The sequence below is a fragment of the Methylobacterium sp. J-067 genome, assembly GCF_022829465.1.
Taxonomy (GTDB): Bacteria; Pseudomonadota; Alphaproteobacteria; order Rhizobiales; family Beijerinckiaceae; genus Methylobacterium; species Methylobacterium litchii.
The window spans coordinates 1-55,751 of the sequence record NZ_JAKSXZ010000025.1 but is presented as its reverse complement, the minus strand read 5'-3'; the positions used below and the strand labels follow the sequence as shown (position 1 = coordinate 55,751).

General features: G+C 70.2%; 54 protein-coding genes and 1 tRNA gene (1 of these 55 running past the window's edge). 36 read left to right on the top strand and 19 right to left on the bottom strand.

Annotated features, from left to right (window positions below; genetic code table 11):
- From MKK52_RS01480 to MKK52_RS01460, 5 genes are all read left to right on the top strand, one after another.
- Positions 1-54, top strand: partial view of a DUF2126 domain-containing protein gene (locus MKK52_RS01480; RefSeq protein ID WP_243951972.1) — the final stretch only. The gene continues 3,213 nt to the left of window position 1, outside the view; 54 of the gene's 3,267 nt are visible here — the last part of the coding sequence; its start codon lies off the left edge, out of view; it ends in the stop codon at positions 52-54.
- The gene (locus MKK52_RS01475; RefSeq protein ID WP_243951971.1) at positions 51-2,579 is read left to right on the top strand and encodes a circularly permuted type 2 ATP-grasp protein; all 2,529 of its coding nucleotides are present in this window, start codon (positions 51-53) and stop codon (positions 2,577-2,579) included. The genes MKK52_RS01480 and MKK52_RS01475 overlap by 4 nt, the downstream gene beginning before the upstream one ends.
- Before the next feature lie 34 nt (positions 2,580-2,613).
- The gene (locus MKK52_RS01470; protein WP_243951970.1) at positions 2,614-3,513 is read left to right on the top strand and encodes a transglutaminase family protein; all 900 of its coding nucleotides are present in this window, start codon (positions 2,614-2,616) and stop codon (positions 3,511-3,513) included.
- Between the two features lie 69 nt (positions 3,514-3,582).
- Positions 3,583-3,807, top strand: a complete 225-nt coding sequence (locus tag MKK52_RS01465) for an antitoxin MazE family protein (RefSeq protein WP_243951969.1) — start codon at positions 3,583-3,585, stop codon at positions 3,805-3,807.
- Positions 3,804-4,127 (top strand): type II toxin-antitoxin system PemK/MazF family toxin, encoded by a 324-nt coding sequence (locus tag MKK52_RS01460; protein ID WP_243951968.1) that lies wholly within the window; start codon positions 3,804-3,806, stop codon positions 4,125-4,127. The genes MKK52_RS01465 and MKK52_RS01460 overlap by 4 nt, the downstream gene beginning before the upstream one ends.
- Before the next feature lie 3 nt (positions 4,128-4,130).
- Here the strand turns inward: MKK52_RS01460 and MKK52_RS01455 are convergent, their stop codons facing one another.
- Both MKK52_RS01455 and MKK52_RS01450 read right to left on the bottom strand, forming a co-directional pair.
- The gene (locus MKK52_RS01455) at positions 4,131-4,679 is read right to left on the bottom strand and encodes a c-type cytochrome, methanol metabolism-related (RefSeq protein ID WP_243951967.1); all 549 of its coding nucleotides are present in this window, start codon (positions 4,677-4,679) and stop codon (positions 4,131-4,133) included.
- 85 nt (positions 4,680-4,764) lie between these two features.
- Positions 4,765-6,468 carry a lysine--tRNA ligase gene (locus tag MKK52_RS01450; RefSeq protein ID WP_243951966.1) on the bottom strand — a complete coding sequence of 568 codons (1,704 nt, stop codon included), beginning with the start codon at positions 6,466-6,468 and terminating at the stop codon, positions 4,765-4,767.
- A gap of 188 nt (positions 6,469-6,656) precedes the next feature.
- Between MKK52_RS01450 and MKK52_RS01445 the strand changes: the two genes are divergently transcribed.
- On the top strand, positions 6,657-7,139 hold the full coding sequence (locus MKK52_RS01445; protein ID WP_243951965.1) for an SRPBCC family protein: 483 nt from the start codon (positions 6,657-6,659) through the stop codon (positions 7,137-7,139).
- A 112-nt stretch (positions 7,140-7,251) separates the two neighbouring features.
- Positions 7,252-7,578, top strand: coding sequence for a hypothetical protein (locus MKK52_RS27075; RefSeq protein WP_243951964.1), 327 nt, complete (start codon positions 7,252-7,254; stop codon positions 7,576-7,578).
- A 7-nt stretch (positions 7,579-7,585) separates the two neighbouring features.
- On the opposite strand, the gene fdhE is transcribed toward MKK52_RS27075, so the two are convergent.
- The 5 genes from fdhE to MKK52_RS01415 all read right to left on the bottom strand — a co-directional run bounded on the left by fdhE (position 7,586) and on the right by MKK52_RS01415 (position 14,081).
- Positions 7,586-8,572 (bottom strand): formate dehydrogenase accessory protein FdhE, encoded by a 987-nt coding sequence (fdhE, locus tag MKK52_RS01435; RefSeq protein ID WP_243951963.1) that lies wholly within the window; start codon positions 8,570-8,572, stop codon positions 7,586-7,588.
- Between the two features lie 142 nt (positions 8,573-8,714).
- Complete coding sequence (locus tag MKK52_RS01430; protein WP_243951962.1) at positions 8,715-9,437, bottom strand: formate dehydrogenase subunit gamma; 723 nt, start codon at positions 9,435-9,437, stop codon at positions 8,715-8,717.
- A 131-nt stretch (positions 9,438-9,568) separates the two neighbouring features.
- The gene (gene fdxH, locus MKK52_RS01425; protein WP_243951961.1) at positions 9,569-10,501 is read right to left on the bottom strand and encodes a formate dehydrogenase subunit beta; all 933 of its coding nucleotides are present in this window, start codon (positions 10,499-10,501) and stop codon (positions 9,569-9,571) included.
- Between the two features lie 15 nt (positions 10,502-10,516).
- Positions 10,517-13,597, bottom strand: coding sequence for a formate dehydrogenase-N subunit alpha (fdnG, locus tag MKK52_RS01420; protein WP_243951960.1), 3,081 nt, complete (start codon positions 13,595-13,597; stop codon positions 10,517-10,519).
- Between the two features lie 151 nt (positions 13,598-13,748).
- Entirely contained in the window at positions 13,749-14,081 is a 333-nt protein-coding gene (locus MKK52_RS01415; protein WP_243951959.1) for a hypothetical protein, read from the bottom strand.
- Positions 14,082-14,290: 209 nt separating this feature from the next.
- Between MKK52_RS01415 and MKK52_RS01410 the strand changes: the two genes are divergently transcribed.
- The 5 genes from MKK52_RS01410 (at position 14,291) to MKK52_RS01390 (ending at position 18,603) form a co-directional block, all read left to right on the top strand.
- Positions 14,291-14,494 carry a NepR family anti-sigma factor gene (locus MKK52_RS01410; protein ID WP_243951958.1) on the top strand — a complete coding sequence of 68 codons (204 nt, stop codon included), beginning with the start codon at positions 14,291-14,293 and terminating at the stop codon, positions 14,492-14,494.
- A gap of 284 nt (positions 14,495-14,778) precedes the next feature.
- Positions 14,779-15,792 carry a sulfate ABC transporter substrate-binding protein gene (locus MKK52_RS01405; RefSeq protein WP_243951988.1) on the top strand — a complete coding sequence of 338 codons (1,014 nt, stop codon included), beginning with the start codon at positions 14,779-14,781 and terminating at the stop codon, positions 15,790-15,792.
- Positions 15,793-15,805: 13 nt separating this feature from the next.
- Complete coding sequence (cysT, locus tag MKK52_RS01400; RefSeq protein ID WP_243951957.1) at positions 15,806-16,687, top strand: sulfate ABC transporter permease subunit CysT; 882 nt, start codon at positions 15,806-15,808, stop codon at positions 16,685-16,687.
- Positions 16,680-17,561, top strand: coding sequence for a sulfate ABC transporter permease subunit CysW (cysW, locus tag MKK52_RS01395; RefSeq protein ID WP_243951956.1), 882 nt, complete (start codon positions 16,680-16,682; stop codon positions 17,559-17,561). Before cysT ends, cysW begins: the two co-directional genes overlap by 8 nt.
- Before the next feature lie 16 nt (positions 17,562-17,577).
- Positions 17,578-18,603 (top strand): sulfate/molybdate ABC transporter ATP-binding protein, encoded by a 1,026-nt coding sequence (locus MKK52_RS01390; RefSeq protein WP_243951987.1) that lies wholly within the window; start codon positions 17,578-17,580, stop codon positions 18,601-18,603.
- On the opposite strand, the gene MKK52_RS01385 is transcribed toward MKK52_RS01390, so the two are convergent.
- Together MKK52_RS01385 and MKK52_RS01380 are read right to left on the bottom strand one after the other, a co-directional pair.
- Entirely contained in the window at positions 18,546-19,001 is a 456-nt protein-coding gene (locus MKK52_RS01385; protein WP_243951955.1) for a hypothetical protein, read from the bottom strand. The genes MKK52_RS01390 and MKK52_RS01385 overlap by 58 nt on opposite strands.
- Positions 18,998-19,342, bottom strand: coding sequence for a nucleotidyltransferase family protein (locus MKK52_RS01380; RefSeq protein WP_243951954.1), 345 nt, complete (start codon positions 19,340-19,342; stop codon positions 18,998-19,000). The genes MKK52_RS01385 and MKK52_RS01380 overlap by 4 nt, the downstream gene beginning before the upstream one ends.
- Before the next feature lie 233 nt (positions 19,343-19,575).
- Here MKK52_RS01380 and MKK52_RS01375 point away from each other — a divergent pair, with 233 nt between their 5' ends.
- The gene (locus tag MKK52_RS01375; RefSeq protein ID WP_007563230.1) at positions 19,576-19,731 is read left to right on the top strand and encodes a hypothetical protein; all 156 of its coding nucleotides are present in this window, start codon (positions 19,576-19,578) and stop codon (positions 19,729-19,731) included.
- A gap of 10 nt (positions 19,732-19,741) precedes the next feature.
- Here MKK52_RS01375 and MKK52_RS01370 read toward each other — a convergent pair whose 3' ends face one another.
- A complete protein-coding gene (locus MKK52_RS01370) occupies positions 19,742-21,019 on the bottom strand; it encodes a serine protease (RefSeq protein ID WP_243951953.1) in 1,278 nt (425 codons plus the stop codon).
- A gap of 237 nt (positions 21,020-21,256) precedes the next feature.
- Between MKK52_RS01370 and MKK52_RS01365 the strand changes: the two genes are divergently transcribed.
- Both MKK52_RS01365 and MKK52_RS01360 read left to right on the top strand, forming a co-directional pair.
- A complete protein-coding gene (locus MKK52_RS01365; protein WP_243951952.1) occupies positions 21,257-23,230 on the top strand; it encodes an aconitate hydratase in 1,974 nt (657 codons plus the stop codon).
- A gap of 21 nt (positions 23,231-23,251) precedes the next feature.
- Complete coding sequence (locus tag MKK52_RS01360; protein WP_243951951.1) at positions 23,252-24,601, top strand: MFS transporter; 1,350 nt, start codon at positions 23,252-23,254, stop codon at positions 24,599-24,601.
- A 44-nt stretch (positions 24,602-24,645) separates the two neighbouring features.
- On the opposite strand, the gene MKK52_RS01355 is transcribed toward MKK52_RS01360, so the two are convergent.
- On the bottom strand, positions 24,646-25,356 hold the full coding sequence (locus tag MKK52_RS01355; protein WP_243951950.1) for a DUF1013 domain-containing protein: 711 nt from the start codon (positions 25,354-25,356) through the stop codon (positions 24,646-24,648).
- Between the two features lie 606 nt (positions 25,357-25,962).
- On the opposite strand from MKK52_RS01355, the gene MKK52_RS01350 reads away from it, so the two are divergent.
- Positions 25,963-26,502, top strand: coding sequence for a hypothetical protein (locus MKK52_RS01350; protein WP_243951949.1), 540 nt, complete (start codon positions 25,963-25,965; stop codon positions 26,500-26,502).
- Positions 26,503-26,527: 25 nt separating this feature from the next.
- On the opposite strand, the gene MKK52_RS27185 is transcribed toward MKK52_RS01350, so the two are convergent.
- From MKK52_RS27185 to MKK52_RS01335, 3 genes are all read right to left on the bottom strand, one after another.
- On the bottom strand, positions 26,528-27,040 hold the full coding sequence (locus MKK52_RS27185; protein WP_409564598.1) for an esterase/lipase family protein: 513 nt from the start codon (positions 27,038-27,040) through the stop codon (positions 26,528-26,530).
- Between the two features lie 420 nt (positions 27,041-27,460).
- Entirely contained in the window at positions 27,461-28,405 is a 945-nt protein-coding gene (locus tag MKK52_RS01340; protein ID WP_243951948.1) for a ribose-phosphate pyrophosphokinase, read from the bottom strand.
- A 134-nt stretch (positions 28,406-28,539) separates the two neighbouring features.
- The gene (locus MKK52_RS01335; RefSeq protein ID WP_243951947.1) at positions 28,540-28,776 is read right to left on the bottom strand and encodes a DUF4170 domain-containing protein; all 237 of its coding nucleotides are present in this window, start codon (positions 28,774-28,776) and stop codon (positions 28,540-28,542) included.
- A gap of 133 nt (positions 28,777-28,909) precedes the next feature.
- Between MKK52_RS01335 and MKK52_RS01330 the strand changes: the two genes are divergently transcribed.
- Entirely contained in the window at positions 28,910-29,332 is a 423-nt protein-coding gene (locus tag MKK52_RS01330; protein WP_243951946.1) for a hypothetical protein, read from the top strand.
- 16 nt (positions 29,333-29,348) lie between these two features.
- Here MKK52_RS01330 and MKK52_RS01325 read toward each other — a convergent pair.
- Positions 29,349-29,441 (bottom strand) — tRNA-Sec (locus MKK52_RS01325).
- Between the two features lie 162 nt (positions 29,442-29,603).
- Here MKK52_RS01325 and MKK52_RS01320 point away from each other — a divergent pair.
- From MKK52_RS01320 to MKK52_RS01280, 9 genes are all read left to right on the top strand, one after another.
- On the top strand, positions 29,604-31,964 hold the full coding sequence (locus tag MKK52_RS01320; RefSeq protein ID WP_243951945.1) for a sensor histidine kinase NtrY-like: 2,361 nt from the start codon (positions 29,604-29,606) through the stop codon (positions 31,962-31,964).
- On the top strand, positions 31,961-33,325 hold the full coding sequence (locus MKK52_RS01315) for a sigma-54-dependent transcriptional regulator (RefSeq protein ID WP_243951944.1): 1,365 nt from the start codon (positions 31,961-31,963) through the stop codon (positions 33,323-33,325). The genes MKK52_RS01320 and MKK52_RS01315 overlap by 4 nt, the downstream gene beginning before the upstream one ends.
- 187 nt (positions 33,326-33,512) lie before the next feature.
- Complete coding sequence (gene hfq / locus MKK52_RS01310) at positions 33,513-33,764, top strand: RNA chaperone Hfq (protein WP_238249876.1); 252 nt, start codon at positions 33,513-33,515, stop codon at positions 33,762-33,764.
- A 114-nt stretch (positions 33,765-33,878) separates the two neighbouring features.
- Entirely contained in the window at positions 33,879-35,288 is a 1,410-nt protein-coding gene (gene hflX / locus MKK52_RS01305) for a GTPase HflX (RefSeq protein WP_243951943.1), read from the top strand.
- Entirely contained in the window at positions 35,285-36,535 is a 1,251-nt protein-coding gene (locus MKK52_RS01300; RefSeq protein WP_243951942.1) for an adenylate/guanylate cyclase domain-containing protein, read from the top strand. Before hflX ends, MKK52_RS01300 begins: the two co-directional genes overlap by 4 nt.
- 106 nt (positions 36,536-36,641) lie before the next feature.
- Complete coding sequence (locus tag MKK52_RS01295) at positions 36,642-36,869, top strand: hypothetical protein (protein WP_243951941.1); 228 nt, start codon at positions 36,642-36,644, stop codon at positions 36,867-36,869.
- 96 nt (positions 36,870-36,965) lie between these two features.
- Entirely contained in the window at positions 36,966-37,853 is an 888-nt protein-coding gene (locus MKK52_RS01290) for a putative selenate ABC transporter substrate-binding protein (RefSeq protein ID WP_243951940.1), read from the top strand.
- 14 nt (positions 37,854-37,867) lie between these two features.
- A complete protein-coding gene (locus MKK52_RS01285) occupies positions 37,868-38,533 on the top strand; it encodes an ATP-binding cassette domain-containing protein (RefSeq protein WP_243951939.1) in 666 nt (221 codons plus the stop codon).
- Positions 38,533-40,032: a PhnE/PtxC family ABC transporter permease gene (locus MKK52_RS01280; protein WP_243951938.1), complete on the top strand. Its 1,500-nt coding sequence runs from the start codon at positions 38,533-38,535 to the stop codon at positions 40,030-40,032. Before MKK52_RS01285 ends, MKK52_RS01280 begins: the two co-directional genes overlap by 1 nt.
- Here MKK52_RS01280 and MKK52_RS01275 read toward each other — a convergent pair whose 3' ends face one another.
- Both MKK52_RS01275 and MKK52_RS01270 read right to left on the bottom strand, forming a co-directional pair.
- Positions 40,033-42,273 carry a TonB-dependent siderophore receptor gene (locus MKK52_RS01275; protein ID WP_243951937.1) on the bottom strand — a complete coding sequence of 747 codons (2,241 nt, stop codon included), beginning with the start codon at positions 42,271-42,273 and terminating at the stop codon, positions 40,033-40,035.
- A 201-nt stretch (positions 42,274-42,474) separates the two neighbouring features.
- Positions 42,475-43,707, bottom strand: a complete 1,233-nt coding sequence (locus MKK52_RS01270; protein WP_243951936.1) for an alpha/beta hydrolase — start codon at positions 43,705-43,707, stop codon at positions 42,475-42,477.
- A gap of 238 nt (positions 43,708-43,945) precedes the next feature.
- Here MKK52_RS01270 and MKK52_RS01265 point away from each other — a divergent pair, with 238 nt between their 5' ends.
- Positions 43,946-44,086, top strand: a complete 141-nt coding sequence (locus tag MKK52_RS01265; RefSeq protein WP_243951935.1) for a hypothetical protein — start codon at positions 43,946-43,948, stop codon at positions 44,084-44,086.
- 4 nt (positions 44,087-44,090) lie between these two features.
- Here MKK52_RS01265 and MKK52_RS01260 read toward each other — a convergent pair whose 3' ends face one another.
- On the bottom strand, positions 44,091-45,731 hold the full coding sequence (locus MKK52_RS01260) for an acyl-CoA synthetase (protein WP_243951934.1): 1,641 nt from the start codon (positions 45,729-45,731) through the stop codon (positions 44,091-44,093).
- A 69-nt stretch (positions 45,732-45,800) separates the two neighbouring features.
- Positions 45,801-46,358 carry a PAS domain-containing protein gene (locus MKK52_RS01255; RefSeq protein ID WP_243951933.1) on the bottom strand — a complete coding sequence of 186 codons (558 nt, stop codon included), beginning with the start codon at positions 46,356-46,358 and terminating at the stop codon, positions 45,801-45,803.
- A 339-nt stretch (positions 46,359-46,697) separates the two neighbouring features.
- On the opposite strand from MKK52_RS01255, the gene MKK52_RS01250 reads away from it, so the two are divergent.
- The 9 genes from MKK52_RS01250 to MKK52_RS01210 all read left to right on the top strand — a co-directional run bounded on the left by MKK52_RS01250 (position 46,698) and on the right by MKK52_RS01210 (position 55,478).
- A complete protein-coding gene (locus MKK52_RS01250) occupies positions 46,698-47,345 on the top strand; it encodes a ParA family protein (protein ID WP_243951932.1) in 648 nt (215 codons plus the stop codon).
- Positions 47,329-47,670: a ribbon-helix-helix domain-containing protein gene (locus MKK52_RS01245; RefSeq protein ID WP_243951931.1), complete on the top strand. Its 342-nt coding sequence runs from the start codon at positions 47,329-47,331 to the stop codon at positions 47,668-47,670. Before MKK52_RS01250 ends, MKK52_RS01245 begins: the two co-directional genes overlap by 17 nt.
- A gap of 256 nt (positions 47,671-47,926) precedes the next feature.
- Complete coding sequence (locus MKK52_RS01240) at positions 47,927-49,132, top strand: septal ring lytic transglycosylase RlpA family protein (RefSeq protein ID WP_243951930.1); 1,206 nt, start codon at positions 47,927-47,929, stop codon at positions 49,130-49,132.
- Positions 49,133-49,267: 135 nt separating this feature from the next.
- Positions 49,268-50,488: a D-alanyl-D-alanine carboxypeptidase family protein gene (locus MKK52_RS01235; RefSeq protein ID WP_243951929.1), complete on the top strand. Its 1,221-nt coding sequence runs from the start codon at positions 49,268-49,270 to the stop codon at positions 50,486-50,488.
- Between the two features lie 16 nt (positions 50,489-50,504).
- Positions 50,505-51,182 (top strand): dTMP kinase, encoded by a 678-nt coding sequence (tmk, locus tag MKK52_RS01230; protein ID WP_243951985.1) that lies wholly within the window; start codon positions 50,505-50,507, stop codon positions 51,180-51,182.
- On the top strand, positions 51,175-52,209 hold the full coding sequence (locus tag MKK52_RS01225) for a DNA polymerase III subunit delta' (RefSeq protein WP_243951928.1): 1,035 nt from the start codon (positions 51,175-51,177) through the stop codon (positions 52,207-52,209). The genes tmk and MKK52_RS01225 overlap by 8 nt, the downstream gene beginning before the upstream one ends.
- 41 nt (positions 52,210-52,250) lie before the next feature.
- Positions 52,251-53,822, top strand: a complete 1,572-nt coding sequence (gene metG / locus MKK52_RS01220; protein WP_313898719.1) for a methionine--tRNA ligase — start codon at positions 52,251-52,253, stop codon at positions 53,820-53,822.
- Between the two features lie 20 nt (positions 53,823-53,842).
- Positions 53,843-54,631, top strand: coding sequence for a TatD family hydrolase (locus MKK52_RS01215; RefSeq protein ID WP_243951984.1), 789 nt, complete (start codon positions 53,843-53,845; stop codon positions 54,629-54,631).
- A gap of 43 nt (positions 54,632-54,674) precedes the next feature.
- The gene (locus MKK52_RS01210; protein WP_243951926.1) at positions 54,675-55,478 is read left to right on the top strand and encodes an MBL fold metallo-hydrolase; all 804 of its coding nucleotides are present in this window, start codon (positions 54,675-54,677) and stop codon (positions 55,476-55,478) included.
- Positions 55,479-55,751: the final 273 nt, after the last annotated feature.

Below are 55,751 nucleotides of genomic sequence, written 5' to 3'. Positions count from 1 at the left end.
GGGAGCGCCGAGTTCCCCCTGACCCTCGACCTGCGGACACCCGCGCCCCGATGAGCGCGGCGCTCGCGATCGGCCTCGAGCCGGGCGAGAGTCCGGCGCAGCGGGTCGCGCGCTGGACCGCCTCCTATCGTTCGCAGCCGGGCCTGCCCGACGAGTTCGTCGGGCCGGACGGGCAGCCCCGGGCGGTCTGGCGGCGGCTGCTCGAACGCCTCGGCGGGTTGCCCGAGGCCGAGATCATGGCCCGCTTCGTCTCGGCGGAGCGCCATATCCGCGACGCGGGCATCTCCTTCCGCATCGCGGGGGACCAGCGGGAGCATCCCTGGCCGCTGGGCTCCATGCCCCTGGTGATCGAGGCGGGCGAGTGGCGCGAGCTCCGCGCCGGCCTCATCCAGCGGGCCGAGTTGATGGAGGCGATCCTCACCGACGTCTACGGGCCGGGGGACCTCGTCGCCACCGGGCACCTGCCCGCCGCCATCGTGGCCGGCAGCCCGGACTTCCTGCATCCGCTGCACGGCGTGGCGCCCTCCGGCGGCCACCACCTGCGGCTCTACGCGGCCGATCTCGGGCGGGGCCCGGACGGGCGCTGGCAGGTGCTGGCCGACCGGACGCAGGCCCCCTCGGGCCTCGGCTGGGCGCTGGAGAACCGCATGGTCCTCGCCCGGACCTTCCCGGATTTCTTCCAGGATCTGCATGTCGAGCGCCTGCCCGGCTTCTTCCAGGCGTTCCGGGAGGGGCTGGCGCTCGGCGCCGAGCGCGCCGACCCGCGCATCTGCCTGCTGACCTCGGGCCCCTACAGCTCGACCTATGTCGAGCAGGCGGCGCTCGCCCGCTATCTCGGCCTGATGCTGGTGGAGGGCGACGACCTCGTCATGCAGGACGGGCGGCTGCATGTCCGCACCGTCTCCGGCCTCAAGCGCGCCGACGCCCTGTGGCGGCGGATCGACGCCGATTACCTCGATCCACTGGAACTGAACGCGACCTCGCGGCTCGGGGTGCCGGGGGTGCTCGACGCCCTGCGCAACGGCTCCCTGGTGATGGCCAACATGCCGGGTTCCGGCCTCGTGGAGTCGGCGGCGCTGACGCCGTATCTTGAGGGCCTGTGCCAGCGGCTACTCGGCGAACCCCTGCGCCTGTCCCATCCCAAGGCGTGGTGGTGCGGCGACCTCGAAGGGCTCGCCCATGTCCAGGCGAACCTCGACAACCTGATCCTGCGCCCCGCCGCGACGCCCCAGCGCGGGGCCGGGCGCGACGCGCTGCTCGCCCCCTCGGCGCTCGCCGCCGGGCGGGCGGCGGTGGTGGACGCCCTGCGCGACCGCCCCTTCGACACCGTCGCCCAGGAGCCCGCGCCGTTCTCGACCATGCCAGGCTGGGAGCGGGGCCCGGATGGGCTCTATCTCGTGCCGCGCCCCTTCGTGATGCGCGTCTTCGCGGCGCGCACCGCCGCCGGCTGGACGGTGATGCCCGGCGGGTTCTGCCGGATGGCCGAGCGGGACAACATCGATCCCCTGGAACTGCGCCTCGGCATCCGCTCGGCGGATGTGTGGGTCCTGTCCGACGAGCCCATCGCCACGCCGGTCATCGGCTCGCACGCGGCGCCCCGGGTGCGGCGCATCGGGGGCCATCTCCCCGCCCGGGCGGCGGACGGGCTGTACTGGTTCGGGCGCTACGCCGAGCGCGCGGAGGCCATCACCCGCCTGACCCTGGCGCATCTGCGCAGCGTCGGCGACGCGGTGGGGGCCGACATCTCCGGCTCGCCGGACGCCCCCGCCGCCCTGGCGATCCGCGCCCTCCTCGACGAATGGGCCTGCGTCGGCGCCGCCGACCTGCCCACCGCCGCCCTGGCGCAGGAGGCCCTGTGCGGGCGCGACCAGCCGGGCTCGGCGCGGGCGCACGTCACCTCCGCCCGCCGCAACGCCGCCGCCCTGCGGGCGCGCCTGTCCGGTGAGCTCTGGCGGGTGCTGGCCGACCTGTCGGAATTGCTCTCCCTCGACACGGAGCGCGCCTTCACGGAATCGCAGCTCGCCACGCGGGCCGAGCGGACGCTCAGCCACCTCGCGGCGCTGGCGGGGCTCGCCCACGAGAACACCAGCCGGGCCGAGGGCTGGCACTTCGCCGAACTCGGCCGGCGGATCGAGCGGGCGATCAACACCTGCACCTTCGCGCTGGCCTTCGCCAACGACGAGGCGACGCCGGGCTGCCTCGGGACGATGCTGGCCCTGGCGGATTCGCAGATCAGCTACGGCCGCCGCTATATGCAGGGTGCCGCCCTGGACCCCGTGCGGGACATGGTGCTCCTCGACCCCTACAACCCGCGCTCGATCGCCTTCCAGATGGAGGCCATCGTCCGCCACCTCTCGGAACTGCCCGCCCTGTCGGCGGACGGCATCCCCGAGCCCCATTGCCGGCTGGCGGGGCGGATCCTCGGCGACCTGAGGGCGGGGGAGGCGGCGGATTTCGACGCGGTGCGCCTGGCCGCCCTCGGCACCGACCTCGAACGTCTCGCCGACGGCATCGCCACCCGCTATTTCCCGACCTGGCCGCACGCGCCCCGTCAGGAAAAGCTGACGGGCCTCGCCTGATGGCCGCCCTCCTCACCGGATTCGCGGGCGCGGCATGATCTACACCCTGCGCCACCGCACCACCTACCGCTACGGCCGGGCGGTGAGCTTCGCCCGCTGCTCCCTGCGCCTCAAGCCGGCGGACGGGGAGGGGCAGAGCGTGCTGGCGAGCGCCGTCACCATCGATCCGAGCCCGACCCGTGCCGTGACCCGGCGGGACTATTTCGGCATCGAGTCGGTGGCGATCACCCTGGAGGCGCCGCATACGAGCTTCAGCGTCGAGGCCCTGTCCACGGTGCGGGTGGAGCGCCTGCCGCCGCCCGCGCCGGAGGAGGGCCTGGGCTGGGAGCGCGTCCGCGACGGGGCGGTGGCCGCCCGCGACATCGGGGGGCGGGCGCCGATCCACTTCCTGTTCCCGAGCGACCGGGCGCCGATCCTGCGCGACATCACGGACTATGCCCGTCCGAGCTTCACCCCCGGCCGCAGCGCCTACGGCGCGGCCCACGACCTGATGCTGCGCATCCGCGCCGACTTCCGCTTCGACGCGCGGGCGACCAACGTCCACACGCCGATCGCCGAGGCCTTCGCCGGCCGGGCCGGCGTCTGCCAGGACTTCGCCCACGTGATGATCGCGGCCCTGCGCGGCATGGGCCTGCCGGCGGCCTATGTCAGCGGCTACCTGCGCACGGTCCCGCCGCCCGGCCGCCCGCGCCTGCGCGGCGCCGACGCGAGCCATGCCTGGGTGGCGGTGTGGTGCGGGCAGATGTGGCACGGTCTCGACCCGACCAATGCCTGCGCCGTGCAGGACGACCACATCGTGGTAGCGCGGGGCCGCGACTACAACGACGTCGCCCCGATCGACGGCATCGTCAGCGGCTCCGGCCGCCAGCGCCTCAAGGTCGAGGTGGACGTCATCCCCGAGACCGAGATGCAGGATCTGGCCCTGGTGGGGTGAAAGAGCCCCAAAGACTCGTCACCGACCCACCTTTGTGTTACATGTAACGCAACGGTGGAAGGTGAGCCGATGCCCACAACCGTCAGTATGAGAGTGCGCAAGCGGCGGGACGCGTTGCGGGCTGCCGGACTGCGTCCGGTCCAGATCTGGGTCCCCGACACGCGTCGCCCCGGCTTTGCCGAGGAATGCCTTCGCCAGTCACGCGTGGTCGCTGCCGCCGATGCGGCCGATGTCGAACTCGACGATTTCCTCGACGCGGCCCTGGCCAATCTCGTGGATCCTCAAGACCCGTGAGACGGGGCGACCTCGTCACGGTCGCGCTTCAGGGCGATTTCGGCAAGCCGCGCCCGGCCCTCGTGATCCAATCCGATCAGTTCCCCGAGACCCACACGGTGACGGTCCTGCTCCTGTCGGGAACCCTGATCGACGCGCCGCTCCTCCGACCGACGATCCAGCCAAGCTCCCGGAACGGTCTCAAGAAGCCATCCCAGGTGCAGGTCGACAAGGTCATGACGGTCAAGCGCGACAGGATCGGCGCCCGGATCGGCCGCCTCGATGACGACACCCTGGTGGCGGTGACCCGCTCGCTGGTGCTGTTCCTCGGCCTGGGCTGACCCTCACTTCATGCACTCGTCCTCCGCCTTGGTGAAGGCGGCGGGCTTGGGCTCGTGCTCGGGGGGCCGGTTGCGGCCGACCGCGCCTTCGGCCCGGGCGCGAAGGTAGGTGTAGATGCCGGGCATGTAGCACATGACGTTCCGGTTATCGCCAAAGGCCGGCATGACCAGCTCCTGCGAGGCGTTCACGTCCTTCTTGCCGCCGACGATGATGCCGGCGAAATGCGCGTAGTCCATGCCCTTCAGGGCATCGACCAGGGACGGCGCGTAGGTCGAGCCCATGCCGTCCGGGCCGTGGCAGACGATGCAGTTGGCGTTGTACCGGAGGTAGCCCGACATCGTGTACCAATCGACCTTCTTGCCGCCGTCGGTGACGTGGTAGGTCGGGTCGCCGTTCTTGTCGGTGTATTGCCCGTCCTGGACCTTGGCCGGCTGGGTCGAGCCGAGGCTCTTGAGATCCGCCCCGCCGGACGGGTCCGCCGGGGTCGCCGCCAGGGCGGGCAGGGCGCCCGCCAGCAGGCATACGAGGCCGATGCAGCCGATGCCGCGCATTCCGTTCCTCCCGTTCTCAGCACTGGCCTTGAGGCGCAGCGTCGTGACAACAGGCGAGTACGGCGGGAAGTCCGTGGCCAGTTGATCAAGTTATCGTGCGTGAACCAGCCAGGAAGACTTGGTGATCGGCGCTCAACTCCCCCGACAACGCCTTGGCGATCAGCGCCCGGGTCTCCGCGACGCCGTAGAGGGCGACGAAGGAGCCGAAGCGGGGGCCGCGCGCCTCGCCGAACAGCACGTTGTACAGGGTCGTGAACCACGCCTGCGACACGCCGGGGCGCCCGTCCGGGCTCTTGGCCTTGCCCGACAGATCCGGAAAATGCCGCCGGCCGACCTCGTAGACCGCCGCCTGCAGGGCCTCCGGATCGGTGGAGCCGGCCTGCTCGGCGAGCACGGCGTGGAGGTCCTCCAACGCCGCCCGCTCCTCCGGCGTCGGCTCCCGGTAGGCTTTGGCCGGGCGGACGAAATCCGAAAAGTACTTGAGGGCGTGGCCGACCAGCCGGTCGAGGCCCGGATGGGTCTGCGGCCCGACGCCCGGCGCGTAGCGGCGGATGAAGCCCCACAGCACCGCCGGATCCTCGGTGTTGGCCACCGCCGCGAGGTTGAGGAGCATCGCGAAGGTCAGGCTCGCGCCCTCGACCTTTTCCGGCTCCGGCGGGTCGCCGGCGTGGAGGTGCCAGACCGGGTTGCCGAGACGGTTCTTCGGGTCCTGCCCGGCGTAGCGGTCGAGGAAGCCGATATACTCATCGACGTGGCGCGGGATCACGTCGAAGAACAGGCGCTTGGCCTCGCGCGGCTTGGTGTACATGAACAGCGCCAGCGAATCCGGCGTGCCGTACTTCAGCCACTCGTCGATCGTCAGGCCGTTGCCCTTCGACTTCGAGATCTTCTGGCCCTTCTCGTCGAGGAACAGTTCGTAGTTGAAGCCTTCGGGCGGCTCGCCGCCGAGCGCCTTGGCGATCTTGCCCGAGAGCTTCACCGAGTCGATCAGGTCCTTGCCGGCCATCTCGTAATCGACGCCGAGCGCCACCCAGCGCATCGCCCAGTCGGGCTTCCATTGCAGCTTGGCGTGGCCCCCGGTCACCGGGGTCTCGTAACCCTCGCCCGTGGCAGGATCGCGCCACACGATGGTGCCCTTGTCGGCCCGCACCTCGTCGATCGGCACCTGCATCACGTGGCCGGTGACGGGGTGGAGCGGCAGGAACGGCGAGTAGCTCGCCGAGCGCTCGGCCCGCAGGGACGGGAGCATGATCTCCATCACCGCGTCGTAGCGCTCCAGCACACGCAGGAGCGTCGCGTCGAACAGGCCGGCGCGGTAGCACTCGGTGGCCGAGCGGAACTCGTAACTGAACCCGAAGGCGTCGAGGAAGCGGCGGAGTTCGGCGTTGTTGTGCGCGCCGAAGCTGTCATGGGTGCCGAACGGGTCGGGCACCTTGGTCAGCGGCTGGTTGAGGTGGGCGGCAAGCAGCTCGCGGTTCGGCACGTTGTCCGGCACCTTGCGCAGGCCGTCCATGTCGTCCGAGAAGGCGATCAGCCGGGTCGGCACGCTGTCGCGGGTCAGCACCCGGAAGGCGTGGCGCACCATGGAGGTGCGGGCCACCTCGCCGAAGGTGCCGATATGTGGCAGGCCCGAGGGGCCGTAACCGGTCTCGAACAGCACCTCGTTCTTGCCCAGTTTCTCCAGCCGGGCGACGAGCTTGCGCGCCTCCTCGAAGGGCCACGCGGCGGCGGTGGCGGCGACCTCGATCAGGCCGGGGTCGAGGGTGAGGGCGGGCGGGGCGGCGGCCATGATGTCCGGGGTTCGGAAGCGTTCGGAAACCGATCCCATACCGGGAATCGGGCCGCGGCGGAACGTCTGCGGGCGCGGATCGCCCGTGCCCCCATTGCCGGGGCGGAGAATACGCCTACGTCAGGCCCGGCCAGAGAAAGCCCCCGCGGCCTGAGCCGCGCTGACACAAACGGACGGAGACTGCCCGCATGTCCATCCTCAACCGCCGCACCCTCGCGATCGCGGCCCTCGCCTTCACCGCCGCCGCCCCGGCCCACGCGATCGACCTGGAGCGGTCGACCACCATCGCGGCGCCCCCGGCCAAGGTCTGGCAGACGATCGGCGACTTCTGCGGCATCGGCAACTGGCACCCGGCCGTCGAGAAGTGCACGCCCTCCGAGATGGACGGCAAGAAGGTCCGCCTGCTTAACCTCAAGGGCGGCGGCACCATCAAGGAGGAGCAGGTCTCCCGCGACGACAAGGTGATGAGCTACACCTACACGATCCTGGAGAGCCCGCTGCCGGTGTCCGACTACAAGTCGACGCTCTCGGTGGCCCCGGACGGGTCCGGCTCCAAGGTGACGTGGAGCGGCACCTTCAACGCCAAGGGCGCCCCGGACAGCGTGGCCAAGGACGCGGTCCAGGGGATCTACGATTCCGGCCTGAAGGCTCTGGACGACAAGTCCAAGTAGCGGCCTCGAAGTAGTCGCCAAACAAGAGCGTGACCTCGGATTGACCCACGGCCACGCTCGGCCCAAAACCCTCCGGCTCGCCGGAGGGTCCCGGCGCGAAGGAAAGACCGCCGTGGCCGCGTCCCGTCTCTGCCTCGTCCTCGTCGCCGTCGCCGCCCTCGGGGCCTGCCAGTCCCAGTCGAAGGTGCGCGAACCCGTCGTGCCCGTGGGCGGCCCGCCCGCGCCGCCGGTGCTCCCCACCGGCACGGGCTGCGGCCCGGAGATCGCCCGCACCCGGGCGATCGTCGCCAGCGACGTGGCCACGGAGAACCTGAACAAGGCGGTCGGCGAGCGGTTCGACGCCGACCTCGTGCGGGCCGCCGACGCCTGCAGCGCCGGCCGCGAGGGCGAGGCGCGCGGCCTGCTCGCCGCCGCCAAGTCGCGCTACGGTTACCGGTAGGCCCGGCTCACACCACGAACAGCAGGTTCAGGCCCGCGCGCCGGAACCCCTCCTCGGCGATCTTCAGATCGAGCCCGTAGGAGGCGATGTCGTCGGCGACCGGATCGAGGTCCGGCGTCCGGTGCTGGTGCAGGTGCTTCAGGTAGCTATGGCAGGCGGTGCAGGTCTCGACCTGCACGTCCTTTGCGACCTCGTCGAGCCCGTAATAGCTCACGCCCTCGCCGTCGCCGCAGGCGGTGCAGCGGATGCGGACGTGGTTCCACAGGGTGCCGCAGAGGGAGCAGCTGAGGTAGCGGGCCTTGTCGGCCGGCGTCCAGGACACGACGACGCTCGCCGTCGGCGCGCCGCCGCAGCAGGGGCAGACGCCGTCCGCCACCGGCTTCAGCGCCTTGGCGTCGAGCCGGGCCGCCCGGCGGGCGAGGCAGACCTGCAACGCCGCCGAGACGAACAGGCATTCCGCCACCCGCTCGACGGGGATCGCGCCCTCGAAGACCTGCACCGCGAGGTCGAGGCGGTCTTCCTTGGAGGCCGCGCGCAGGCCGTCGCGCGCCGCGCGGACCTGTTCCGGCGCGGCGGAGAGGTCGAGGGCGTCGAGCAGGCCGTCGAGACAGGCGTGGAAGCTCGGGTCGGCCTCGATGACGTGGCGGGAGAGGGGGGGCATGCCGTGCTCGACGCGCAGGGCCCGCCCGGCCTCGTCGGGGTCGGTCACGTCCCAGCCGGCGGCCGCGCGCTCGGCCTCGACCACGGCCTGCGCCCGGGCGATCTCGGCCACGAGGCGCAGATAGGCTTCGAGCGTATGGCCGGGGGCCAGGGCGAGCAGGCGCTCGGCACGGGCCTTGAACAGCGATCCCGGCTCCGGCAGGCGCACGAAGGGCACCGAACCGGAGATACCGATCTTGTCGGGATCGGGCTTGATCTCGTCGAAGGACTTCTTTGCGACAGGAGCGGGCTCGGCGTCATCCTTCGCCGAGCCGCGTTTGAAGAACCGAACCACGGCTGACGTGTCCTCTGCGTCTCGTTCTACTCTACCGTCATTGCGAGCAACGCGAAGCAATCCAGGGCGGCGCGACCTCGGAGGACGTGGCGCTTCCCTGGATTGCTTCGCTTCGCTCGCAATGACGGCGAGGGAGAGGGTCCTACGACCCCCGCTTGTCGACCGGACCCTTGCGGGCGTTGCCGCCCGCGAGCTGGCGGAACCACTTGCGGTGGTGCCGGTAGGCCCAGCCGCCGGTGACGGTGCCGCGCACCATCGCCCGGCCGGTGCCGCGCACCCAGATGCCGGCATAGATATGCACGACGATGATGGCGATGGCGATGACCGCCGCCAGCGAGTGGGCGAGCAGCGCCCAGCGCTGGGTCTCGATGGTGGTGAGCCCGCCGAAATAGGTGTTCCAGATCACGAGGCCCGAGACGAGCATCACGGCGATCAGGCCGGTCTGGCCCCAGAACACCATCTTCTGCCCGGCATTGTACTTGCCGAGTTCGGGCAGGCGATCCTCGCGGTTGGTCACCACGTCGCCGATCTTCTTGGTCCACTCGACATCGTCCCGGTTGGGGATGTTGAGCCGCCAGAAGCGGATGAACAGGAACACGAAGCTCACCGCCAGGGCCACGCCGAACCACGGATGGATCGAACGCGTCGCCTGTCCGCCGCCGAACAGGCCGGTCAGCGAGAACAGGTAGGGCGAGAACATCGCCAGCCCGGACAGGGTCAGCAGGGTGAACAGGATCGCGGTGATCCAGTGGTTCACCCGCTGCAGGCCGGTGTAGCGCGGCACGTAGATGACCTCCGGCGCGCTCCCCTTGTCCTGGTGGAGCGGACGGGTCTCGCCGTCGCGGATGTCGGTGTGGATCGTCATCGGCTTCACCCGGAAATCATGGGTTTCAAAAGGGATCATCCCTTTTGCGGGTGCAGGGTGGAACCCTGCGAGATGCCGGGGCTTCGCCCCGGCACCCCACCAAAGGGCATGCCCTTTGGAAACCCCTTACTTCAGTGCGGCCGTGCCTCACCGCCGTCCTGACGGCGCTTCGACCCGGCCATCTCGACCGCCTCTTCCTCTTCCTCGGGCGCGACCTCGTTCGGCCCCGCCGTGACGTAGTGGAAGAAGCCGGCGACGGCCGCGAAGCCCATCGCCGCCAGACCGAACACCTTGGCGCCACCCTTCCAGAAGGCGACGAGGGGCGAGATCTTCGGATCGTTCGGCAGGCCCGAGTAGAGGCTCGGCTGGTCGTTGTGGTGCAGCACGTACATGACGTGCGTGCCCCCGACGCCCGCCGGGTCGTACAGGCCGGCATGCTCGAACCCGCGCGACTTGAGGTCGTCGATGCGGGAATTCGCCTGCTCGATCATCGCCTGCTTGGTGCCGAACATGATCGAGCCGGTCGGGCAGGCCTTGGCGCAGGCCGGAGCCTGACCCACCGCCACCCGGTCCGAGCACAGGGTGCACTTGTACGCCTTGTGGTCGGTCTGGCTGATGCGCGGGATGTTGAAGGGGCAGCCCTTCACGCAATAGCCGCAGCCGATGCAGTTCTCCTCGATGAAGTCCACGATGCCGTTGGAGTACTGCACGATGGCGCCCGGGGACGGGCACGCCTTGAGGCAGCCCGGCTCCGTGCAGTGCATGCAGCCGTCCTTGCGGATCAGCCATTCGAGGTGGTTGGTCTGAGGATTCTCGTATTCCTCGAACCGCATCAGGGTCCAGGTCTTGGCCGTGAGGTCGTGCGGGTTCTGGTAGGTGCCCGTATTGACGCCCACGTCGTCGCGGAGGTCGTTCCACTCCTCGCAGGCCGATTGGCAGGCCTTGCAGCCGATGCACTTCGACACGTCGATGAGCTTGGCGACCTCCACCTGACGGCGGATCTCCGGCGGCGTCTCCGTGGAGGCGGAGCGCTGGCGGATGTCGAGGGAGCTATAGTCAGCCATGATGCATGCTCCCCCTTACGCGACCGCATCCGAGGGCGGAGTGGTCGGCTCGATGTTCACGAGCCAGGCCTTGAACTCCGGCGTCTCGGTGTTGGCATCGCCGACGACGGGCGTCAGCGAGTTCGGGTGCCATCCCTTCTTGGTCAGGCCCATGAAGCCCCAGTGCTGCGGGATGCCGACGACGTGGACGGGCTTGCCGTCACAGATCAGCGGCTTGATCCGCTTGGTCACCACGGCCTTGGCCTTCAACGAGCCGCGCTTCGACCAGACGCGGACCCATGCGCCCTTGGCGATGCCCTTCTCCTTGGCCAGCTCCTCCGAGATCTCCACGAAGGCCTCCGGCTGGAGGATCGCGTTGATCCGGGCGTGCTTGGTCCAGCCGTGGAAGTGCTCGGTCAGGCGGTAGCTCGTCGCCGCGTAGGGGAACTCCTTCGCGTCGCCGAGGTCGGCCAGGTCGTCCTTGAAGATGCGGGCCGCCGGAGCGCCCTTGATCTTCGGGAAGGCGACGTTCTGCACCGGGGACTCGAAGGGCTCGTAATGCGTCGGGAACGGCCCGTCGCGCATGAGACCTCGGGTCCACAGGCGGGCGACACCCTCCTGGTTCAGGATGAACGGACCGATGCCCTTATCGGGCGCCACGGTCACGCCGTAGTCCGGCACGTCGAAGCCGACCCACTGCTTGCCGTTCCACTCGATGAGCTTCTTCTTCTCCGACCACGGCTTGCCCTCGGGGTCGCAGGAGGCGCGGTTGTAGAGCACCCGCCGGTTGGCGGGCCATGCGAAGGCCCAGTTCGGGGCGATGCCCTTGTCGCCGGGATCGGTGTTGTCCCGGCGGGCCATCATGTTGCCCTTCTCGGTGTAGCAGCCGGAATAGATCCAGCAGCCACAGGCCGTCGTCCCGTCGTCCTTGAGCTGGGCGAAGCCGTCCACCTGCCGCCCGGCCGGGAGCGGAGCCCCGTTCAGGTCGGTGGTCGGGGCGACCGTGTAGCCGTTGAGCTCGCGGGCGAGCTCGGTCGGCGTCGGCGCGTCCGCGACGGCGTAGTTCCAGGTCAGGTTGACGATCGGGTCGGGGAAGGCGCCCCCGTCCTTCTCGTACAGCGCCTTCATGCGGAGGTGGATCTCCGCCATGATGTCGATGTCCGACCGGCACTCGCCCGGCGGCTCCTGTGCCTGCCAGTGCCACTGGAGCCAACGCGACGAGTTGGAGAGGGAGCCCTCCTCCTCGACGAACAGGGTGGTCGGCAGCTCGAACACCTCGGTCTGGATCTGGGTCGGATCCACGGGATTGTACTCGCCGTGGTTCTCCCAGAACCGGGCCGTCTCGGTCTTGAGCGGATCCATCACCACGATGAACTTCATCTTGGAGAAGGCTTCCGTCATCTTGGCGCGATTCGGGAACGACAGCAGGGGGTTGAAGCCCTGGATGACGTAGCCGGTCATCTTGCCCTGCTTGGCGAGCTCGAACCCACGCAGCACGTCGTAGGTCGGCACGTCGAGCTTGGGCAGGTAGTCGTAGGCCCAGTCGTTCTCCTTGGCCGCCTTGTCGCCCCACATCGCCTTCTGGAACGAGACGAAGAACTTGTTGTAGTTCTGCCAGTAGCTCGTCTGACCCGGACGCAGCGGCTTGAACTGCCGCTTGGCGATGTAGCTCGCGTAGTCGGGCTCCTTCTCCACGGGGATGTTGAGATAGCCGGGGATGAGGTTGCTCATCAGCCCGATATCGGTCAGCCCCTGGATGTTGGAGTGGCCGCGCAGGGCGTTCATGCCGCCGCCGAGCATGCCGATGTTCCCGAGCAGCGTCTGCACGATGCACATCGAGCGGATGTTCTGCGAGCCCTTCGAGTGGTGCGTCCAGCCGAGCGCGTAGAGCGAGGTCATGACCCGCTCCGGCGACGACGTGGTCGCGATCATCTCGCAGACCTTCAGGAAGGTCTCCTTGGGCGAGCCGCAGATCGTCTCGACCATCTCCGGGGTGTAGATGGAGACGTGCTTCTTCAGGAGCTGCATGACGCAGCGCGGGTTCTGCATCGTCTCGTCGACCACGGCGTAGCCGTCGGGGCCGATCTCGTAGTCCCAGGTGGTCTTGTCGTAATCCCGCTTGTCGGCGTCGTAGCCAGCGAACAGGCCTTCGCTGAAGTCGTAGCCCTCACGCACGACGTAGCCGGCGTTGGTGAACGCCGAGACGTAGCGGTGCTGGATCTTGTCGTTGTCGAGCAGGTACTTGGCCACGCCCGACAGGAACGCGATGTCCGTCCCCTGCCGGATCGGGCAGTAGAGGTCGGCCACCGACGCCGTGCGGGTGAAGCGCGGGTCCACGACGATGAGCTTGGCGTTGTTATGCGCCTTCGCCTCGACGACCCACTTGAAGCCGCAGGGGTGAGCTTCGGCGGCATTGCCGCCCATCACGGTGATGACGTCCGCGTGCTTGATGTCCATCCAAAGGTTGGTCATCGCACCGCGTCCGAAGGAGGGCGCCAAACTGGCGACCGACGGACCGTGTCAAACTCTGGCCTGGTTGTCGAAGACCAGGGCCCCCATGCTTCGGACCACCTTGTAGGTGAGCCAAGCCGTCTCGTTGGTGGTGGCCGAGGCCCCGAGGAAGCCCGTCGTGGTCCAGCGGTTGACCGTGAGGTCGCCGTTCTTGGCCACGAAGTTGCGGTCCCGGTCCTCCTTCAGGAGGGCGGCGATCCGGTCGAGGGCGTGATCCCAGGAGACGCGCTTGAACTCGGAGGTGCCCGGCGCCCGGTAGAGCGGGTACTTGGTGCGGGTCTCGGCGTGGACGAAGTCCAGCAGCGCCGAGCCCTTCGGGCACAGGGTGCCGCGGTTGACCGGATGGTCCGGATCGCCCTCGATGTGCATCACCGAGGAGCGGGCGTTCTTCGAGCGGTCACCCAGGCTGTACAGGATGACGCCGCAGGCCACCGAGCAATAGGGGCAGGTGTTCCGCGTCTCGCGCATCTGCGCGAGCTTGAAGGGCCGCACCGCGGCGGCCATGGCGGGTTCCAACCCGCCGAAGCCGAGGGCCCCGAGGGACCCTCCTGCAAGACCGGCGCCGACACCCTTTAACAGGCCGCGCCGGGAGACCTGGACCGTCATGTCCACTCCCAAGTGAAAACTGGTATAATTCGAACCTGTCCCAGAGAATGGCGTGCAAGGCAAGTGCGGTCCGCTGACACGGAACGCGATTTTGTCGTCGCGCTCCGTCACGATTTTCACCGGACCTTAATCCCTTCTGGCAACGACGGTTTTATTGCTTGGACGGAGCCGCCGGATTGTCGCCCGAGGGCGACGGGACGCGGTTCGGGAGCGGCGCCTGCGGGTCGGTGGCGGAGGTGCCAGTGGGGCTCGCGGCGGGCACCGGGCGGTCCTTGTTCTCCGAGATGCTCTTGCCGCCGGGGTTCGGCGCATCCTTCGCGGCGGATTCCTCGCGCGGGACGGGCGCTTGGCTCCAGCCGTCCTGCGCGCTGCGGGATTTGTCGCCCATGGCATCCACGCCCTTGATCTCGCCGGGCTTGGTCTGGGCGAGGGCGGGGGAGGCGGCGAGCAGAAGGACGGCGAGGGCGGCGGACAGGCGCGGCACGGGTGTCTCCGGAGATTCGGGTGGTTCCGGGGAACGTCACCCCGCCGGCCCAGTTCCGGCGCCGGTCGTCGCAAGGGCGGCAAGGGCGGCAAGGGCAGGGGCCGCCGGCGCAGTGAGACCTCGTTAACCAAGGAGTGCCATCGTCTGGCTGCCTGCCCCCGTCTGCCCCGAGTTCTCTCTCCGAGTTCTCCCGCGCGAGATCCGCCGCCATGTCCAAGACGCAAGCCGAGCGGCCGCCCCACAGCGTCGATCCCATCCCGGCGATGGATCCCGCCGACGCGCCGCCCCTGAGCCCGACCGTGCGCCGGCACCTCGGCCAGACCCTGCGCGGCCACTACGCCGATTCCCTCTCCGCCCCCGTCGGCGAACGCCTCGAAGCCCTGCTCGCCCAGCTCGACAAGACGGCCGGCTGAGGCGCTTCGCACCCGGTTTTCCTGTGCGCCATCGCACATGAGGTCGTTCTTTCTATCAAACCGGCCGCGGCGAGACTTTTCATCTGGGTTCGGCGGCGGCCGGAGAAGATGCTCGTTCCCGTCTCCGCGCATCGAGCCTATTTCCTCCTTACGCACCGATCGACCGTCCGCCCGGGCCCTCGCGCGCCCGGCGGTCTCCCTTGACTTCGTTCGTTAGAAAGAACGAACTCTCCCCCGTTTCCCGGATTGTGGTCCGGGCTCGGCCGGAGGATCGGATGCGGAAGATGTGGCTCTCGACGACGCGGGCGGGTTGCCTCGCCCTGCTCGGCGCCGTGTCTCTCGGCCTCGCCGCCCCCTCCGCGCGGGCGCAGACCGCCCTCCTGAACGTCTCCTACGATCCGACCCGCGAACTCTACCGCGAGATCAACGACGCCTTCGCCAAGAGCTGGAAGGCCAAGACCGGCGAGGACGTGACGGTGCGCGCCTCCCATGGCGGCTCGGGCGCCCAGGCGCGGACGGTGATCGACGGGGTCGATGCCGACGTGGTGACGCTCGGCATCCCCTCCGACATCGACGCCATCGCCCGGTTGACGAAGAAGATTCCGGCCGACTGGCGCGGCAAGCTGCCGAACGAGTCGCTGCCCTACACCTCGACGGTGGTGTTCCTCGTCCGCAAAGGCAACCCGAAGGGCGTGAAGGACTGGCCGGACCTCGCCAAGCCGGACGTGAAGGTCATCACCCCGAACCCGAAGACCTCGGCGGGCGGGCGCTGGAACTTCCTCGCCGCCTGGGGCTACGCCTACGGCCAGGACAAGGACGCGGCCAAGGCCGAAGCCTTCGTCGGCCAACTCTACAAGAACGTGCCCGTCCTCGACACCGGGGCGCGGGGCTCCACCGTGACCTTCGCCCAGCGCAAGCTCGGCGACGTGCTGCCCACCTGGGAGAACGAGGCCTACCTCGTCCTGCAGGAATTCGGCGCCGACAATTTCGACATCGTGGTCCCGCCGACCTCTATCTACGCGGAGCCGCCGGTGGCGCTGGTGCCCGGCAACGCCGACCGCAAGGGCACGACCAAGACCGCCCAAGCCTATCTCGATTTCCTCTACACGGACGAGGCACAGGCGATCTTCGCCAAGCACCATTATCGCCCGTTCAAGGCGCAGGCCGCCGCCTCCGCCGGCCTGCCGGACGTGAAGCTCTTCAAAATCGAGGATTACCAGGGCTCCTGGGACGATATCCAGGCGAAGAACTTCGATTCCGGCGGGCTGTTCGACCGCCTCAGCCGCGCCGGCCGCTAGAGAGTCCTTCGCGATGGCTTCGACCCTCGCCCCCGCCGATGCGGGGGCTTCCCCCCGTCCGGCGTGGCGCTTCCGCCGCCCGAGCGTGCTGCCGGGCTTCGGCCTGAGCTTCGGCTACACCCTGGCCTGCCTCGGCCTCGTGGTGCTGCTGCCGCTGGCGGCCCTGGTGGCCCGCGCCTCCGGGCTAGGCTTTTCCGGCATCTGGGACGTGGCGACCGATCCCCGCGTGGCGAGCGCCCTGAAGCTGAGCTTCGGCGTGTCGCTGCTCGCGGCCCTCGTGGCCTCGGTCTTCGGCTTCATCGTCGCCTGGGTGCTGACCCGCTACACGTTTCCCGGCCGCAAGATCGTCGACGCCGCCGTCGACCTGCCCTTCGCCCTGCCGACCGCCGTGGCCGGCATCGCGCTGGCCTCCCTCTACGCCCCGGATGGGCTGATCGGCGCGCCGCTGGACCGGCTGGGCATCCAGGTCGCCTACACGCCGCTCGGCGTGTTCGTGGCCATGACCTTCGTCGGCCTGCCCTTCGCCGTGCGCACGGTGCAGCCGCTGATCGCCGAGATCGACAAGGAGATCGAGGAGGCCTCGGCCACCCTTGGCGCCACCCGCCGCGCGACGCTCCTGAAGGTGGTGCTGCCCCCGCTGATCCCGGCGGTGCTCACCGGCTTCGCCCTCGCCTTCGCCCGGGGGGTCGGGGAATACGGCTCGGTGATCTTCATCGCCGGCAACCTTCCTTACGTGTCGGAGATCGCCCCGCTGCTGATCGTCATCAAGCTGTCCGAGTTCGATTACGGCGGCGCGGCGGCCATCGCGACGATCATGCTCGGGATCTCGTTCCTGACCCTGCTCGCGATCAACCTGATCCAGGCGTGGAGCCGGAAGAGGTTCGGCTATGTCTGAGATCTTCTCGCCCGTCCGCCTCACCGAGGCCCGGCCCGCCCCCGTGGCGGGGGAGGGGGCGGGGGTGCGCGCGCTCCTCATCGGGGTCGCGATCACCTTCCTCGCCCTGTTCCTCGTGCTACCGCTGGCGGCGGTGTTCGTGCAGGCGCTCAGCCACGGCGTCTCGGCCTATCTCGACGCCTTCCGCGAGCCCGACGCCCTCTCGGCCATCCGGCTGACCCTGACGGTGGCGGCCATCGCCGTGCCGTTCAACCTCGTCTTCGGGGTGGCCGCCTCCTGGGCGATCGCCAAGTTCGAGTTCCCCGGCAAGACGTTCCTGATCACGCTGATCGACCTGCCGTTCTCGGTCTCGCCGGTCGTGTCGGGGCTGATCTACGTGCTGCTGTTCGGCAGCCAGGGCCTGTTCGGCGGCTGGCTGCAGGCGCACAACATCCAGATCCTGTTCGCCCTGCCGGGCATCGTGCTGGCGACGATCTTCGTCACCTTCCCCTTCGTCGCGCGGGAACTGATCCCGCTGATGCAGGAGCAGGGCTCGTCGGAGGAGGAGGCCGCGCTGACGCTCGGCGCCCCCGGCTTCCACGCCTTCCTCACCGTCACCCTGCCCAACATCCGCTGGGGGCTGCTCTACAGCGTCCTGCTCTGCAATGCCCGCGCGATGGGCGAGTTCGGCGCGGTCTCCGTCGTCTCCGGCCACATCCGGGGACTGACGAACACGATGCCGCTCCACGTGGAGATCCTCTACAATGAGTACAACTTCGTCGCCGCTTTCGCCGTCGCTTCGCTCCTCGCAGCCCTCGCCCTTGTCACACTCGTCGTCAAATCCGTCCTCGAATGGCGCTTCAGCGACGAGCTCGCCGCGGGCCGGAAGCACTGAGCGGGCCTCGACGGCGATCCGCGTCGAGGCGGTCACGAAGACCTTCGACACGGCCGCCGTCCTGCACGACCTCTCCCTCGACGTGAGAGCGGGGGAGTTGCTCGGCCTGCTCGGCCCCTCGGGCTCGGGCAAGACGACGCTCCTGCGCATCATCGCCGGGCTCGACGCGCCGGATCGCGGGCGCATCCTGTTCGGGGGCGACGACGCCACCGGCCTGCCCGTGCAGCAGCGGGCGGTGGGCTTCGTGTTCCAGCACTACGCCCTTTTCAAGCACATGAGCGTGGCCGACAACATCGCCTACGGCCTCAACGCGCGGCGGCGGGCCGACCGCCCGGCCAAGGCCGAGATCAAGCGCCGGGTGGGGGACCTCCTCGACCTGATCCGCCTCTCGGGCTTCGGCGACCGCTACCCGTCGCAGCTCTCCGGCGGCCAGCGCCAGCGCGTGGCGCTGGCCCGCGCGCTCGCCGTAGAGCCGCGCGTGCTGCTGCTCGACGAGCCCTTCGGGGCGCTCGACGCGCAAGTGCGAAAGGACCTGCGCCGCTGGCTGCGGGAGATCCACGACCGCACCGGCCAGACCACGATCTTCGTGACCCACGATCAGGACGAGGCGCTGGAACTCTCCGACCGGGTGGCGGTGCTCGACCGGGGCCGCCTGGAGCAGGTCGGCACGCCGGACGAGGTTCAGGAGAACCCGGTCTCGGCGACCGTGCTGAAGTTCCTCGGCGATTCCGTCGAGGTCGAGGCCATCGCCGAGGGCGGCCGGGTGAGCGTGCGCGGCCGGGAGACCCCGGTGAGCGCGCGCCCCGGAATCATCGGCCCGGTGAAGCTCCATGTGCGCCCGTGGCAGCTCCAGCTGGTGGAGCTGGAGGCGGCGCATCTCTCGGGCACGGTGCGCTCCTCCTACCGCAGCCAGGGCCGCCAGCGGATCGAGGTCGAGGAGGCAGGCGGCCAGATCCTCGCCGTCGAGGATTTCGACGGCGTCCGCTACGCCGCCGGGCATCCGGTGGGGCTGCGGATCAACGGGGGGTATGTGTTCGGGTGAGGCTCCGCGTCAGCCGCTCGCCGGGGGATCGATCCGGTCCCTGAACAGGCGGAGGCAGGGCGCAAGGGTCTGCGCGAGCCGTCTCGCGGCCTCGATCGAGGGCGCGGCCCGCTCCGGTCGGGCAGGCTCACCGGACGCGAAACGCGGCGGATGAGATCCGCATGGGAGTTCGGGCCGGTCGGTCCATCCTCGCCGAGGATGTCGAGGATGCGATGGAGGGCGCCTTCGAGGGACGTGTGTCCGGCCTGCATCGCGTGCTGCAAGCCCATCCGGGCCCTGTAGCCGTCGAGGTCGGGGGCGTCGAAGCCCCCTGCCTCGTAGAGGCGGGCGGCGTTGCCGAAATGGCGGATCGCCGCCCCGAGATCGTCCTCGACGTCGAGCCAGCGCGCATCGGTCACGGCAGGCGCAGCCCGTCGGCCTCGACGCGGGCGACGAAGGCGGGCTTCGTCGTCGCCCGTTCGAACACGTCCAGCGGCAGGCCATGCTCGGCCGAAAGGGCTTCGAGGAAGTCCCAGGCCGCCCGGCGCCCGGCGGCGGGGAAATCGATCATCACGTCGAGGTCGCTGTCATGGTCCATGCGGCCGGTGACGAAGGAGCCGAACACCCAGAGGCGTCCTGCCTCGCGCTCCGCATAGGCCCGCATCCGCGCGACCGTCGCCTCGGCGGCCCGGATACGGCGGGCGCGTTCGGCGGCCTTGCGCGCGGGAACCGTGATGAGGCTGGGATCGGTCGTCGTCATGACCGTCATCGTGGCGGTGATCGGGCTCGACGCCTCTATACCCCATCCCGGCCGCCCTCGGAACAACGCCGCCGATCCGCCTGCGCCGCCCCTGCCGGACTGGCACGTGTGAGCCTGCGCGCCACATCCGCGAGCCGACTCACAAAAAACTGCGGATTCCCCTGAACAGAACGAATTGTCGCGGCGTTTGAACGGTCACGCTCGCCCCATGCGACCGCCCGGAGATCCGCTTCATGTCCCTCGTTACCATTCTCCTCATCATCCTGATCATCCTCGCCTTCGGCGGCGGCGGTTTCCTCGGCGGCGGCGCCTATCGCGGCCCGGGCTTCGGTCTCGGCGGCATCCTGCTGATCGTCCTGATCGTCCTGCTGGTCACCGGCCGGCTCTGAGGCTCTGGCCTCACCGGCAGGTGAGGCCTACGATGGCGGGCGCCGCTCCGGCGGGGCCCGCCTCCCTCGCCCCGGACAGGGCGATGCCCTTCCCCGCCAGGAACGCCGCGATGGCCGCCGCCGTCACGACCGGCAGGCTTGTCGGCGGCGCCACCCCGGCCACGAGGCGCGGCGCGGCCGGATAGGCCGCCACCAGCCCCGCCAGACGCCCTTGGGCTCCGAACAGCGGAGCCCCCGCCGAGCCCGGCTGCAACGGCGCCGTCACCCGTCCTTCCATCACCGTCCCCGGCACCGCCGCCACGCCCTCCGCCCCCGCCGCGAGGGCGACGACCGGCCCGTCCGCGAGGCTCTCCGCCAGGGCCAGCGCCGCCGGCTTCGCGCCCGCGACCTCCACCAGGGCGAGGCCGGACGGATCGCGGGCGAGCGTTCCGGCGCAGCCCTCCGGCACCACCGCCAGAACCCGGCCCGGCGCGACGGCGAGGCCGGTCGCCACGAGTCGGGCCGGCGCGACGGCGGGCGCCGGGGAGGGCGCAGGCGTCGCGGCGACCGGCGCCGCCGCCGGGAACGGCTCGAAGGCGTTCGCCATGGCGATCACGAGGCGGCCGACCTCCCCGGCGAGCGCCCGGTCGTAGCCGATGAGGAAGCCCCGGATTCCCTGCGGCCCGGCGGCATAGCGGGTGTAGGACAGGCCGGTCGCCGTCTCGGCGGTGACGACCACGAAATCCGGCTTCTGCAGGCGGTAGGTCACCTTGCGGCCGTTCAGGGGCGCGTTCGCCCGCTCGAACAGACCCTCCAGGGTCTCGGCCTCCGGCGGATAGGCGCGGGTCTCGAACGTCACCTTCCCGTCCGCACTCTGCCAGCGGGTGCCGGAGGGGAGGGCGGTGCGCTTGGCAAGCAGCGCCTCGGGCACGCCGACGACGGCGCCGCTGACGGGATCGGCCTGGACGCGGAACCGCGCGGCCTTCCGCGCCGCCTCGCCGGCCGCGCGCAACGCCGTCCGGCCCTCGGCGGTCAGGGGATCGGCGAGGCGGGCGCGGGCGGCGAAGGCCTGCAACGCCTCGAAGGTGCGCCTCCCGAAGCCGCCGGAGACCACGCCGTTGAAGTCGCCGGTCCAGACCAGGGCGTCCTGCAGCGCCTTCCGCTCGGGCTCGGGCAGGGCCTCGAAGGCGGCGCGGGTGGCGTCCATCGCCGGATCGGCGGGTTTCGCGGCGGGCGGCGGCGGGGGCCGGGTCTGCGCCGAGGCGGGCCCGGCCGGCGCCAGCAGGGCCAACGCCAGAATCCAAACCATCCGCCCACATCCGATGGCGCTCACATCGGCCTCCCGAATCCCACGGCGAGGGTGGCAGAGCGCCCGCCCCCGCGCCAGGGGTCCGCGGCCAAGCCCGACAGGACCGGGCTTCTGTCACCCCGCCGGACTTCCGCCCCGCTCTCGGCCGTCTAGTTCCGCTGGCCAAAGACGGCGCCGCGCGCCGGGCGCCGGTCGGCGCGCCGAGACCAAGGCGCGGCCGGAATGGGAGGCAGCCCGGTGGCGTTGAACTTGACGCAGAAGCTCGTCCAGTCGCATCTCGTCGAGGGCGACCTCACCCCCGGCGGCGAGATCGCCCTCCGGATCGATCAGGCGCTGCTGCAGGACGTGCTCGGCGGCCTCGTGATGCTGGAATTGGAGGCGATGGGCGTGGAGCGCGTCGCGATCCCGCTCGCCGCCCAGTACATCGACCACAACCTCGTCCAGAACGACCACCTGAACGCCGACGAGCATATGTTCCTGCGCTCGGCCTGCCGGAAGTTCGGCGTCTGGTACTCGCGGCCCGGCAACGGCATCAGCCACCCGGTCCACATGCAGAGCTTCGGCAAGCCGGGGCAGACCATGGTCGGCTCGGACAGCCACACCCCGGCGGCCGGATCGCTGGGGATGCTCGCCTTCGGCGCGGGCGGCGTCGAGGTGGCCCTCGCCATGGCGGGGGAGCCTCTGCGGCTCCGGATGCCGAAGGTCTGGGGCGTGAGGCTGACCGGATCGCTGCCCGACTGGGTGAGCGCCAAGGACGTGATCCTCACGCTCCTCGGCCGCCACGGGGTCGAGGGCGGGTTCGGCACGATCATCGAGTATCATGGGCCGGGGCTCGCGGGCCTCACGGCGATGGACCGGCACGTCATCGCCAACATGGGCGCCGAGATGGGGGCCACGACGAGCGTGTTCCCGGCGGACGAGGCCGTGCGGACCTTCCTCGACGGCGTCGGCCGGGGCGGGGACTTTTCGGCGCTCGCTGCCGACGAGGGCTGCACCTACGACAGGTCCGAGGAGATCGACCTCTCCACCCTCGTGCCGATGATCGCCAAGCCCTCGAGCCCCGGCAACGTCGTGCCGGTCTCGGAGGTGGCGGGCACCGAGATCTACCAGAGCTATATCGGCTCCTCGGCCAATCCGGGTTTTCGCGATTTCGCCGTCGCGGCGGCCATCGTGAAGGGCAAGCAGACCCACGACCGGGTCTCCTTCGACATCAACCCCTCGACGCGGGTGGTGCTGGAGACCCTGATCCGCGACGGGCAGCTCTCGGACCTGATCCATGCCGGGGCGCGGGTGCATCAGGCGGGCTGCAACGGCTGCATCGGCATGGGGCAGGCCCCCGCCTCGGGGCGCAATTCGCTCCGAACCGTGCCGCGCAACTTCCCCGGCCGCTCCGGCACGCGGGAGGACAGCGTGTTCCTGTGCAGCCCGGAGACCGCCGCCGCCTCGGCGCTGACCGGCGTCATCACCGATCCGCGCACCCTGGACATGCCCTATCCGCGCCTCGTCCCGCCCGCGATGGTGCCCGGCAACACGACGATGCTGCTCGGCCCGCTGCCGGAGGCCGAGGCCCGCACCGTCCGGCTGGAGAAATCCGAGAACATCACCACCCTGCCGGAACTGGGCAAGCTCGGCGCGGATATCCGCGTGCCGGTGATGCTGAAGACCGGCGACGACATCTCCACCGACGACATCATGCCGGCGGGCGCGCGGGTGATGCCCTACTGGTCGAACATCCCCAAGACCTCCGACTTCACCTTCGAGCCGATCGACGACAGCTACCCGAAGCGCGCGAAGCAGGGCGGGGCGGAGCGCGCCGGCCACGCCATCGTCGGCGGCCTGAATTACGGCCAGGGGTCGAGCCGCGAGAACGCGGCGCTCGCCCCGCGCTACCTCGGACTGGAGGTGGTGCTGGCCAAGAGCTTCGCCCGCATCCACTGGCAGAACCTCGTGAATTTCGGGGTCCTGCCGCTCACCTTCGCCGACCCGGCCGATTACGACGGGCTGGAGATCGGTGACAGCGTCGAGATCACGGGCGTGGCCGAGGCCCTGGCGGCGGGCCGGGACATCACGGCCACGCTGCGCGGTAAGGACACGATCCGGCTCACCCACGGCCTGTCGCCGCGACAGGTCGAGGTGCTACTGGCGGGCGGAGTCATCAACTGGCTGCGCGCCCGCCTCGGCAAGGACGGGCCGGCCCGCACGGTCGCCTGACAACATCACCGGGAGACGACGATGAGTGCGGGCGACGCCCTGGCGCGCGACGACGCGAAGGCCCCCTGGCATGCGGGCCTGACCCCGCGCCATTGGCGCATCCTCTGGGGCAGCTATCTCGGCTGGATCTTCGACGGCTACGAGGCGGTGGCCCTGGTCTATGCCCTCCGCCCGGCGCTCGGCACGATCCTGACGCCCGAACAGGCGCAGGCGCCGGCCTATTACGTCGGGCTCGCCATCGGCATCACCCTGCTCGGCTGGGGGCTGGGCGGCCTGCTCGGCGGGATCGCGGCCGACTACATCGGCCGCAAGCGGATGATGATGATCTCCATCCTCGGCTACGCGGTGTTCACGGGGCTCACCGCCTTCGCCGAGAGCTTCGTCCAGCTCGCGGCGCTCCGCTTCATCACGGGGCTCGCCATCGGCTCGGAATGGTCCACCGGCATCGCGCTGGTGGCCGAGACCTGGCCCAACCGGGCGCGGCCCAAGGGCTGCGGGTTCCTGCAATCGGGCTTCGGCGGGGGCGCGGTGCTGGCGGCCATCGTCTGGGCGGTGCTGGCGGCGACGAACCCGCTCGGCGACCAATCCTGGCGGATCATGTTCGCGCTGGGGGCGCTGCCGGCCTTCGTCTGCCTGTACCTGCGCCGGGCGCTCGACGAATCCGAGCAGTGGTTGCAGGCCCTGAAGGAGCAGCGCTGGGCGGCCACGTCCGACGGCGCCGCGCACGGGGCGAAGCCGGCGCAGCGACCCTTCACCCTGGCCGAGATCTTTCGCGAGAAGGAGAGCCGCCGCCGGGTGCTGCTCGCCACCGCGATGTCCTTCGCGACGACGGTGGGCTGGTGGGCGGTCTCGTCCTGGCTGCCGGCCTATACGGAGGGGCTCGCCAAGGCGGCCGGCGAACCGGCCAACGTCTGGGGCCCGCGCATGGGCATCGTCTACAATGTCGGCGCCATCAGCGCCTACGTCGTCTCGGGCTTCGTCGCCGACGCGATCGGCCGGCGGCCCTTCCTGATCCTGACCTATGTCGGCTGCATCGCCACGTCGCTCGCCTGCTACCTGTGGCACGGCGGGCTGATGCCGTTCCTGGCGCTGGCCTTCCTGAACGGCTTCTTCACGCTGGGCTTCGCCTTCTCGTGGATGGCGATCTACCTCGTGGAGCTGTTCACCCCGGCGGTGCGGGCGACGGCGGCGAGCGTCGTGTTCAACGGGGCGCGGCTCGTCGCCTGGATCTTCCCGATCATCGCCGGGCAGATCGTCACCTCCTTCGGCGGCGTCGCGGCGGCGGCGCTCACGATGTCGAGCGTCTACGTCCTGGGGCTGATCGTGCCGTGGTTCATGCCCGAGACCACGGGCCAGCCCCTGCCGGAATAGGGGCCGTGCGGCCCTCCCCCCAGCGGGGAGAGGGCGCGGGCGGCCTAGTCCTCGTCGTCGTCCTCGTCCTGGTGCCGGCCCTTGAGCTTGGCGAAGACGGAATCCGCGTCGAGCCGCTCGTCCCGGCCGCCGCGGCGGTCGTCCTCGTCGGGCTCCGGCTCGCGCTGGGTCGAGACCTCGGTCGGCAGGAGCGAGGCGCCGCCCTCGGCCGCCAGCGCCGCCGGACGGTCGGCCGCCGCCTTCTGCACCTCGAAGTCGAGGTTGATCTGGGTGGTGAGGCCCAGCGTCACCGGATCGAGGGGCTGCAGCGAGCCCGAGTTCCAGTGGGTGCGCTCACGGATCTGCTGGATCGTCGACTTCGTCGTGCCGACGAGGCGGATGATCTGCGCGTCCTTCAGCTCGGGGTGGTTGCGCAGCAGCCAGAGGATGGCGTTCGGCCGGTCCTGGCGGCGGGAGAGGGGCGTGTAGCGCGGCCCCTTCGTGGTGCGCTTGACCTCGGGCAGCTTCACCTTCGAGACGGCGGGCTTCAACTTGTAGTGCGGCGCCTTCTGCGCCTTCTCGATCTCGTCGCGGGTGAGCTGGCCGGTGGTGATCGGGTCGAGACCCTTGATCCCCGCCGCGACCTCGCCGTCCGCGATGCCCTTCACCTCGAGGGGGTGGAGCTTGCAGAAATCGGCGATCTGCTCGAACGCCAGCGACGTGTTCTCGACCAGCCAGACGGCGGTCGCCTTGGGCATCAGCGGACCCTGGGACATCTCTTCACGCGGCTCCGACGGCGGAACGGGCCGAACCGGGCATCGGTTCGCGGGCTCCGGGAACATCCCGGAGACCACCCGTCTCACGCAAAAAAGGGGGATGCCGCCAGTATAGGCGTCCGCTGGAAGGGGCGCAATCGCCTGGAGGGCCGGCAGGCCAACCTGCTGGCGCTGAACGCCACCCACGAGGCCGCTCGGGCGGGCGAGGCGGGCCCCGGCTGAAAAGCCCTGCACGGGGTGGCAGCGTGCGTCGATTGACGACCTATGCCCCTCGGCGTGAGATGAACCGTCGTGCAGAGCCACGTTCCAGCACCCGGATCCGAAAGTATTCAATTCAGCGTTGATGATCATCGGTATGTATTGTTCATCGATACATGTCGGCGAGGCCACAAATCCGAGGTATCTGAGCCCATAAAGCTCTTGAAAAACATCGCTCGAACTCTCGACTCCGGATTTTGCATCGTCCACCCTGAGCACGAAAGGTCGATGTCTCTCGGAGTCCAGAAGGTGTCAAAAAACAACTTTGCTAAGATAACGCTTGTTGCTCTGTGTACTTCTGGATGTGCGTACAAAGCTGATCCGACATCAGCCCCCGCCCGGAACGTCGTGACGTCCTATTCGAACAAGATCCCCGGCCGGTGGGCGGTGCTCGTCGAGGCCGAGCGCTTGAACACGACGGTCAGGTCTCAGGACATCAAATGTTCGGCACACACGTTCCCCATCGACTTTACTAAGGGTTTTCCAGCATCCGTCCGTGAGACGCTGCCGAACGTGATCGCACAAGTCGACTTTACGGAGGAATCCTCTGTTCCCGATGCGATGAAGTCTACGAAATCGCGCGGCCTCATCCAGATCCGGGGTGAGCAGCTCGAAGCGCGGCTCAAGATCGTGCCTGGCTTCTGGACCGCGAACGTCATCGTCGAAGTCGACATGACCGTCGCGGTGACGGTCGATGGCGGCGGCGGTCGGCTGTTCGGCAAGACGTTCGATGGCCACGGTCATGCCGACAGGCCTGCGGGGATGTTCTGTGGCGGAGGCGCCGATGCCGTGAAGGCCGCCGCCGAAGACGCCCAACGCAACGTCCTCAGGCGGATCGCCGAAGACCTCGCGAATTCCGACCGGGTCCGCTCCGGCCGAGGCAGCTGACCGGCGATCATGGAATGGCGTCCGCCTATTCCATGAACCCCGCCACGATCCGGGAGAATTCCGGGGTGCGCAGGTAGCCGTAGGACTTGTGGGTGTTCTCGCGCCCGTCCGGGGCGCGGTAGGCGTTGATCACCGGCACGTCGCGGATACGCACCCCCGCCTCGTTCGGCGGGAAGGCGTCGGCCAGATCCTCGCCCACGGTGGCGATGTCGTTGCGGTCCATCAGGTTCATCCAGGCCGCCACCGAGCGGGGGACGGCGAGGTTGCCGTGCTCCTCCGTGAGCTTGAGATGCACCTCCGCGAGGCCGAAGGGCGAGCCGAGGGTGACGAGGGTCACCGGGCCCGCCACGGAGCCGTCGCGCTCGGCCAGCCGCAGCACATCGTAGGCGATGAGCCCGCCCATGGAATGGGCGGCCAGCAGCAGCGGCCCCGCGCCGTGGCGGCCGAGGGCCTCGCGCAGCCGGGCGCGGGCGGCGTCCCGGAAGACGGCGTCGTCATGGTAGCCCCAGAGGTCGTCGAGGCGGTATTCGAGGATCATGTCGTCCACCGGCGTGAGGCCGACCGCCTCCTGCAGGCTCGCCAGCCCCCGGTAGATCCGGTCCGTGAAAGTCGCCTCGCGGCGCGCTGGCTCCCCGGCGGGGGAGGGGAACGGCCCGAGGCCGAGATCCGGCCGGTAGGGCTCGCGGTTGTCCCCTTCGCGCAGCGGATCGGGGTAGCGCAGGTCCGCCCAGTAGACGAAATCGAGGGAGACCGGATCGTCGCGGCCGCAATTGCGGCGCAGGCCCTCGCGGATCGCCTCGGCCCACCAGCCCGCCTTCTCCTCGCGGGGCGGCTTGTTGGCGAGGCCGTGGATTCCGACGATGTGCTTCGTGATGGCCGCCTCCCACGGCTTGGCCGCAGGAGGGATACTCTAAATCAGAATATCGCAGGGGCGACTGCGACAAAAATCCCAGACACTTCAGTCGAACAGGCTGGAGACGCTCGACTCGGTGGCCGTCCGCCCGATCGCCTCGCCAAGCAGCGGCGCGATCGACATCACCCGGATGTTGCGGGCGAGCTTCACGGCCTGGGTCGGCTGGATCGAGTCGGTGATGACCAGCTCCTTCATCCGCGAGGCGGCGATCCGCGAGACCGCGCCGCCCGAGAGCACCCCGTGGGTGATGTAGGCCGACACGTCCTTGGCGCCGGCGTTGAGCAGGGCCTCGGCGGCGTTCACCAGGGTGCCGCCGGAATCGACGATGTCGTCCACGAGGATGCAGGAGCGGCCGCGCACGTCGCCGATGATGTTCATCACCTCGGATTCGCCCGGGCGCTCGCGGCGCTTGTCCACGATGGCCAGCGGCGCGTCGATGCGCTTGGCGACCACGCGGGCGCGGACCACGCCGCCCACGTCGGGCGAGACCACCATCCGGTCCTCGGGGGGCATCCGCTCCTTGATGTCGCGCACCATCACGGGGGCGGCGAACAGGTTGTCGGTGGGGATGTCGAAGAAGCCCTGGATCTGGCCGGCATGGAGATCGAGGGTGAGCACGCGGTCGGCGCCCGCCTCGGTGATGAGGTTGGCGACGAGCTTGGCCGAGATCGGGGTGCGGCCGGAGGTGCGCCGGTCCTGCCGGGCGTAGCCGAAATAGGGGATCACCGCCGTGATGCGCCGCGCCGACGACCGGCGCGCGGCGTCGATCATGATCAGCAGTTCCATCAGGTGGTCGTTGGCCGGGAAGGAGGTCGACTGGACGATGAACACGTCCTCGCCGCGGACGTTCTCCTGCAGCTCGACGAAGATCTCCATGTCGGCGAAGCGCCGGACCATGCACTTGGCCAGGGGCAATTCGAGGTAGGCGGCAATGGCCTCGGCCAAGGGCCGGCTCGCGTTGCCGGCGACGATCTTGATCGAGGATTTCATGCTGTCCCGCCCGTACGCGTCCCATGCACCATGCACGGAAGCGGCTTCCGCCCCGCGGGTACCGGGGCAGATCCATGACGGATGAGGCTAATATCAGCGGGGACCAAGTGTCACAATGGGCTTAGTCGGCCGCCTCAGACCGGCTGCGGCTCGAGCAGGCGGTGCAGGTGGACCACGAAGTAGCGGGTCTGGGCGCTGTCCACCGTAGCCTGCGCCTTGGCCCGCCACGCCGCCTGGGCGGAGGCGTAGTCCGGGTAGATGCCGACGATGTCGAGGCCCTTCACGTCGCGGAAGCGGATCCCGTCGAGGTTCTCGAGCTCGCCGCCGAATACGAGGTGGAGCCGCTGGTCGCTCTCGATCGTCGTGGCCATGATCTCTCCTCTCGCGCGCCCCGGCCTCGGGCCGATTCGGGGCGTCGCGGCGCGCCGGGGTGTGGCCCTGCGGTCGCAGACGGCGCCGGGAGCGTCAAGCCTCGCCGGAGCGGGCTGTGCTAGGATGGCTTGCATGAGCCGTTCGCACCCGCTCCCGACCCTCCTCCTCGCCGCGCTGCTGGCCCCCTTGCTGGCTTCCTTGCCGGCCCCCTTGCCGGCTTCGGCCCAGCAGGGCCTTCGCCTGAAGCCGGGGGAGAAGGTGCAGGCCGAGAAGGCGGCGCGGACGCCCGCCGCGCCGGTCATCGCCTGCCCCTCCGTCGCCAATTACCGGATGCTGATGCAGGCCGGGCCGGCCGCCGCCGCCGCGACGCTGGCCGACCCGAAGGCCGACCATCTCGGCTGCGCCGCCCTGCCGCGCAACCGGATCGGCGCCGTGGTCGACAAGGTGACGCTCGCCGGGCGCAGCTACGATTGCGCGGCGGTGAAGGACACCACCACCTGCCATTGGGTCGAGGCGGGCCGGCTGCCGGCCGCCGGGGCCGAGGGCTGGCGCTAAAGGAGGGGGAGTGGAGTGGCGGAGGCGGATGAGAATCGAACTCACCACACGCTGTTGGCGTGTCGCTGGTTTTGAAGACCAGGAGGGCCACCAGACCCCGTTCGCCTCCATCGACCGGCCTATTCGCCGGCTCCGCGCCGGTCAAGGATCGGCGGCCGGCGGCGTCAGTCGGACGCAGGCGCGGGCGGCGCCCTGAGAGCCGGCCCTCGCCCTATCGCGCAGCGCCGGATTCGTATTAATTCCGCCACACTGTTGTGGCCCTGCACCAGTCATGCCTCTCCTCTCCCGCTCCGGGAGCGCCGCCACCGGCCCCGATGCGGGCGGGTCCGGCCCCGCTCCAGACCCGGCCCCGCAGGCGGATTCGCCGCTCGCCGATTCCCTGCGCCCGGGGCCACGGGGCCCGGGCTGGATCGGCGCGGCGGTGGTCGTCACGGCGCTGGTCTGCGCGCTGACCACCTTCCTGATCCTGGCCGGCGTCATCCGCGTCACGCCGACGCCGACCTACGGGATCACCCTTCTGGCCATCAACGTCGCCCTGGTGCTCGGGCTCGTGGTGATCATCGCCTGGGAGGCGCGGGTCTTCCTGCATGCCCGCCGGGCGAACGCCGCCGTGGCGCGGCTGCATTCGCGCATCGTCGGCCTGTTCTCGCTGATCGCGATCCTGCCGACGATCCTGCTCGCCGTCGTCGCCTCGGTGACGATCGACCGGGGCCTGTCGCTCGGCTTCACCGACCGGGTGCGGGACGTGGTGCTGAAATCCGTGGAGGTGGCCGACGCCTACCAGGAGAACCAGTGCCAGTCGCTCGCCCGCGAGATCCGCATCCTCAACGACGACCTGACGCGGGCGCGGCCGAACTTCGACGTGAACCGGACGTGGTTCGAGACCTTCCTGACCACGCGGGCGACCAACCTCGGCCTGCCGGTGGCGCAGATCATGCGCGGGCCGACCGACGTGGTGGCGCGGGCCAACATCGACGTGCTCAAGCAGGTGCGCCTGCCCTCGGCCGCCGCCTTCGAGGATGCGGGCAAGTCGACCGACCCGATCTGCCTGCTGCCCTCCGAGGGGCGCGTCTTCGCCGCCCTCCTGCGGATGCCCGCCTACGACGACGCGGTGCTGATGGTGCAGCGGGAGGTGAACCCGCTCGCCATCGAGTTCCCCGGCGTGTCGCGGGCGGCGGCGGCCGAGTACCTGACCTACGATTCCCTGCGCCGCTCCATCCAGATCACCTTCGCCCTGGTCTTCGTGCTGATCGCGCTGATCGCGCTGCTCTCGGCGGTGTGGTTCGGGTTGAACTTCGCCAACCGCTTCGTGGCGCCGATCCGGCGGCTCATCAACGCCGCCGACCAGGTCGCCTCGGGCAACTTCTACGCCCAGGTGCCCACGAAGAAGACCAGCGGCGACCTCGCGAGCCTCGGCGAGAGCTTCAACAAGATGACCCAGGAATTGCGCCGCCAGCATGCCGGGCTGATGGCCGCCAACGACCTGATCGACGCCCGCCGCCGCTTCACCGAGGCGGTGCTGTCGGGGGTCTCCCCCGGCGTGATCGGCCTCGACGCAGCGGGCTTCGTCACCATCGCCAACCCCGCCGCCGAGCGGATGCTCGACCTCGGCAGCGACCGGCTGGTGGGCCAGCCGCTGGGCGTCGCGGTGCCGGAACTCGCCCCGGTGCTGGCTGAGGGCGAGGCCCGCCAGCGGGCGGTGCAGCAGCAGATCCAGCTCACCCGCACCCGGGGCGAGCGCAAGGAGGAGCGCACCGTCACCGTGCGCGTCACCGGCGAGCAGGCGCCGGGCGGGGCGCGGGGCGCGGTGGTGACGCTCGACGACATCACCGACCTCGTCCAGGCGCAGCGCACCTCCGCCTGGGGCGACGTCGCCCGGCGCATCGCCCACGAGATCAAGAACCCGCTCACCCCGATCCAGCTCTCGGCGGAGCGCATCCGGCGCAAGTACGGCAAGGTCATCCTCACCGACCGGGAGGTGTTCGACCAGTGCACGGCGACGATCGTGCGCCAGGTGGACGAGATCAAGCGCATGGTCGACGAGTTCTCGGCCTTCGCGCGGATGCCGAAGCCCGCCATCGCCCCCAACGACCTGACCGAGATCGCCAAGCAGAACCTGTTCATGATGCGCGTCGCGCACCCGGACATCGATTTCGCCTTCTCCGCCGAGGGCGGCGCGGGCGCGTCGGAAAAGATCGTGGCGGCCTTCGACATCCGGCTGCTCAGCCAGGTGATCACCAACATCCTCAAGAACGCCGTCGAGGCGGTTTCCGAGGTGCCCCCCGACGTGCTCGGCAAGGGCAAGATCGCCCTGGGGCTCGCCGTCGAGGACGGGTTCGCGGTGATCACGGTGACGGATAACGGCAAGGGTTTCCCCGCCGAGGGGCGCCAGCGGCTGTTGGAGCCCTACATGACCACTCGTGAGGGTGGCACCGGGCTCGGGCTTGCCATCGTCAGCAAGGTGCTCGAGGAGCACGGCGGCGGCATCGCCCTCAACGACAACCCCGCCGGTCGCGGCGGGCAGGTACGGATGCGGGTGCCGCGTGAAGCCGGTCCCGAGCGGCCACCGACCACGCCAGAGGAGAAGGGCGCCGCACCGACGGCCCCCCGAATCGCGGAGATGCAGGCATGAGCGCCGATATTCTGATCGTCGACGACGAGGCCGACATCCGCGACCTCGTCGCCGGCATCCTGGACGACGAGGGCCATCGCTGCCGCACGGCGGGCGGCTCGGACGAGGCGCTGAGCGCCATCGAATCCCGGCGCCCGCACCTCGTCTTCCTCGACATCTGGTTGCAGGGCTCGCGCCTCGACGGGTTGCAGGTGCTGGACCTGATCAAGGCCGCCCATCCCGACCTGCCGGTGGTGATGATCTCCGGCCACGGCAACATCGAGACCGCCGTCTCGGCCATCAAGGCGGGCGCCTACGACTTCATCGAGAAGCCGTTCAAGGCCGACCGGCTGATCCTCGTGGCCGAGCGGGCGCTGGAAGCCTCCCGCCTGCGGCGCGAGGTGCGCGACCTCAAGGCCCGCTCCGGCTCGGCCGACCAGATCGTCGGCGGGTCGCTGGCCATCAACCAGCTGCGCCAGACCTTGGAGCGCGTCGCCCCCACCAACGCGCGGGTGATGATCACCGGGGCGCTGGGCGCGGGCAAGGAGCTCGCCGCGCGGACCCTGCACCGGGCCTCGACGCGGGCGAACGGCCCCTTCGTGCTGCTCAACGCCGCCACCATCCTCCCCGAGACGATGGAGGCCGAGCTGTTCGGCGTCGAGGGCGAGAACGGCCGCCGGGTCGGCGCCCTGGAGGAGGCCCATGGCGGCACCCTCTACCTCGACGAGGTGGCGGACATGCCCCGCGAGACGCAAGGGCGGATCCTGCGCGTCCTCGTGGACCAGAACTTCCAGCGGGTCGGCGGCACGACGCGGGTCCATGTGGATGTCCGCATCATCTCCTCCTCCTCCCGCGACCTGCAGGAAGAGATCGCGGCGGGCCGCTTCCGCGAGGACCTGTTTCACCGCCTCTCGGTGGTGCCGATCCGCGTGCCGGCCCTGTCCGAGCGGCGCGAGGACGTGCCGGAGCTGATCCGCTTCTTCATGGACAACATCTCGGGCCAGACCGGCCTGCCCAAGCGCGTGATCGCCGAGGACGCGATGGCGGTGCTGCAATCGCACAACTGGCCGGGCAACGTCCGCCAATTGAAGAACAACGTCGAACGGCTGATGATCCTGACCCAGGCCGACCCGGATCAGGAGGTCACCTCCGAGATGCTGCCCTCGGAGATCGGCGCCCTGGTGCCGACCACCCCGGCCGGGGCGGGGGGCGAGAAGCTGATGAGCCTCGCGCTCCGCGAGGCCCGCGAGATCTTCGAGCGCGAGTACCTCGTGGCGCAGATCGCGCGGTTCTCGGGCAACATCTCCCGCACCGCCGAATTCATCGGGATGGAGCGCTCGGCCCTGCACCGGAAGCTCAAGTCCCTGGGAATCGGGCCGTAGGGTCGGCCCGAGGCGATAAATCCGCTGCCGTTCCGTCACGCTCCGCGCGGAACGGCCCTTGCTTCGGCTCACGCTTTGGAATGCAAATGCTTTATACGGAGCCGTCGGCGGGACATCGGACAATTCCGCAGGCGGCGGACCATCCCGAACCGGGCACTCCCATCGGGACAACAAACAGGCGAAGAAAATGGCCGGCGAGCGCGCACAGAACCTTCAGGACACCTTCCTCAATCATGTCCGCAAGAACAAGATCCCGCTGACGATCTTCCTCGTCAACGGCGTTAAACTGCAAGGCGTTGTTACTTGGTTTGACAACTTCTGCGTGCTGCTGCGCCGGGACGGTCATTCCCAGCTCGTCTACAAGCACGCCATCTCCACCATCATGCCGGGCCACCCGGTGCAGCTCTTCGAGCCGGACGAGACGCCCGAGAAGGCGTAAGACCTCGCCCTCTCCCCGATCCAAAGGGAGAGGAGCCAGCCGGTTGGCATCCGCCCCGCCCGCGCCCATATGAGCGTGAGCGAACAAGAGCGAACCGGCGAGCGCCTTTCCTGCATGAGCGAGACTTTGACCTCGGGTGAGGCCCGCCTCCGGGCCCACGCGGCGCCCGAGGGCGAGATCGCCGCCTCGACCCGAACCCTGGTGATCGGCCCCTACCTCGCCCGCAACGCGGGTCCGGCGAGCCGAGTCGCCGCGCCCTCCCGCTCGGTGGAGGCGCGGCTCGACGAGGCGACCGGCCTCGCCGCCGCCATCGAGCTCGACGTCACCCAGAGCCTGCCCATCACCCTGCCGCGCATCCGGCCCTCGACCTATCTCGGCAAGGGCCGGGTCGATGAGATCGCCGGGCTGGTCAAGGCCGAGGAGATCGGCCTCGTGGTGATGGATTGCGCCCTCTCGCCCGTGCAGCAGCGCAACCTCGAGAAGGCCTGGGGCGCCAAGGTCATCGACCGCACCGGCCTGATCCTGGAGATCTTCGGCCGCCGCGCCTCCACCCGCGAGGGCACGCTGCAGGTCGAGCACGCACATCTCGCCTACCAGAAGTCGCGCCTCGTCCGGTCCTGGACCCACCTGGAGCGCCAGCGCGGCGGCTTCGGCTTCCTCGGCGGCCCCGGCGAGACCCAGATCGAGGCCGACCGGCGGATGATCCAGGAGCGCATGACCCGCATCGAGCGCGACCTCGACGCCGTCGTGCGCACCCGCGGCCTGCACCGGCAGAGCCGGGCGCGGGTGCCGTACCCGATCGTGGCGCTGGTGGGCTACACCAATGCCGGGAAGTCGAGCCTGTTCAACACCTTGACCAAGGCCGAGGTCACGGCCAAGGACATGCTGTTCGCGACCCTCGACCCCACCGCGCGGGCGACCAAGCTGCCCCATGGCGAGACGGTGATCCTCTCGGACACGGTGGGCTTCATCTCCGACCTGCCGACCCCGCTCATCGCGGCCTTCCGCGCTACGCTGGAGGACGCCATCGAGGCGGACGTGCTGCTGCATGTGCGCGACGTCAGCCACGAGGACAACGCGGCCCAGGCCGAGGATGTGGGGCAGGTGCTGCACGAGCTCGGCATCGACACGGCGGACGGCCGCCTCATCGAGGTCTGGAACAAGGCCGACCTGCTGGACGAGGGCGAGCGGACGCGGCTCACCAACCTGTCCGGTCAGGAGCGGGTGCGCAACGACCGCGACAGCGACGCGCCGGTCCTCGTCTCGGCGCTGACGGGGGAGGGGCTCGCCGCCCTCACCAGTCGGATCGAGGCGCGGATCGCGAAATCGCGCACGAGCTTCGCGGTGTCCCTGCCGCCGGAGGACGGGGCCGCCCTGCACTGGCTCTACGAGAACGCCGAGATCCTCGACCGGCGCGCGGAGCCGGACGGGACGCTGCACCTCGCCGTGCGCGTCGCCCCCGAAAAGGAGCCGCGCTTCCTGAACCGCTTCGGCGGCGCCCGCCGCCTCGGGCGCGCCGGATGACACCGCCTGCGCCGGCGGTCCCCGAGACCGCCCAGGACGCCGCCCTGCGGGTGATGCAGGAGGGCGGGCAGCCGCGTCTCACGGCGCTGCGGATCGTCATCCTCCTCGTGCTGCTCATGGCCGCCCAGGCCTATGACGGCTCCCTGCACGCCCTGAGCCACTGGTTCATCCTGGGCCTCTACGGCCTCGGCACGGTGTGGTTCGGGCTCGGCGAGCGGGGGCGGAGCCGGTCCGCGACGGCCTATTCCTGGGCGGGGACCGGCCTCAACGCCGTGCTCGCGGTCTACGTCATCGTGGAGCACATGCTGGCCGGGGGTGGCACGGGGGAGGGCGCCGACGCGGTGAGCCGCCTGCCCGCCTACCTGCTCCTGCTGCAGACCGGCCTGAGCATGCAGGTGTCCCACACCCTGCTGTTCTGCGCCATCGTCACCGGGAGCTGGGTGGCCGCCTTCCTCGTGGGGCTCGCCTATCCGGGCCTGTTCCCCGGCTTGAACGGCGATGCGCCGATGCAGGTGATCGGGCTCGCGACCTTCGTCGCCACGGGCCTGCTCGTCATCGACGGGGTCTCCCGCCTGCGCCGGGCCGTGGACCGGACGCTGGAGGTCGAGCGCGAGCGCGGACAGCTCGCCCGCTTCGTGCCGAACGCCATCGCCCGGGACCTCGCCTCGGACGCGATGGGCCTCCACCGCCGCCATGCCTGCCTGCTGATCCTCGACATCCGGGGCTTCTCGGCCCTCAGCCAGCGGCATCCGCCGGAGGAGATGGTGGCCGCCCTGATGGCCGTGCGGGCGCAGACGCAGGGCGCGGTGGCCGCGCAGGGGGGCATGGTCGACAAGTACATCGGCGACGCGGTGCTGGCGCAGTTCATCACCGGCACGGCGGAGGAGCAGGCCCGCGCGGCGGCGGCCTGCGCCCTCGACATCCAGGCCCGCCTCGCGGTGGTGAATGCCCGGCGCCGGGCGGAGGACCGCTTCGCGATCCGCACCGCCACGGCGATCCATGCCGGCCCCCTCCTCGTCGGCGTGTTCGATGACGGAGTGCGGGCCGAGTACACGGTGCTCGGGCCGGCGATGAACATGCTGGCCCGCATCGAGGTCCGCGCCAAGGCCGCCGACCTCGCCATCGCCGCCTCGGAGGAGATCGTGCGCCTGCTGGGCGGCCCCTTCGCGACGCCGTTCCGGCCGCACCCGGTCCCCGGCACCGAGACGGAGCATGGCGCCCTCTACACGATCGACGCGGAATCGTGATTCGCCTGGGAGATCACCCTCCCGATCACGTTCCCGTGCGGCAGGAACTCCCTTGTGCGCGACCGGTTCGCCCGGGGCGGCGCGTGGCCGTGGAGAGTTCATTCCCATGAAGAAGACCATTCTCGGTGCGATGCTCGTCCTCGGGCTGGCCGCCGGCACCGCCGCCCCGTCCTTCGCCTCGCCCGGCGACGGCCTCGACCGGGACGCCGCCGCCCAGGGCAACGGCCGTTTCGGCAACATGCACAGCCAAGCCCAGATGGGTTCGCGCACCGCGATGATGCGCGGCCACGCGATGCGCCGCCGGCACCATCATCACCGCCGCCACCGTTACTGATCGCCGAACTGGCGCGGAGGCGCATTCCCCTCCGCCGCCGCGTGCTCTACGTGGCAGCGGCGGGGGTGTCGCCCTGCGCGCCGGGACGGGGGGATCATGGTCGGGATCGGACGAATCGCGCGGCTCGCCGGCGGGCTGCTGGCGGTGGGGCTCGCGCTGGCGGGGCCGGTCTCGGCCCAGACCAAGCCGCCCCTGGTCTTCACCGGCATCCCCGATCAGGACGAGAGCCGCCTCGTGGAGCGGTTCGGCAAGGTCGCGCAGTATCTCGAAGGCAAGCTCGGCGTGCCGGTGCGCTACGTGCCGGTGAAGAGCTACCCGGCGGCGGTCACCGCCTTCACCAATGGGCAGGTGCAGCTTGCGTGGTTCGGCGGCTTCACCGGGGTCCAGGCCCGCAAGGCGGTGCCGGGCTCGCAGGCCATCGCGCAGGGCGCCGAGGACGCGGCCTTCCGCTTCTACCTCATCGCCAACGCCGCCACCGGCCTGACCCGCGCGGCGGACTTCCCGACATCCATCGCCGGCAAGACCTTCACCTTCGGCGCCCGCGCCTCGACCTCCGGCCGGCTGATGCCGGAATACCGGATCCGCGAGGCCTTCCCCGGCAAGAGCCCCGAGCAGGTCTTCTCCCGCGTCGGCTTCTCCGGCGACCATTCGCGCACGATCCAGCTCGTGCAATCCGGCGCGTTCGAGGTCGGCGCCGTCGACTTCTCGGTGTGGGACCTCGACAGCAAGGCCGGCAAGGTCGATCCCAAGGCGGTCTCGGTGATCTGGGAGAGCCCGCCCTTCCCCGATTACCAGTGGACGGTGCGCGGCGACGTGGACGCGACCTACGGCGCCGGCTTCACCGAGAAGCTGCGGGCGGCGCTGGTGGGCGTCACCGATCCGGCGATCCTCGAACCGTTCGGGCGCTCGAAGTTCATCCCCGTCACCAACGCCGCCTACGAACCGCTGATCGAGGTCGGCAAGGCGACGGGCCTGCTCGACTGATCCGGGACAGGCCGGTGTCCGAACCCCTCCTCGTCCTCAAGGGCGCGCGGGCCGCCTATGGCGGGCGCGAGGTGCTCTCGGGCATCGACCTGACGATCCGCGCGGGCGAGCGCGTCGCCCTGATGGGCCGCTCCGGCGCGGGCAAGTCGACCCTGCTCGGACTGATCCGCGAGCGGATCCCCGAGCAGGTCGCCCTGGTGCCGCAGGCCGCCGCCCTGGTGCGGACCCTGACCGTGTTCCACAACGTCTACATGGGCCGCCTCGACCGCCGCTCGACCCTGCACAACCTGCGCACCCTCGTCCGCCCGGCCAGGGCCGACATCGCCGCCGTGGAGGCGGTGCTCGCCCGCGTCGCCATGGCGGACAAGCTCTGGGCGCGGGCGGGGGAATTGTCCGGGGGGCAGCAGCAGCGGGTCTCGGTGGCGCGCGCCCTCTACAACGGCCGCCCGGTCCTCGTCGGCGACGAGCCGGTCTCGGCGCTGGACCCGCGCCAGGGCGCCGCCGTGCTGACGACCCTGGCCGCGACCCATGGGACCCTGATCCTCGCTCTGCACGACATCGCCCTGGCGCTGGCCCAGGCCGACCGCATCGTGGTGCTGGAGGCCGGGCGCATCGTCCTCGACGCCCCGGCCTCCGAGGTCGATCCTGCCCGGCTCAGGCCGTTCTACGAGGCCGCCTGATGCGCCTCGCCCCGCGCGTGCCGGGCTATCGCGCGGTGAGCGGCGGGTTCGCCCTCGCCGCCCTGCTCTGCCTCGCCGTGGCGGACCTGCACGTCACCACCCTGCACCCGTTCGCGGAGCTCTCGCGGCTCTTCGCGGGGCTGATCCGGCCGGACTTCTGGTCCGTCGAGGGCTGGAGCGTCGTCTACACGGTGGCCTTCGCGGTGCTGGGCGTCGGGTGCGGGGCCGGGGCGGGGTTCCTGCTCGCCATCCACTTCGCCCATTCGCGGATTGTGCGCGTGTTCTGCGCGGCCCTGCGCTCGGTGCACGAATTGTTCTGGGCGCTGCTGCTGATGCAGGTCTTCGGCCTCTCGGCGACGACCGGCGTGCTGGCCATCGCGCTGCCCTATGCCGGGATCTGCGCCAAGGTCTATTCGGAGATCATCGAGGAGGCGGACCTCTCGGCCCTGCGCGTCCTGCCGCCGGGGACGGGGGTGGTCTCGGCCTTCGCCTATGCCCGCCTGCCCGACCTCGCCGGGCGCTTCGCGGACTACACCCTCTACCGCCTCGAATGCGGGATGCGCTCCAGCCTCGTCCTCGGCTTCATCGGCCTGCCGACCATGGGCTTCACCCTCGAATCCGCCTTCCGGCAGGGGCGCTATGCCGAGGCCGGGGCGCTGCTCCTCGTGTTCTACGCGCTGATCGGGACGCGGCGGCTCTGGGTGCGGCGCGGGACTCTGCCAGTCCTCCTCGTGGGCGCCCTTCTGGCCCTGCCGCCCGCCATCGGCCATGCCGCGATCGGCCCGAGCCTCGTCCGCTTCCTCACCCACGACATCGTGCCCGCGCCGCTCCGGGGCGGGGAGGGGACTTGGATATCCCTCTGGGCGTGGTTCCGGCCGATCCTCACCGACCAGATCCTGCCCGGCGCCGCGCAGACCCTGGTGCTGGCGCAGATCGCCCTGGTGGTGACGGCGCTCGGCGCCCTGCTCCTGTTCCCCCTCACCGCCCGCCGCTTCACCGGGCCCCTGGGACGGCCCTTCGGGCGGGTGCTCCTCGTCGTGGTGCGCTCCACGCCGGAATACATGCTGGCCTATCTCTGCCTGCAACTGCTCGGCCCCTCGATGCTGCCGGCGATCATCGCCCTGTCGCTGCACAATGCCGGGATCATCGGCTACCTGATGGGCCGGCACGCCGACGCCATCCCCTACCGGCCCGACGCGCCGCACGGCCTGAACCTCTACGCCTACGAGACCCTGCCCCGGCTCTACGGGCAGTTCCTCGCCTTCCTCCTCTACCGCTGGGAGTTGATCCTGCGGGAGAGCGCCATCTTCGGCATCCTCGGGGTGACGACCCTCGGCTTCTACGTCGATGCCGCGATCTCGGAGCTGCGCCTCGACGTGGCCGTGGTGCTGATCGCGGCCACCGCCCTGCTGACGATGGCCGTCGATGCGCTCTCGCGGGCCCTGCGCCGGGGCTTGCGGATCACCGACCTGCCGACCCGGCTCTCGGATCAGACCTGATCACCACTTGTAGCTCAAGCTCGCCAGCACCCGGCGGGCGTCGCCGTAGAAGCACGAGAAGGACGACTGGCAGGACGAGACGAAGCGCTTGTCGGCGATGTTCGTGGCGTTGACCGCCAGACGCCAGCGGTCCCAGTCGTAGTGCACCTGCGCGTCGAACAGCACGTAGTCCGGCACCCGCAGGGTGTTGGCGGTGTCGGCGAAGGACCGGCCGACGTACCGAACGCCGCCGCCGAAGCCGAAGCCGCGCAACTCGCCCGTCTGGATCGTGTAGTCGAGGAACAGCGAGGCGAAGTTCTCGGGAATGTTCACCGGCACCTTGCCGAGGATGTCGGCGCTGCCGCGTTCGTTGGTCAGGCCGTAGATCGTGTAGGAGGCAATGGCGTTCAGCCCGTCCGTCAGGCTGGCCACGAGCTGGGCCTCGAAGCCGGTGGAGCGCACCTCGCCGAGCTGGGCCTGGAAGATGACGTTGGCGGGGTTGGCCGTCAGGACGTTCTTGCGGTGGATGTCGAAGCCGGCCAGCGTCAGGAAGTAGCCCTGGCCCGGCGGCTCGAACTTCACTCCGCCCTCGATCTGCGTGCCGGTCTCCGGCTTGAAGGTCTGGTTGTTGATGTCCGTGCCGATCAGCGGCTGGAACGAGGTCGAGTAGCTGACATAGGGCGCGAGACCGTAGTCGAAGTTGTAGATCAGCGCCGTGCGGTAGGTGATGCCGGTGTCGCTGCGGCCGTTGCTGCCGGTGGTGTAGAGCTTGTCGTTCACCCGGTTGTCGGCGAAGTCCGTGCGGCCGCCCAGCACGAGGGTCAGGCGATCGCTGAGCTTGATCTGGTCCTGCAGATAGACGCCGAGTTGCTGGAACGAGTTGGCGTTCACCAGATAGGGCAGGGGCCGCCCCGTCGCCGGACCGTAGGCCGGGTTCAGGATGCTGATGTCGGGGACCGAATAGCCCGCCGAGAAGTTCGTGCCCTGGTTATCGTGCAGCTGGTAGTTCTTGTAGTCGAGCCCGAGCAGCACATCGTGACGGAAGAAGCCGTCCGAGAAGCGAGCCTCCAGCTGGTTGTCCACCTGGAACAGGTTGACCTTCGTGCTCGTCAGGAACTGGTAGCGGGCGAGCCGGGTCTGGGCCGCATCGCTGTAGCCGAGCTGGCCGATATCGGCATTCTGCGCGCTCTGATTGAAGGCGTATCGAAGGTTCTGCCGGAAGGCGAAGGTGTCGTCGAAGACGTGCTCGAACTCGTAGCCGACGAAGGCTTGGTCGCGGGTGAAGGTGTTGAAGCCCGCATCGCCGAGGTTCAGGGAGCGCGGGATGCGCAGGCCCGAGAGGTTCGGCCGCACGGTGCCGAGATAGGGTAGGAAGTTCGCCGTCACCGCCGTGTTGTCGTGCTGATAGCTCGACAGCAGGGTGAAGTGCGTGGCCCCGTCCGGCTTATAGGTGAGGGCGGGCGCGATGTAGACGCTGTCGTCCGGAGCGCCGTCCACCTGCGTGCCGCCACGACGGCCGTAGCCGGTCAGGCGGTAGAACCAGTGCCCCTCTTTGTCCGCAGGACCGCCGATGTCGAAGGCGCCGTAGGTCTGGCCGAACGAGCCGCCGCCGAGCTCGACGTAACCGAAGGGATACTCGGTCGGGCGCTTGCTCACCGTGTTGACGATGCCGCCCGGCGAGCCCGCGCCGAACAGCACCGAGGCGGGGCCTCGCAGGATCTCGATCCGCTCCAGGCCGAACGTGTCGATCTTGAAGTAGCCGAAGCCGTAATTCAGCAGCTGCAGCCCGTCGCGGTAGATGCCGTAGTCGCTCACCACGAAGCCGCGCAGAGTCAGGTAGTCGATGCGGGTGTCGGCGCCGAAGGTGCCGGCATAGGCGCCGGCCACGTACTGCGTCGCCTGGGTCAGGGTCTGTGCGTTCTGGTCCCGAAGCTGCTGCTGGCCGATCACGGTGATCGATTGCGGCGTCTCGATCAGAGGCGTGTTGGTCTTGGTGGCCGTGGTCGAGCGTGAAGCCACGTAGCCCGGCACCGGCCCCTTCGGATCCTCGACACCGGCTCGCGGAAGCCCTGACACGATGGCCGAGACCGGCCCCGTCACCCCGCCCGCGCCCCGGCTCTCGACGCTGATCTCGTCGAGCTGGACGCTCGCGCCGGTCCGCGGCGTGGCCTCCTGCGCCTGGGCGGCCGTCAGGGCGGCGAGGGAGGTGCCGGCGAGGATGAGGGCCCGCAGGGCCCCCGTGCGTGTACGACCGACTTCCACTGCCTCACTCCTCGAACGGCCAGCCACCCCCGTTCACCGGGAGGTCCCGGTGCGGCTGCCATGCTGTTTAGAACTATGATAAACTATTGCGCCGACTGCGCTTTTCAGGATGGGTACGTGGCAAAGGCCACGCTCGCAAGGGCGATACGCGCGCTTCCCCAGGCCTGTGGCGAATCGATCACGCCCGCTCGGGGCGGCCCCTCACGGACGCACGCGCCCGGACAGCCAGCCCATCAGGGTGTCGGCGACGAGGTCGCTGTTCTTCTCGACCATGACCATGTGGCCGTTGCCCCGCACCTTCTGGTCGGCGAGGTGGATCACCTCGGGCTTGGCGCCGGCCTGGGCGAGGAAGGCGGCGGTGCAATCGTCGTAGGTGGCGTGGAAGGAGGCCTCCGCCGTCACGATCACGGCGGGCACCTTGGCGATGTTGGGCAGGGTGCGGACGGGCTCGCCCTGCAGCCAGCAGCGGACCTGCCCGTCACCGGAAGGCTTGGCCTGCTGCACCACGGCGAGGTCCTCCGGCGTCTTCACCGGGGGCGCGAAGGTCAGGGGCATGCGGGTGATGCCGTAGGCGCGGGCGCGGCCCTCGCCGGTCTTCTCCCAGAAATCCTTGCCCCCCCGGAACTTCACGTCGAAGAAGGGCGGGCCGCCCGGCTCGACGGCGATATGCGCCTTCACGAGGTCGGGGTGGGAATCCGACAGCGCCCAGCCGAACAACGATCCCTGGCCGTGGGTGACGAGGATGACCGGGCCGGTCCGGTCGAGGAGGGCACCGAGGGCGGTGTCGACCAGATCCTCCGTCTGCTGGGAGTTGGCGAGGTAGGGGACCTGGCTCGCGAAATACTGGTCGAAGCTCGGGTTGCCCTGGACGCCCGGCCCGCCGGCCCATTGGGTGTGCAGCTTGGCCTGGGGATAGAGGTCGTAGACCTCCGGCGCGGTGAAGGTGCGCTCCAGGTCGCGGGTGCCGAGGCGGTCGTAGGGGCCGTAGACCTCGGGGTTGGTGCCGGAGCGCCCGCGCCCGACTTGATCCACCACGTAGACCTGATAGCCCCATTCCACGAAGCGCTGTGCCCAGCCGGAGCGGCCGTCCGGCGTGGTCATGAAGTTGAGGCCGGTCTGGGCGAGGCCGTGGACCATCACCACGGGATAGGGCTGCGTGACCTTCGCGGGGGTGCGGACCTCCACGAACATCTGCCCGACCATCAGGGTCTTCTCGCCGACCTTCTGGTAGCGGCCGCCGACGAAGAAGTAGCTCGCCCGCGTCACCGGATCGCCGGGCGCCGGGGCGGCGGGCTCGTTGGCGGGCCGGGCCACCGTGCCCTGCGCCAGGGCGGCGGAGGCGCCGAGACCTCCCGCGAAAAGGCCTCCCGCGACGATGAGGCCTGCGATCCGCGCCGCCGTCGCCGCGCCGAAACCCCGCCCGTACCGACCCATCCGATCCCCCGCGCCATGCCGCGACCGTCGCGGGCACCTGTGAACGCGCACGCCCGCGCCACATATCCAAGGGCCGGCGGCGGTGCATCAGTCTCGCTACGCGATCCGCATGACGATTCGTGTGGCGGGGCGCCTGCGTCACCGCATCCCCCGGTTGCATACCCGCCTCACCGCCGGGGAATCTGGCGGAATCGGCCGGGGATCGCCACCTTGGGTCGGCGTACAGGAGGAACCTCACGTGGATCCCACACTCGCCCAGGCCGTCCTCGCCGCCGGACTCGCCGCGATCGGCCTTGCCGCGCTCCAGGCCTCCCTGGCCCCCCGCCGGATGCCGGTGCGGGTGAAGGCGAGCGCGTCCCGCCGCCCGCGCCGGGACTGAGCCGTCAGGCGCCGTCCGTGCCCTCGCGGGCGCGGGCGCGCAGGATGTATTTCTGCACCTTGCCGGTGGAGGTCTTGGGCAATTCGCCGAAGATCACGTGGCGCGGCAGCTTGTACGAGGCGAGCCGCCCCCGGCACCATTGGATGAGGTCGTCGGCGGAGGCCGAGGCCCCGGGCTTCAGCTCTACGAAGGCGCAGGGGGTCTCCCCCCATTTCGGGTCGGGCCGGGCCACGACGGCGGCGGCCGTCACCGCCGGATGCTTGAACAGGGCGTCCTCGACCTCGATCGAGGAGATGTTCTCGCCCCCCGAGATGATGATGTCCTTCGAGCGGTCCTTCAGCTGCACGTAGCCGTCCGGGTGCTTCACCCCGAGGTCGCCGGTGCGGAACCAGCCGCCCCTGAACGCCACCTCCGTCGCCGCCGGGTTCTTGAGGTAACCGCGCATCACGACGTTGCCGCGCATCATCACCTCGCCCATCGTCTTGCCGTCGGCGGGCACGGAGTCGAGCGTCTCGGGATCGCGGACGTCGAGGGCTTCGAGCACCGGATAGCGCACGCCCTGCCGCGCCTTCTTGGCCGCCCGCTGGTCCGAGGAGAGGGCGTCCCAGTCGGCGTGCCACGCGTTGACCACCGCCGGGCCGTAGCTCTCCGTCAGCCCGTAGAGATGCGTGACGTCGAACCCCGCCTCGGACATGCCGGCGAGCACCGCCTCCGGCGGCGGGGCGGCGGCGGTGAAGAACGCCACCCGGTTGGAGAGGGGACGCCGCTCCGCGTCCGAGGCGTTGATGAGGAGCTGCATCACCACCGGCGCGCCGCAGAGATGCGTGACGCCGTGCTCGGCCATCAGCCGGTACATGGCCTCGGCCCGCACCTGCCGCAGGCAGACATGGGTGCCGGCCACCACCGAGAGGGTCCAGGGGAAGCACCAGCCGTTGCAGTGGAACATCGGCAGGGTCCACAGATAGACCGGGTGCTGGCCGAGCCCGCCCGTCACCACGTTGCCGAGCGCCAGCAGGGCCGCGCCGCGATGGTGGTAGACCACGCCCTTCGGGTCGCCCGTGGTCCCGGACGTGTAGTTCAGGGAGATCGCGTCCCACTCGTCCGCGGGGAGGGACCATTCCGCCTCCGGGTCCCCGGCGGCGAGGAGCGCCTCGTAGCCGAGTTCGCCCAGGGCCTCGCCGGGGCCGTCGTATTCGGGATCGTCCACGTCGATGACGAGGGGGGCCCGCGCCATCGCCGCCAGGGCCGGGCCGGCGATGCGGGAGAATTCCCGGTCGGTGATCAGGATCTTCGCCTCGCCGTGCTCCAGGCAGAAGCGGATCGCGGCGGCGTCGAGGCGGGTGTTGAGGGTGTTGAGCACCGCCCCCGTCATGGGCACGCCATAGTGGCACTCGACCATCTCGGGGGTGTTGGCGAGGAGCACGGCCACCGTGTCGCCCCGGCCGATGCCCCTCGCCGCCAGCGCCGAGGCGAGGCGCCGGGCGCGGCCGTAGAGGTCGGCATAGGTCCGGCGCAGCCCGCCATGGATCACCGCCACGTGGTCGGGGAAGACCCGCGCCGCCCGGTCGAGATAGAGGAGGGGGGTCAGCGGCTGGTAGTTGGCCGCGACCCGGTCGAGATCCCGGTCGTAGATCGTGTCGCCCATCGTCCCCTCCGTCGTTGGCGGGGACGGTAGCGTGCCGGTGCCGGGCAGTTCAATCGCTTGAGGGCCGGCTCAGTGACGGGATTCGTCCTCGGGTTCCGGCAGGAAGCGGGCGAGCTCGAACCCGACCTCGATCATCAGGCGCTCGACGCGCTCGATCAGCACCGGGCGCTGCAGCGTCTGGGCGAGGCCGCGCAGGGCGATGACGTGCTCGGCCATGCGGTTCATCACCTGCTCGGTCTGGAGCAGGCCGGCGGATTGCTCCTCCGTGCGGTCGATGGCGATGCCGCAACCCTGGGCGACGGAGCCGGTGGCGTCGCGCTCGATCCGGCCGCGCATCACCAGGGTGCGGATGCCCGCCTGCGCGTCGCAGGTGCGGAACTCGGCCTCCACCGGGCCGCCGATCGCGCTGACGGCATAGAGGTAGTTCTCGATCCGCGCCCGGTCGTCGGGATGGGTGCGGTCGAGGAAGGTCGCCAGCGGCACGCCCTGCGCCGCCGCCACCGGATCGAGCCCGAGCAGACCGGGGAAGGCGCCCGACAGGGAGAGACAGCCCGCCCAGTGGTCGTGCACCCAGGTGCCCACGACGCCGGACGCCTTGAGCACGGATTGCGGGATCGTTGAGTCCATCGTCATCGTCCTGGCCGCTGTTTACCTGAGGTTAGTCTGCTCAAGGCATCCGGCACCTGCTAGAACGACGCTACGTCATTCACTTCACACTGAAAAGCCCGCTCCAGCGATTCGCGGCCATTTCTAAACCTGAAGTATGATTTCCACCGGATTTTCCGCGCAATCCGGCGGGGCCCGGGGCAGGGGCCCTTAACGAAGCATTAACCATGCTGGGACCAACTCAGGATCCTGACATCCTTGGATCTCAGGATCGCACAGGATGCAAAACGACGACCTCAGGTTGCACGGGGGCCCGTGCCGTCCTGGCGTCGTTCCCGCGCGTGCAGGAGGACGTCCCGGATGAAAGCGCTGACCTTCGTCACCCAGAAGGGCGGGAGCGGCAAGAGCACGCTCTGCATCTCCCTGGCCGTCGCCGCCCGCGAGGCGGGGCATTCCGTCTGCATCCTCGAGATGGACCGTCAGGCCACCGTCTCGGACTGGCTCGACCACCGCACGGTGGAGGGGCCGGAGGTCGCGCAGATCGACGCCGCCCAACTGGAGCCGGTGATGGAGCGCCTGCGCGACTCGGCCTACGATTACGTCTTCATCGACACGCCCGGCGTCGATTCCCCCGGCACCCTGTCGGCGATCCGCGCCGCCGACCTCTGCATCATCCCCTGCCGGCCGACCCCCGCCGACCTGCGCGCCTTCAAGCCGACGCTGGCCGCGATCTACCGGCTGGAGAAGAAGTTCGCCTTCGTCCTGAACCAGACCCCGCCCCGCTCCTACCGCGTGCGCGACGCCGCCGACGGCCTCGCTGTCCTCGGCATCCTGCCGGACGTGAACATCGTCGCCCGCACCGACCACCAGGACGCGATCGGCCTCGGCCTCGGCGTCACCGAGCTGAACCCGAAGGGCCAGGCCGCCGCCGAGGTGCGCAAGCTCTGGTCTTGGATCGAGCGCCGCAGCCAGAACGCCCGGACGGACAAGCATGTCCAAGCCGCCTAAGCTCAGCCTCGCGGCCATCGTGGCGGCGGCCACGCCCCCGGAGCGCTCCGCCCCGGCCCGCGCCGTGACCGCCCTCCGCAGCGCCGAGATCGTCGCCCTCGCCCCCGCCGCCCGGCCGGAGCCCGTGCCCGAGACCCGGACGCTCAAGCAGCGCGCCCGCCAGATGTCCGTCTATCTGGAGCCGCCGGTCTACGATCAGCTGCGCGACCTCGCCCATGCCGAGCGCACCAAGATGCACGGCCTGATGCTGGAAGCCCTCGACCTGCTGTTCAAGCAGCGCGGTTCCTGCTCCATCGCCCAGCTGACGGAGCATCCCCCGCGCTGATTCCCCTGCCCTGAGAACGGGATGAGACGTGATCCTCGCGCCCCGCGCGAGGACGTCTTTTCGGAGGGCCCAGGAAGCCGCGCCCCTGCAACCCGTTGCGAGCACAACCTCGCGTAGAGGTTGAAGCGGGGCAGTGGATCGTGGCGTGTCTGAGCGATCCGTTCAGCCTTCCTTTACGTCACACCGACAATTCTCCGCGGACCCGGTGCTGCCGGGTGACGTCCGGTTTTCACGCGTAGAGTTGGTGTCCCCGCGCATGACGCACCTTCGACCCGGGCGTTTGGCCCTGCGGTTCCTGGCCGTCTCGGGCGTGGCGCTCGCCACCGCCAACTGCGCCTCGAACACCGCGACGAAGTTCGCCGCGACCGGCAACGGCGTCGATCCGAAATACGGGGTGAAGGCGAGCCCGCGTCTCTATAACGAGGGCGACACGATCCCGAAGGGCGGCGGACGCCGCTACACCGGCAAGCCCTACGTGGTCGCCGGCCAGACCTACGCCCCCCGCGAGAACCCGGCGGGCTACGTCCGCGAGGGTCTGGCCTCGTGGTACGGCTCCGCCTTCCACGGCCGGATGACGGCCAACGGCGAGGTGTTCGACCGCCATTCCATCGCCGCCGCCCACCCGACCCTGCCGCTCCCGAGCTACGTCCGGGTGACGAACCTCGAGAACCACTCCTCGATGATCGTGCGGGTGAACGACCGCGGCCCCTACCATGCCGGGCGCGTCATGGATGTCTCGGAGGAGACGGCCGAGGCCCTGGGCTTCCACCGCAAGGGCACGGCCCACGTGCGGGTGGAATATGTCGGCAAGGCCTCGCTCGCCGGCTCGGACGACCGCAAGCTCCTCGCCACCCTGCGCACGGACGGCCAGCCGGCCGGCTCGCGCTCGGCGGTGATGGTGGCCGATCTCGGCCCGGTGGAGGAGACGGAGAAGTTCAGCCGGGGGGCGACGCCGCTCGCCTACAAGCCGGCCCCCGAGCGGGACGAGGCCGCCGAGGAGGCTCCGCGCCGTCCCGTCCGCGCGCCGATCGTGCTGGCGAGCGCCGCCGTCTCCGTGCCGGCCGCCCTGCAGCCCACCGCCAGCCGCACGCGGGAGTTCAAGCCGGCGCCGGTCCAGACGGCGGCGGTCAAGCTCGCGCCGGTCAAGGTGGCGGCGGTCTCCGTCTCCGGCGGCAACCCAGCGGCTCTGCATTCCGCGGCGCATGCCTCGGCCAAGGTCGCGCCGGCGACCCGCGTCGCCTCGGTGGCGCCCGAGCCTCACCGGCCGGCCGGGCGCGGCGCGCCCGCCGCGATGCCGGCCTCGGCCAAGCTCGCCATGGCCCAGCTCAGCGCCAAGGCGGCGCCGGCGGTCAAGGAGAGCGGCAAGGGGTCCGCGAAGCCGGTGGTGAAGCAGGCCGCGAAGGCCCCCGAGCCGCCCGCGCGGTCCGGCGGGCACGGCACGCGCTACGCGGGCATCTACTAGGCGCCGCGTTGCGGCAATTCGCGTTCGATCCCGGTGGGGAAACGCGATATGGTCACGCTCGTTGCCGCCTGAGTTGTTTCGCGCCGCAGGTTTCTGCCCCACAAGCGCGCGACGCAGACCCGCCGGAGATCCGCGATGCGCAGGACCGTTCTGTCTCTCCTGGCCGCCGGCGTCGCCACGGCGCTGGCCCTGGCCGCGCCCGCGTGGGCGCAATCCTTCCAGACGGCGGCGCCGCACGCGATCCTGATCGACGCCGATTCCGGCTCGGTCCTGTTCGAGAAGGCCGCCGACGAGCGCTTCTCCCCGGCCAGCATGGCCAAGCTGATGACCACGGACATCGTGTTCGAGGCGCTGAAATCCGGCCGCCTGTCCATGGACACCGAGTTCACGGTGACGGAGGACGCCTGGAAGCGCGGCGGCGCGGGGGGCGGGGGCTCCTCGATGTTCGCCCAGGTGAACAGCCGCATCAAGATGTCGGACCTGCTGCGCGGGCTGATCGTCCAGTCGGGCAACGACGCGGCGATCACCATCGCCGAGAACATGGCCGGCACCGAGGAATCCTTCGCCGGGCTGATGAACCAGCGGGCCAAGGAGATCGGCCTGACGAACTCCACCTTCCGCAACGCCACCGGCTACTCGGCGCCCGACCAGAAGGTGACCGCCCGGGACATGGCGAGGCTCGCGATCCACCTGATCGACACCTACCCGGACCTCTACAAGATCTTCTCCGAGCGCGAGTTCACCTGGAACAAGATCCGCCAGCAGAACCGCAACCCGCTCCTCACCCTCGACATCGGCGCCGACGGGCTCAAGACCGGCTTCCTGGAGGAATCCGGCTACGCGCTGACCGGCTCGGCGGTGCAGAACGGCCAGCGCCTCGTCCTCGTGGTCTCCGGCCTCAAGACCGCGCGGGACCGCGCCTCGGAATCGCGCAAGCTGATGGAATGGGGGTTCCGCGCCTTCGAGCCGCGGCAGGTCTTCGCCCCCGGCGAGACCGTGGCCGAGGCCTCGGTCTATGGCGGCGATGCCGGCTCGGTCCCCCTGGTGGCGAAGAAGCCGGTGCGGGTGCTCCTGCCGCGCGGCGCCAGCGACAAGGTCAGCGCCAAGGTGGTCTACCAGGGCCCTCTCGTCGCCCCCATCACCGAGGGGCAGCAGGTCGGCGTGCTGCGGGTCCAGCGCGGCGACACCGTCGCCCTCGACCTGCCCCTCTATGCCGGCGCTTCGGTGGGGCAGGGCACCCTCAGCCAGCGGGCCATGGACGCGGCGCTGGAATTCGGCACCGGGCTGATGCGCAAGGCCTTCGACAAGGCCTCGGGCGCCAAGCCCGAGGACCGGGCCGCCGCCAACCCGTCGTGACCGCGCGCCCGTGACGATGCAGGACCCGACGCCGCCGAAGGGAGGCCTCTTCATCACGTTCGAGGGCGGGGAGGGGGCGGGCAAGTCGACCCAGGTCGCCCGCCTCGCGGCCACCCTGCGCGCCCGCACCGGCCGCCCGGTGGTGGTGACGCGCGAGCCCGGCGGCTCGGCCTATGCCGAGGAGATCCGCGCGGCCCTGCTCGCCGGGGCGGCCAAGCCCTACGGCCCTTTCGCGGAGGCCCTGCTGTTCAGCGCCGCCCGGCTCGACCATCTCGACCGGCTGATCCGCCCGGCTTTGGCCCGGGGCGAGACCGTGATCTGCGACCGCTTCAGCGATTCCACCCGCGCCTACCAGGGCGCGGCGGGCGGGCTCGACCCGTCCGTGCTCACCGCCCTGGAGCGGGTCGTGGTCGGCCCCACCCGGCCCGACCTGACCCTGATCCTCGACCTGTCGCCGGAGACCGGCCTCGCCCGCGCCGCCGCGCGAGGCGGGGAGGGACTGGACCGGTTCGAATCCGAGGCGCTGAGCTTCCATGCCCGCCTGCGCGCCGCCTTCCTCACCATCGCCGCGTACGAGCCGGGGCGCTGCGCGGTGATCGACGCCACCGCCGACCCGGACACCGTCGAGGCCGCCATCGCCGCGACGGTCGCCGCGCGCCTGCCGGCCCTGGCCGGGGAGGGCGCCCATGGCTGAGGCGGCGGACGAGGAGATCGGCGACCGGGCGGGCATCCCCCGCCCCCGCGAGACCGCGACGCTGATCGGCCACGGCGCGGCCGAGGCCGCCTTCGCGGAGGGCATCGCCGCCGGGCGGCTGCACCATGCGTGGCTGATCGGCGGCCCCCAGGGCATCGGCAAGGCGACGCTGGCCTACCGGGTGGCCCGGCGGCTCCTGGCCTATCCGCAGGGCACCGGGCCGGCGGGCCTGGCGATCCCCGACAACCACCCGATCCACGGGCAGGTGGCGGGCCTATCGCATCCGAACCTCGTGGCCCTGCGCCGTCACAAGGCCCACGGGGCCAAGACCCTGCCGACGAAGATCTCCGTCGACATGGTGCGCAAGGCGCTGGACCTCTTCGCCTCCACCGCCACCGATTCCGGGTGGCGGATCTGCGTGGTGGACAGCGCCGAGGACCTGAACGCCAACGCCGCCAACGCCCTGCTCAAGGTGCTGGAGGAGCCGCCGCCGCGCGCCCTGTTCCTGATCCTCGCCCACCAGCCCGGCCGGCTCCTGCCGACGATCCGCTCCCGCTGCCGGGCGATGATCCTGCGCCCCCTGGCGGACGGGGAGGTCGCGGAGGCGATCCGGGCCCTGCCCTTCGCCCAGCCGGAGGAGTCCACCCTGGCGCGGGCCATCGGCCTCGCGGAGGGCTCGGTCGGCCGGGCGCTCGGCCTCGTCGATCCCGTCACCGCCGGCCTCGTGGCGGAGGTCGAGACCCTGCTGTCGCGCGCCGCCAACCCCGATTGGGGCCGGGTGCTCAAGCTCGCCGAGACGCTGGCCGGCCGCGACGGCGAGGAGCGCTTCGCCGCCGCCGGCGACGCGGTGCTGCGCTTCGTCTCCGCCGAACTCGACCGGCGGCAGGGAGAGCCGGTGCAGCGCCTTGCGGCGCTCGTGGAGGTGTGTGAGAAGTTCGCCCGCAGCGCCCGGGAGGCCGCTTCCTACAACCTCGACCGCCGGCCCGTCGTCCTGTCGCTCTTCGCCGACCTGAGCCGGGCCGGGTGATGCACGGGGCGTCCCGGGCCCCTCGATCAGCGGACGCGAGCGTGACGGACGGCCCTTCCCCCCGCAAGACCTTCAGCCTCTCGACGGCGATCTCCTACCCGAACGGCGCGCCGCATATCGGCCACGCCTACGAGGTGATCGCCACCGACGCCATCGCCCGCTTCCACCGGCTGGACGGCTACGATGTGCTGTTCTCCACCGGCACGGACGAGCACGGCCTCAAGATCCAGCAGGCGGCGACCAAGGCGGGGATCACCCCGCGCGACTACGTGGACGGCACCTCCGCGAAGTTCCGCGAGATGGCCGACCGGATGGGCTGCTCCTACGACCGGTTCATCCGCACCACCGAGCCCGCCCATTACGAGGCCGCCCAGGCGATCTGGCGCCGGATGGAGGCCAACGGCGACATCTACCTCGACAAGTATGCCGGCTGGTACTCGGTGCGCGACGAGGCCTATTACGACGAGGCCGAGACCCGGCTGCTGGAGGACGGCTCCCGCCGCTCGATCGCCACCGACACGCCCGTCGTCTGGATGGAGGAGGAGAATTTTCTCTTCCGCCTCTCCGCCTACCAGGAGAGGCTGCTGGCGCTCTACGAGGACCAGCCGGGATTCATCGGGCCGGATACACGGCGCAACGAGGTGGCGAGCTTCGTCCGCGCCGGGCTGAAGGACCTCTCGGTCAGCCGCACGAACTTCGATTGGGGCGTGCCGGTGCCGGAGCATCCGGGCCACGTTATGTATGTCTGGGTCGATGCCCTCACCAACTACCTGACGGTGACCGGCTTCCCCGACGAGGCGAGCCCCGGAAAAAAATTCTGGCCGATGGACCTGCACGTCATCGGCAAGGACATCGTGCGCTTCCACGCGGTCTACTGGCCCGCCTTCCTGATGGCGGCCGGGCTGCCGCTGCCGAAGCGCGTGTTCGGCCACGGCTTCTTCCTGAGCAAGGGGGAGAAGATGTCGAAGTCGCTTGGCAACGTGGTCGATCCGTTCGACCTCGCCGAGACCTTCGGCGTCGATGCCGTGCGCTATTTCTGCCTGCGCGAGGCGCCCTTCGGCGGCGACGGCAATTACGACCACGCGGCGATCATCAACCGCATCAACGCCGACCTCGCCAACGACCTCGGCAACCTCGCCCAGCGCTCCCTCTCGATGGTGGGCAAAAACTGCGACGCCGCCGTGCCGGAGCCGGGCGAGTTGGCCGAGGTCGACCGCGCGATGCTGGCCCAGGCCGATGCGCTCGCCGACAGGGCGCGGGGCCTGATGAAGGACCTCGAGCTCCACGCGATCCTCGCGGAGATCTGGGCGGTGGTGGCCGAGGCGAACCGCTACTTCGCGGGCCAGGAGCCGTGGAAGCTGCGCAAGAGCGATCCGGCGCGGATGAACGCGGTGCTCTACACCACCCTGGAGACGATCCGCTGCGTCGCGATCCTCGTGCAGCCCTTCGTGCCGGGCTCGGCGGGCAAGCTCCTCGACCTGCTGGCGGTGCCGGAGGACGCCCGGACCTTCGCGCAGCTCGGGGAGGGCGGCCGCCTCAAGGCCGGCACGCCCCTGCCCGCCCCGAGCCCGGTCTTCCCCCGCTTCGAGCGGCCGGAGGCGCCGGCGGCGTGACCTCTTTTTCCCACGATACCATGCTGATCGACAGCCACTGCCATCTCGACTTCCCCGACTTCGCCAGCGACCTGGCCGGCGTGATCGCCCGCGCCCGGGACGCGGGCGTCGGGGGGATGCTCACCATCTCGACCCGCGTCGCGAAGGTCGCGACCTACCGGGCCATCGCCGAGGCGCACCCGGAGGTGTGGTTCACGGTGGGCACCCATCCCGATGGGGCAGGGGAGGAGCCCGACACGCCGCCGGAGACCATCGCGGCGCTCGCCGACCATCCGCGCTGCGTCGGGATCGGCGAGGCGGGGCTCGACTATCACTACCCCGACGCGGCCCCCGCCGCCGTGCAGGAAGGCGTGCTGCGCGCCCATATCGAGGCCTCGCGGCAGGCGGGGCGCCCCCTCGTCATCCATGCCCGGGACGCGGACGCGCATATGGAGCAGGTGCTGACGCAGGAGATGGCCAAGTCGCCGTTCCGGGCGGTGCTGCACTGTTTCTCCTCCGGCGCCCGGCTCGCCGAGGTGGGAGTGGAGATCGGCCTGTACGTCTCCTTCTCGGGGATCGTGACCTTCCGCCGCTCGCACGCGCTGCGCGACATCGCCCGCAAGGTCCCGCAGGACCGGATCCTCGTGGAGACCGACGCGCCCTTCCTGGCGCCGGAGCCCCATCGCGGACGCACCAACGAGCCGGCCTACACCGCCCACACCGCCCGCTCATTGGCCGCCACCCTCGACCTGCCGGAAGTGGAGCTGGCGCGGATCACCACGGCCAATTTCTTCCGCCTGTTCGACAGGGCACGACCGGGACGGGCGTGACAGGGGCCGCCCTCCCGCGATACGACCGAACCGGGAGATCCGGATGGCGACGCTGACCCTGCGTATCCTTGGTTGCGGCTCGTCCGGCGGCGTACCGCGCGTCGGCAGCGGCTGGGGCGCCTGCGATCCAAACGAACCGCGCAATCGCCGCCGCCGCTGCTCCATCCTTGTGGAGCGCGAAGGGGAGGGCGGACGCACCAGCGTCCTCGTGGACACCTCCCCCGACCTGCGCGAGCAGCTCCTCGACGCGGGGACGGACCGGCTCGACGCGGTGCTGTTCACCCATTCCCATGCCGACCACACCCACGGGATCGACGACCTGCGCCCGCTGGTGATCCGTATGCGCGGGCGCATCCCGGTCTATGCCGACGCCCGCACCCGGGACCTGCTCACCGCCCGGTTCGGCTATTGCTTCGTCCGGCCGGAGGGCAGCGACTATCCGCCGATCCTCGACCTGCACGACCTCGCCCATGAGGGGAGGGTGGCCGTCGAGGGGCCGGGCGGCGCGGTGGAGGCAGAGCCCCTCCCCGTGGAGCACGGCAACGAGCCGGCGCTCGGCTTCCGCTTCGGCAGGGTGGCCTACATGCCCGATGTCAGCCTGATCCCGCCCCGGAGTCTGGAGCGCCTCTACGGGCTCGACCTGCTCATCATCGACGCCCTGCGGGACACCCCGCACCCGACCCATTTCTCCGTCACCGACGCCCTGAACCTCATCGCGCAGGTGAAGCCGGGGAGGGCGGTGCTCACGAACCTCCACACCGATCTCGACTATGCCAGCCTCGCCGCGCGCCTGCCGGAAACCGTGGTGCCGGCCTATGACGGGCTGGTCCTCACCCTCCCCGCGTGAGGGCTGCGACAGGCTGCGGCGCGGGATTCGGCATTTTCGCGTAAATCGCTGTTGACGACCCTGAGCCGACTGCGTATACCCCTGTTCATCGGCGCCGGCCGCGGAAGCGAACCGGACGCTGGACTGTCTGTCTCTGGTGCTGCTGATGTGGCGCTGAGGTAGGCAACCTTACCGAACAATCGAGCGGGACGTGCCTGGCGGTGGTTTAAGCCGGGTGTGGGTCGGTTCGTGAGTTTCGTAAGGATGAGGTCTCCGCCACCGGGTGTGAGGCTT

What these genes read in the sequence shown, in the direction of transcription:
- MKK52_RS01475 (WP_243951971.1), top strand. Translation starts at nt 51, where the DNA reads ATGAGCGCGGCGCTCGCGATCGGCCTCGAGCCGGGCGAGAGTCCGGCG.
- MKK52_RS01470 (WP_243951970.1), top strand. Translation starts at nt 2,614, where the DNA reads ATGATCTACACCCTGCGCCACCGCACCACCTACCGCTACGGCCGGGCG.
- MKK52_RS01465 (WP_243951969.1), top strand. Translation starts at nt 3,583, where the DNA reads ATGCCCACAACCGTCAGTATGAGAGTGCGCAAGCGGCGGGACGCGTTG.
- MKK52_RS01455 (WP_243951967.1), bottom strand. Translation starts at nt 4,679, where the DNA reads ATGCGCGGCATCGGCTGCATCGGCCTCGTATGCCTGCTGGCGGGCGCC.
- MKK52_RS01450 (WP_243951966.1), bottom strand. Translation starts at nt 6,468, where the DNA reads ATGGCCGCCGCCCCGCCCGCCCTCACCCTCGACCCCGGCCTGATCGAG.
- MKK52_RS01445 (WP_243951965.1), top strand. Translation starts at nt 6,657, where the DNA reads ATGTCCATCCTCAACCGCCGCACCCTCGCGATCGCGGCCCTCGCCTTC.
- MKK52_RS01430 (WP_243951962.1), bottom strand. Translation starts at nt 9,437, where the DNA reads ATGACGATCCACACCGACATCCGCGACGGCGAGACCCGTCCGCTCCAC.
- fdxH (WP_243951961.1), bottom strand. Translation starts at nt 10,501, where the DNA reads ATGGCTGACTATAGCTCCCTCGACATCCGCCAGCGCTCCGCCTCCACG.
- MKK52_RS01410 (WP_243951958.1), top strand. Translation starts at nt 14,291, where the DNA reads ATGTCCAAGACGCAAGCCGAGCGGCCGCCCCACAGCGTCGATCCCATC.
- MKK52_RS01405 (WP_243951988.1), top strand. Translation starts at nt 14,779, where the DNA reads ATGTGGCTCTCGACGACGCGGGCGGGTTGCCTCGCCCTGCTCGGCGCC.
- cysT (WP_243951957.1), top strand. Translation starts at nt 15,806, where the DNA reads ATGGCTTCGACCCTCGCCCCCGCCGATGCGGGGGCTTCCCCCCGTCCG.
- cysW (WP_243951956.1), top strand. Translation starts at nt 16,680, where the DNA reads ATGTCTGAGATCTTCTCGCCCGTCCGCCTCACCGAGGCCCGGCCCGCC.
- MKK52_RS01380 (WP_243951954.1), bottom strand. Translation starts at nt 19,342, where the DNA reads ATGACGACGACCGATCCCAGCCTCATCACGGTTCCCGCGCGCAAGGCC.
- MKK52_RS01375 (WP_007563230.1), top strand. Translation starts at nt 19,576, where the DNA reads ATGTCCCTCGTTACCATTCTCCTCATCATCCTGATCATCCTCGCCTTC.
- MKK52_RS01370 (WP_243951953.1), bottom strand. Translation starts at nt 21,019, where the DNA reads ATGGTTTGGATTCTGGCGTTGGCCCTGCTGGCGCCGGCCGGGCCCGCC.
- MKK52_RS01360 (WP_243951951.1), top strand. Translation starts at nt 23,252, where the DNA reads ATGAGTGCGGGCGACGCCCTGGCGCGCGACGACGCGAAGGCCCCCTGG.
- MKK52_RS01355 (WP_243951950.1), bottom strand. Translation starts at nt 25,356, where the DNA reads ATGTCCCAGGGTCCGCTGATGCCCAAGGCGACCGCCGTCTGGCTGGTC.
- MKK52_RS27185 (WP_409564598.1), bottom strand. Translation starts at nt 27,040, where the DNA reads ATGATCCTCGAATACCGCCTCGACGACCTCTGGGGCTACCATGACGAC.
- MKK52_RS01340 (WP_243951948.1), bottom strand. Translation starts at nt 28,405, where the DNA reads ATGAAATCCTCGATCAAGATCGTCGCCGGCAACGCGAGCCGGCCCTTG.
- MKK52_RS01335 (WP_243951947.1), bottom strand. Translation starts at nt 28,776, where the DNA reads ATGGCCACGACGATCGAGAGCGACCAGCGGCTCCACCTCGTATTCGGC.
- MKK52_RS01330 (WP_243951946.1), top strand. Translation starts at nt 28,910, where the DNA reads ATGAGCCGTTCGCACCCGCTCCCGACCCTCCTCCTCGCCGCGCTGCTG.
- MKK52_RS01320 (WP_243951945.1), top strand. Translation starts at nt 29,604, where the DNA reads ATGCCTCTCCTCTCCCGCTCCGGGAGCGCCGCCACCGGCCCCGATGCG.
- MKK52_RS01315 (WP_243951944.1), top strand. Translation starts at nt 31,961, where the DNA reads ATGAGCGCCGATATTCTGATCGTCGACGACGAGGCCGACATCCGCGAC.
- hfq (WP_238249876.1), top strand. Translation starts at nt 33,513, where the DNA reads ATGGCCGGCGAGCGCGCACAGAACCTTCAGGACACCTTCCTCAATCAT.
- hflX (WP_243951943.1), top strand. Translation starts at nt 33,879, where the DNA reads ATGAGCGAGACTTTGACCTCGGGTGAGGCCCGCCTCCGGGCCCACGCG.
- MKK52_RS01300 (WP_243951942.1), top strand. Translation starts at nt 35,285, where the DNA reads ATGACACCGCCTGCGCCGGCGGTCCCCGAGACCGCCCAGGACGCCGCC.
- MKK52_RS01295 (WP_243951941.1), top strand. Translation starts at nt 36,642, where the DNA reads ATGAAGAAGACCATTCTCGGTGCGATGCTCGTCCTCGGGCTGGCCGCC.
- MKK52_RS01290 (WP_243951940.1), top strand. Translation starts at nt 36,966, where the DNA reads ATGGTCGGGATCGGACGAATCGCGCGGCTCGCCGGCGGGCTGCTGGCG.
- MKK52_RS01280 (WP_243951938.1), top strand. Translation starts at nt 38,533, where the DNA reads ATGCGCCTCGCCCCGCGCGTGCCGGGCTATCGCGCGGTGAGCGGCGGG.
- MKK52_RS01270 (WP_243951936.1), bottom strand. Translation starts at nt 43,707, where the DNA reads ATGGGTCGGTACGGGCGGGGTTTCGGCGCGGCGACGGCGGCGCGGATC.
- MKK52_RS01260 (WP_243951934.1), bottom strand. Translation starts at nt 45,731, where the DNA reads ATGGGCGACACGATCTACGACCGGGATCTCGACCGGGTCGCGGCCAAC.
- MKK52_RS01255 (WP_243951933.1), bottom strand. Translation starts at nt 46,358, where the DNA reads ATGGACTCAACGATCCCGCAATCCGTGCTCAAGGCGTCCGGCGTCGTG.
- MKK52_RS01250 (WP_243951932.1), top strand. Translation starts at nt 46,698, where the DNA reads ATGAAAGCGCTGACCTTCGTCACCCAGAAGGGCGGGAGCGGCAAGAGC.
- MKK52_RS01245 (WP_243951931.1), top strand. Translation starts at nt 47,329, where the DNA reads ATGTCCAAGCCGCCTAAGCTCAGCCTCGCGGCCATCGTGGCGGCGGCC.
- MKK52_RS01240 (WP_243951930.1), top strand. Translation starts at nt 47,927, where the DNA reads ATGACGCACCTTCGACCCGGGCGTTTGGCCCTGCGGTTCCTGGCCGTC.
- MKK52_RS01235 (WP_243951929.1), top strand. Translation starts at nt 49,268, where the DNA reads ATGCGCAGGACCGTTCTGTCTCTCCTGGCCGCCGGCGTCGCCACGGCG.
- tmk (WP_243951985.1), top strand. Translation starts at nt 50,505, where the DNA reads ATGCAGGACCCGACGCCGCCGAAGGGAGGCCTCTTCATCACGTTCGAG.
- MKK52_RS01225 (WP_243951928.1), top strand. Translation starts at nt 51,175, where the DNA reads ATGGCTGAGGCGGCGGACGAGGAGATCGGCGACCGGGCGGGCATCCCC.
- MKK52_RS01215 (WP_243951984.1), top strand. Translation starts at nt 53,843, where the DNA reads ATGCTGATCGACAGCCACTGCCATCTCGACTTCCCCGACTTCGCCAGC.
- MKK52_RS01210 (WP_243951926.1), top strand. Translation starts at nt 54,675, where the DNA reads ATGGCGACGCTGACCCTGCGTATCCTTGGTTGCGGCTCGTCCGGCGGC.